The sequence below is a fragment of the Caecibacteroides pullorum genome (assembly GCF_019239235.1).
Taxonomy (GTDB): Bacteria; Bacteroidota; Bacteroidia; order Bacteroidales; family Bacteroidaceae; genus Bacteroides; species Bacteroides pullorum.
The window spans coordinates 1-57,671 of sequence record NZ_JAAZTS010000010.1 but is presented as its reverse complement, the minus strand read 5'-3'; the positions used below and the strand labels follow the sequence as shown (position 1 = coordinate 57,671).

45 protein-coding genes and 2 pseudogenes (1 of these 47 running past the window's edge) are annotated in these 57,671 nt (G+C 48.0%); 27 read left to right on the top strand and 20 right to left on the bottom strand.

The features are described from left to right. Positions 1 to 202, bottom strand: the 5' portion of a protein-coding gene (locus HF894_RS08600) for a 1-acyl-sn-glycerol-3-phosphate acyltransferase (RefSeq protein WP_021848812.1). It extends 620 nt beyond the left edge of the window; the window shows 202 of its 822 coding nt (coding positions 1–202); its start codon is at positions 200 to 202; its stop codon lies off the left edge, out of view. Positions 203 to 434: 232 nt separating this feature from the next. Between HF894_RS08600 and HF894_RS08595 the strand changes: the two genes are divergently transcribed. From HF894_RS08595 to HF894_RS08530, 14 genes are all read left to right on the top strand, one after another. Then, complete coding sequence (locus HF894_RS08595; RefSeq protein ID WP_075318303.1) at positions 435 to 938, top strand: RNA polymerase sigma factor; 504 nt, start codon at positions 435 to 437, stop codon at positions 936 to 938. 563 nt (positions 939 to 1,501) lie between these two features. Further along, positions 1,502 to 2,416 carry a 16S rRNA (cytosine(1402)-N(4))-methyltransferase RsmH gene (gene rsmH, locus HF894_RS08590; RefSeq protein ID WP_204971644.1) on the top strand — a complete coding sequence of 305 codons (915 nt, stop codon included), beginning with the start codon at positions 1,502 to 1,504 and terminating at the stop codon, positions 2,414 to 2,416. An 18-nt stretch (positions 2,417 to 2,434) separates the two neighbouring features. After that, a complete protein-coding gene (locus tag HF894_RS08585; RefSeq protein ID WP_021848815.1) occupies positions 2,435 to 2,791 on the top strand; it encodes an FtsL-like putative cell division protein in 357 nt (118 codons plus the stop codon). Between the two features lie 23 nt (positions 2,792 to 2,814). Next, on the top strand, positions 2,815 to 4,941 hold the full coding sequence (locus HF894_RS08580) for a penicillin-binding protein (RefSeq protein WP_246593180.1): 2,127 nt from the start codon (positions 2,815 to 2,817) through the stop codon (positions 4,939 to 4,941). A gap of 16 nt (positions 4,942 to 4,957) precedes the next feature. Continuing rightward, entirely contained in the window at positions 4,958 to 6,409 is a 1,452-nt protein-coding gene (locus tag HF894_RS08575) for a UDP-N-acetylmuramoyl-L-alanyl-D-glutamate--2,6-diaminopimelate ligase (protein WP_204971643.1), read from the top strand. A 40-nt stretch (positions 6,410 to 6,449) separates the two neighbouring features. Beyond that, positions 6,450 to 7,718: a phospho-N-acetylmuramoyl-pentapeptide-transferase gene (gene mraY, locus HF894_RS08570; RefSeq protein ID WP_021848818.1), complete on the top strand. Its 1,269-nt coding sequence runs from the start codon at positions 6,450 to 6,452 to the stop codon at positions 7,716 to 7,718. Positions 7,719 to 7,725: 7 nt separating this feature from the next. After that, positions 7,726 to 9,060: a UDP-N-acetylmuramoyl-L-alanine--D-glutamate ligase gene (gene murD / locus HF894_RS08565; protein WP_021848819.1), complete on the top strand. Its 1,335-nt coding sequence runs from the start codon at positions 7,726 to 7,728 to the stop codon at positions 9,058 to 9,060. 42 nt (positions 9,061 to 9,102) lie between these two features. Continuing rightward, positions 9,103 to 10,410, top strand: a complete 1,308-nt coding sequence (locus HF894_RS08560) for an FtsW/RodA/SpoVE family cell cycle protein (RefSeq protein ID WP_075318304.1) — start codon at positions 9,103 to 9,105, stop codon at positions 10,408 to 10,410. Between the two features lie 27 nt (positions 10,411 to 10,437). After that, positions 10,438 to 11,592: an undecaprenyldiphospho-muramoylpentapeptide beta-N-acetylglucosaminyltransferase gene (murG, locus tag HF894_RS08555; protein WP_204969579.1), complete on the top strand. Its 1,155-nt coding sequence runs from the start codon at positions 10,438 to 10,440 to the stop codon at positions 11,590 to 11,592. An 11-nt stretch (positions 11,593 to 11,603) separates the two neighbouring features. Next, positions 11,604 to 12,983 (top strand): UDP-N-acetylmuramate--L-alanine ligase, encoded by a 1,380-nt coding sequence (gene murC / locus HF894_RS08550; protein ID WP_204971642.1) that lies wholly within the window; start codon positions 11,604 to 11,606, stop codon positions 12,981 to 12,983. Between the two features lie 76 nt (positions 12,984 to 13,059). Further along, complete coding sequence (locus HF894_RS08545) at positions 13,060 to 13,797, top strand: cell division protein FtsQ/DivIB (RefSeq protein WP_021848823.1); 738 nt, start codon at positions 13,060 to 13,062, stop codon at positions 13,795 to 13,797. Positions 13,798 to 13,836: 39 nt separating this feature from the next. Beyond that, the gene (gene ftsA, locus HF894_RS08540; RefSeq protein ID WP_204971641.1) at positions 13,837 to 15,240 is read left to right on the top strand and encodes a cell division protein FtsA; all 1,404 of its coding nucleotides are present in this window, start codon (positions 13,837 to 13,839) and stop codon (positions 15,238 to 15,240) included. Between the two features lie 20 nt (positions 15,241 to 15,260). Beyond that, positions 15,261 to 16,574, top strand: coding sequence for a cell division protein FtsZ (gene ftsZ / locus HF894_RS08535; RefSeq protein ID WP_021848825.1), 1,314 nt, complete (start codon positions 15,261 to 15,263; stop codon positions 16,572 to 16,574). Between the two features lie 33 nt (positions 16,575 to 16,607). Next, entirely contained in the window at positions 16,608 to 17,057 is a 450-nt protein-coding gene (locus HF894_RS08530; RefSeq protein ID WP_021848826.1) for a GatB/YqeY domain-containing protein, read from the top strand. A gap of 93 nt (positions 17,058 to 17,150) precedes the next feature. Here HF894_RS08530 and HF894_RS08525 read toward each other — a convergent pair whose 3' ends face one another. Further along, the gene (locus HF894_RS08525) at positions 17,151 to 18,392 is read right to left on the bottom strand and encodes a rhamnogalacturonan acetylesterase (protein WP_111936077.1); all 1,242 of its coding nucleotides are present in this window, start codon (positions 18,390 to 18,392) and stop codon (positions 17,151 to 17,153) included. Positions 18,393 to 18,429: 37 nt separating this feature from the next. Then, positions 18,430 to 21,312, bottom strand: a complete 2,883-nt coding sequence (locus HF894_RS08520; RefSeq protein WP_204971640.1) for an exo-beta-1,4-galactosidase — start codon at positions 21,310 to 21,312, stop codon at positions 18,430 to 18,432. 266 nt (positions 21,313 to 21,578) lie between these two features. On the opposite strand from HF894_RS08520, the gene HF894_RS08515 reads away from it, so the two are divergent. Together HF894_RS08515 and HF894_RS08510 are read left to right on the top strand one after the other, a co-directional pair. Continuing rightward, positions 21,579 to 23,681, top strand: coding sequence for a beta-galactosidase (locus tag HF894_RS08515; protein WP_204971639.1), 2,103 nt, complete (start codon positions 21,579 to 21,581; stop codon positions 23,679 to 23,681). Positions 23,682 to 23,701: 20 nt separating this feature from the next. Next, positions 23,702 to 24,649, top strand: a pseudogene (locus HF894_RS08510) (glycoside hydrolase family 43 protein); the annotation flags it as partial. Positions 24,650 to 24,672: 23 nt separating this feature from the next. Here the strand turns inward: HF894_RS08510 and HF894_RS08505 are convergent. The 10 genes from HF894_RS08505 to HF894_RS08460 all read right to left on the bottom strand — a co-directional run bounded on the left by HF894_RS08505 (position 24,673) and on the right by HF894_RS08460 (position 33,562). Next, on the bottom strand, positions 24,673 to 25,611 hold the full coding sequence (locus tag HF894_RS08505) for an AraC family transcriptional regulator (protein ID WP_021848831.1): 939 nt from the start codon (positions 25,609 to 25,611) through the stop codon (positions 24,673 to 24,675). Between the two features lie 380 nt (positions 25,612 to 25,991). After that, entirely contained in the window at positions 25,992 to 26,201 is a 210-nt protein-coding gene (locus HF894_RS08500) for a helix-turn-helix domain-containing protein (RefSeq protein WP_021848832.1), read from the bottom strand. Positions 26,202 to 26,212: 11 nt separating this feature from the next. Then, a complete protein-coding gene (locus tag HF894_RS08495; RefSeq protein ID WP_204971637.1) occupies positions 26,213 to 26,659 on the bottom strand; it encodes a hypothetical protein in 447 nt (148 codons plus the stop codon). Between the two features lie 20 nt (positions 26,660 to 26,679). Next, positions 26,680 to 26,910 (bottom strand): hypothetical protein, encoded by a 231-nt coding sequence (locus HF894_RS08490; protein WP_204971636.1) that lies wholly within the window; start codon positions 26,908 to 26,910, stop codon positions 26,680 to 26,682. Between the two features lie 14 nt (positions 26,911 to 26,924). Beyond that, entirely contained in the window at positions 26,925 to 27,392 is a 468-nt protein-coding gene (locus tag HF894_RS08485) for a DUF2975 domain-containing protein (RefSeq protein WP_204969531.1), read from the bottom strand. 21 nt (positions 27,393 to 27,413) lie between these two features. Beyond that, positions 27,414 to 28,097: a DUF2975 domain-containing protein gene (locus tag HF894_RS08480; RefSeq protein WP_204971635.1), complete on the bottom strand. Its 684-nt coding sequence runs from the start codon at positions 28,095 to 28,097 to the stop codon at positions 27,414 to 27,416. Then, entirely contained in the window at positions 28,094 to 28,876 is a 783-nt protein-coding gene (locus HF894_RS08475) for a type II CAAX endopeptidase family protein (protein WP_204971634.1), read from the bottom strand. The genes HF894_RS08480 and HF894_RS08475 overlap by 4 nt, the downstream gene beginning before the upstream one ends. A gap of 397 nt (positions 28,877 to 29,273) precedes the next feature. Next, positions 29,274 to 30,233: a riboflavin biosynthesis protein RibF gene (gene ribF, locus HF894_RS08470; protein ID WP_204971633.1), complete on the bottom strand. Its 960-nt coding sequence runs from the start codon at positions 30,231 to 30,233 to the stop codon at positions 29,274 to 29,276. Between the two features lie 8 nt (positions 30,234 to 30,241). After that, complete coding sequence (locus HF894_RS08465; RefSeq protein ID WP_204971674.1) at positions 30,242 to 30,862, bottom strand: HAD family hydrolase; 621 nt, start codon at positions 30,860 to 30,862, stop codon at positions 30,242 to 30,244. Positions 30,863 to 30,883: 21 nt separating this feature from the next. Further along, positions 30,884 to 33,562 carry a calcium-translocating P-type ATPase, PMCA-type gene (locus HF894_RS08460; protein ID WP_204971632.1) on the bottom strand — a complete coding sequence of 893 codons (2,679 nt, stop codon included), beginning with the start codon at positions 33,560 to 33,562 and terminating at the stop codon, positions 30,884 to 30,886. A 181-nt stretch (positions 33,563 to 33,743) separates the two neighbouring features. Between HF894_RS08460 and rd the strand changes: the two genes are divergently transcribed. Beyond that, complete coding sequence (rd, locus tag HF894_RS08455) at positions 33,744 to 33,905, top strand: rubredoxin (RefSeq protein WP_204969526.1); 162 nt, start codon at positions 33,744 to 33,746, stop codon at positions 33,903 to 33,905. A 31-nt stretch (positions 33,906 to 33,936) separates the two neighbouring features. Here rd and HF894_RS08450 read toward each other — a convergent pair whose 3' ends face one another. Continuing rightward, positions 33,937 to 35,634, bottom strand: coding sequence for a Na/Pi cotransporter family protein (locus tag HF894_RS08450; RefSeq protein WP_075318318.1), 1,698 nt, complete (start codon positions 35,632 to 35,634; stop codon positions 33,937 to 33,939). 81 nt (positions 35,635 to 35,715) lie between these two features. Here HF894_RS08450 and HF894_RS08445 point away from each other — a divergent pair, with 81 nt between their 5' ends. Both HF894_RS08445 and HF894_RS08440 read left to right on the top strand, forming a co-directional pair. Further along, positions 35,716 to 37,389 (top strand): nucleoside kinase, encoded by a 1,674-nt coding sequence (locus HF894_RS08445; protein WP_021848844.1) that lies wholly within the window; start codon positions 35,716 to 35,718, stop codon positions 37,387 to 37,389. Between the two features lie 82 nt (positions 37,390 to 37,471). Beyond that, complete coding sequence (locus HF894_RS08440; protein ID WP_204971631.1) at positions 37,472 to 38,863, top strand: sensor histidine kinase; 1,392 nt, start codon at positions 37,472 to 37,474, stop codon at positions 38,861 to 38,863. 121 nt (positions 38,864 to 38,984) lie between these two features. On the opposite strand, the gene HF894_RS08435 is transcribed toward HF894_RS08440, so the two are convergent. From HF894_RS08435 to HF894_RS08425, 3 genes are all read right to left on the bottom strand, one after another. Continuing rightward, complete coding sequence (locus HF894_RS08435) at positions 38,985 to 40,154, bottom strand: DUF418 domain-containing protein (RefSeq protein WP_204971673.1); 1,170 nt, start codon at positions 40,152 to 40,154, stop codon at positions 38,985 to 38,987. A gap of 40 nt (positions 40,155 to 40,194) precedes the next feature. After that, on the bottom strand, positions 40,195 to 42,333 hold the full coding sequence (locus HF894_RS08430) for a M3 family metallopeptidase (RefSeq protein WP_204971630.1): 2,139 nt from the start codon (positions 42,331 to 42,333) through the stop codon (positions 40,195 to 40,197). A 384-nt stretch (positions 42,334 to 42,717) separates the two neighbouring features. Continuing rightward, positions 42,718 to 44,091 (bottom strand): aminopeptidase P family protein, encoded by a 1,374-nt coding sequence (locus HF894_RS08425; RefSeq protein ID WP_204971629.1) that lies wholly within the window; start codon positions 44,089 to 44,091, stop codon positions 42,718 to 42,720. 217 nt (positions 44,092 to 44,308) lie between these two features. Here HF894_RS08425 and rpoN point away from each other — a divergent pair, with 217 nt between their 5' ends. From rpoN to HF894_RS08395, 7 genes and pseudogenes are all read left to right on the top strand, one after another. Beyond that, a complete protein-coding gene (gene rpoN / locus HF894_RS08420; RefSeq protein ID WP_204971628.1) occupies positions 44,309 to 45,808 on the top strand; it encodes an RNA polymerase factor sigma-54 in 1,500 nt (499 codons plus the stop codon). Positions 45,809 to 45,823: 15 nt separating this feature from the next. After that, positions 45,824 to 46,501, top strand: coding sequence for a phosphatase PAP2 family protein (locus tag HF894_RS08415; RefSeq protein ID WP_075318324.1), 678 nt, complete (start codon positions 45,824 to 45,826; stop codon positions 46,499 to 46,501). 52 nt (positions 46,502 to 46,553) lie between these two features. Further along, entirely contained in the window at positions 46,554 to 46,934 is a 381-nt protein-coding gene (gene gcvH / locus HF894_RS08410) for a glycine cleavage system protein GcvH (protein WP_021848851.1), read from the top strand. A 100-nt stretch (positions 46,935 to 47,034) separates the two neighbouring features. Then, positions 47,035 to 47,544, top strand: coding sequence for a 5-(carboxyamino)imidazole ribonucleotide mutase (purE, locus tag HF894_RS08405; protein ID WP_021848852.1), 510 nt, complete (start codon positions 47,035 to 47,037; stop codon positions 47,542 to 47,544). An 84-nt stretch (positions 47,545 to 47,628) separates the two neighbouring features. Beyond that, positions 47,629 to 49,464, top strand: coding sequence for a 4-hydroxy-3-methylbut-2-en-1-yl diphosphate synthase (locus HF894_RS08400; protein ID WP_021848853.1), 1,836 nt, complete (start codon positions 47,629 to 47,631; stop codon positions 49,462 to 49,464). A gap of 126 nt (positions 49,465 to 49,590) precedes the next feature. Beyond that, positions 49,591 to 49,671 (top strand): annotated as a pseudogene (locus HF894_RS15160) (transposase); the annotation flags it as partial. A gap of 41 nt (positions 49,672 to 49,712) precedes the next feature. Beyond that, positions 49,713 to 50,825: a PDDEXK nuclease domain-containing protein gene (locus HF894_RS08395; protein WP_204971627.1), complete on the top strand. Its 1,113-nt coding sequence runs from the start codon at positions 49,713 to 49,715 to the stop codon at positions 50,823 to 50,825. A 29-nt stretch (positions 50,826 to 50,854) separates the two neighbouring features. Here the strand turns inward: HF894_RS08395 and HF894_RS08390 are convergent, their stop codons facing one another. From HF894_RS08390 to HF894_RS08380, 3 genes are read right to left on the bottom strand one after another with little or no spacing between them, the layout of a single operon-like run. Beyond that, entirely contained in the window at positions 50,855 to 51,457 is a 603-nt protein-coding gene (locus HF894_RS08390) for a Crp/Fnr family transcriptional regulator (protein ID WP_204971626.1), read from the bottom strand. 9 nt (positions 51,458 to 51,466) lie between these two features. Continuing rightward, entirely contained in the window at positions 51,467 to 53,083 is a 1,617-nt protein-coding gene (locus HF894_RS08385) for a RagB/SusD family nutrient uptake outer membrane protein (protein WP_072545264.1), read from the bottom strand. 12 nt (positions 53,084 to 53,095) lie between these two features. After that, positions 53,096 to 55,792 carry a SusC/RagA family TonB-linked outer membrane protein gene (locus tag HF894_RS08380; protein WP_204971625.1) on the bottom strand — a complete coding sequence of 899 codons (2,697 nt, stop codon included), beginning with the start codon at positions 55,790 to 55,792 and terminating at the stop codon, positions 53,096 to 53,098. Positions 55,793 to 57,412: 1,620 nt separating this feature from the next. Between HF894_RS08380 and HF894_RS08375 the strand changes: the two genes are divergently transcribed. Beyond that, positions 57,413 to 57,671: hypothetical protein (locus HF894_RS08375; protein ID WP_204971624.1), on the top strand; the 259-nt coding region annotated here is incomplete at its 3' end.

Sequence of the window (57,671 nt, the reverse complement as noted above, 5' to 3'; positions counted from 1 at the left end):
CATCGAGAAACTCCAGGCATGCTTCCAGAAAGTCGACTCCGACCTTGTCTTTCGATTCGCGCAGGAAGACGTTCAGCTCGTCTTGATGGACGATGTGCTTCAGGTACGAGACGACGAAACGGGGCACGTACTTTGATTGCTTCGGAGCTTTTTCCCGAAGGATCCTGTCAATGTCTATTAAAAACAAAGAGTCATCTGCCATTCTTGAATCCGGATAAAATAACTGCGCAAAATTAACGCTTCTTTTTAATTCCGTGCAAGACTTTGACAGAAAATACACCTGAAAACTGACAAAATACACCCAAAATCTATCAATAAACAGATTTTCCCCCTAAGTTTATCGGATTTCGGGTGACCGAATGCGTAAAGAGTCCGTATCATTGCATCGTCGGAACAAAAGTACGACAATTAATCATTTAACACGCACGTATAGTATGAACAGTGTAACATTTACAAAGGCTTTGGTGGGGATTCAAGACGATCTGCTCCGCTTTGCCTACAAGCTTACCGCAGACCGCGAAGACGCAAACGACCTCCTTCAGGAGACTTCCTTGAAAGCACTCGACAATGAAGATAAATATACACCTGAAACGAATTTTAAAGGATGGGTTTATACCATCATGCGCAATATCTTTATCAACAACTACCGCAAGATGATGCGTGACCAGACGTTCGTCGACCAGACGGAAAACCAGTATCACCTGAACACGCCCAGCGAGAGTTACGTGGAAAGCACCGAGACGGCCTACGACCTGAAAGAGATGCACCGCATCGTCAACGCCCTCCCCAAGGAATACCGCATCCCATTCTCCATGCACGTGGCGGGCTTCAAGTACCGTGAGATTGCCGAGAAGCTCGACCTCCCCTTGGGTACGGTGAAGAGCCGCATCTTCTTCACGCGCCAGCGGCTGCAACGCGAACTGAAGGACTTCGTCTGATACTCCCCAATCTCTATATATATGAAAGGACAAGCGTTTTTCGTGAGAAAAGGCTGTGTATATTTTTAGTTGTGCAAAGAAAAGGGCCGGCTTCGCTTCGAAGTCGGCTCTTTTCTTCAGGTCGGCAGGCGGAAAATCCCGATTGTCAGGCCAAAAACCGTGGTCGATGGGTAGAAAATCCCGATTTTCAAGCCGACAACCGCGGTAGATGGGCCGAATATCCTGAAAGTCGCCTGAAAACCGTGGTAAACGGGGCAAAAATCCCGATTTTCAAGCCGGCAACCGCGGTAGACGGGCCGAAAATCCCGAAAGTCGGCCAAAAACCGTGGTGGACGGGCGGAAAATCCCGATTGTCAGGCCGACAACTGCGGTGGACGGGTAGAAAATCCCGAAAGTTGCCCCCCCTCGTTCACTTAAAGTATCGTTCGCACAAGTCGGCGGAAACGTCTGCAAACAAAGGATTTAAAGCTGTTGAAAACTTGTTTATGGATTTTAGCGAAATCCTTGCCCGTAATTGTGGAGAAATGCGTACTTTTACAGCCGTTTATATAATTAAGGTGCAAATGGCTGAAAAAGAAACGACATACCACATCCCCGTGCTGCTGAAACCCAGCGTGGACGGCATGGACATCCGCCCGGACGGCACGTACGTCGACGTGACCTTCGGTGGCGGCGGACACTCGCGCGAAATCCTCTCCCGGCTGGGCGACGGCGGGCGGCTGCTGAGCTTCGACCAGGACGAGGATGCCGAACGTAACATCGTGGACGACCCGCACTTCACCTTCGTGCGCAGCAACTTCCGCTACCTGCACAACTTCCTGCGCTACTACGGCGTCGACCGTGTGGACGCCATTCTGGCCGACCTGGGCGTGTCGTCCCATCACTTCGACGACAGCGAACGAGGTTTCTCTTTCCGCTTCGACGGCCAGCTGGACATGCGCATGAACAAGCGTGCCGGCCTGACGGCGGCCGACGTGGTGAACACCTACGACGAGGAGCGCCTGGCCGACATCTTCTACCTCTACGGAGAGCTGAAGAACAGCCGCAAGCTGGCTTCCCTGCTGGCGAAGGCACGCGCCGTGCAGAAAATCGTCACCATCGGCGACTTTCTGGACATCGTCAAGCCCCTCTTCGGCCGCGAACGCGAGAAGAAGGAACTGGCCAAGGTATTCCAAGCCTTGCGCATCGAGGTGAATCAGGAGATGGAGGCCTTGAAGGAAATGCTCCGCGCCGCTACCGAGGCGTTGCGGCCGGGCGGTCGTCTGGTCGTCATCACCTACCACTCGCTGGAAGACCGCATGGTGAAGAATATCATGAAGACGGGCAACGTAGAGGGCCGCGCCGAGCAGGACTTCTACGGCAACGTGCAGACGCCTTTCCGACTGGTGAACAACAAGGTTATCGTGCCCGACGCCGAAGAGATAGCCCGCAACCCTCGTTCGCGCAGCGCCAAACTGAGAATAGCAGAAAAACGATGAAATAAAGGAGATATTGCAATGGAAACGACACAAGAAAACACCGTGCAGCCGGGCAAGAAGAAAAGCAAGCATGCTTCTTGGAAAAGCATTGTGGGCGGCGATATTCTGGCCACGGACTTCTTCCGCCGGCAGACGAAGTTGCTGGTGCTGGTTATGGTGCTTATCATCTTCTACATCCACAACCGCTACGCCTGCCAGCAGCAGATGATCGAGATCGACCGCCTGAAAAAGGAGCTGACCGACATCAAGTATGACGCCCTGACCCGCAGTTCCGAACTGATGGAGCGCAGCCGCCAGTCGCGCATCGAGGAGTACATCTCCACCCGTGAAAGCGATTTGCAGACGGCGACCAATCCTCCTTACCTGATAAAGTAAAACCACAATCCGCAACGAACACCATGGCTGTAAACAAAAAAAACATAATGACCCGCTACTTCTTCGTCGTGCTGCTGATGTCGCTCACGGGGATAGCGGTGGTAGTCAAGGCCGGCCTCATCATGTTTGCCGAGCAGGGCTACTGGAAAGACGTGGCCGACCGCTTCGTGCGCGAAGGCGTTCCTGTCAGGCCCAACCGCGGCAACATCCTTTCGGCCGACGGTAAGCTGATGGCCAGCTCCCTGCCCGAATACCGTATCTACATGGACTTCAAGGCCGGTGGACATCAGAAAGACACCATGCTGATGAATCACCTGACGGAAATCTGCGAAGGTCTTCATAAGATTTTCCCGGATCGGAGTGTTGCTCAGTTCAAGTCCCATCTGCTGAAGGGCCGCAAGAAAGGAAGCCGTAACTACCTGATTTATCCTAAGCGCATTTCCTACATTCAGTATAAGGAGGCCAAGCGTCTGCCCGTGTTCAATTTGAACAAATACAAAGGTGGTTTTCATGAGCTGGCCTACAACCAGCGTAAGAAACCGTTCGGTTCACTCGCTGCACGTACGCTGGGCGACGTGTATGCCGATACCGCTCAGGGTGCGAAGAATGGCATCGAGCTGGCTTTCGACTCCTTGCTGAAAGGTCGCGAAGGCATCACTCATCGTCAAAAGGTGATGAATAAGTACCTGAACATCGTGGATCGTCCGCCCGTGGATGGTTGCGATATCATCACCACTATCGACGTCGACATGCAGGATATCTGTGAAAAGGCGTTGGTCGACAAGTTGAAAGAGCTGGAAGCCGTGTCTGGCGTAGCCATCCTGATGGATGTACCCACAGGCGACGTGAAGGCTATTGTCAACATGACGCGCGGGCAGGACGGCAACTATTACGAGATGCGCAACCTCGCCATCAGCAACCTGCAGGAGCCGGGCTCCACCTTCAAGACCGCTTCCATCATGGTGGCGCTTGAGGATGGTAAAGTTACGCCCGACTACATCGTCGATACCGGCAACGGCATTAAGATGATGTACGGCCAGGCCATGCGCGACCACAACTGGCATCGTGGAGGTTATGGCGCCATCGACGTGAACCGCATCATGGAGGTGTCGTCCAACATTGGAGTGTCCAGCATCATCGACAAGTACTATAAGGACGATCCGCAAAAGTTTGTGGATGGCCTGAAGCGCATGAGTATTGACCAGCCGCTCCACCTGCAAATCCCAGGCGAAGGCACGCCCAATATCAAGGGTCCGAAGGAGAAATACTTTGCCAAGACCACCTTGCCATGGATGAGTATCGGCTACGAGGTGCAGTTGCCACCCATCAACATCTTGACCTTCTACAACGCCATCGCTAACAACGGAAAGATGGTTCGTCCCCGCTTCGTTACTAAGGCTGTGAAGGACGGCGATACAGTGGAAGAATTCCCTGTTGAGGTTATCAATGAGAAGATCTGTTCGGATCGCACTTTGGAGCAGATACGTATCATCTTGCGCAACGTCGTCGGTCACGGACTGGCCAAGCCGGCCGGCAGCGACCAGTTCAACGTATCGGGAAAGACCGGCACGGCACAGATCTCGCAGGGAGCGGCAGGCTACAAGAGCGGCGTGCGCAACCACTTGGTCAGCTTCTGTGGCTACTTCCCTTCGGAGCAGCCTCGCTACAGCTGCATTGTTTCTATTCAGATCAACAAAGGTATCGCCTCGGGTGGTGGAATGGCAGGAAGTGTTTTTGGCAAGATTGCAGAACGCGTCTATGCTAAGAATCTCCATTTTGACTTGAGTAATGCCGTAGATAGCACGACCAATGTTATTCCGGCAGTTAAGGCTGGCAATATGAATGAAACGGTCCGGGTGCTGGAAGGTCTGCAGGTACCAGTACAGAAGGATTTTAAGCTGTCGGCTAGTCAGACCACTTGGGGACATGCACAGCAATCACCCAATGCGGTTATCTTGCAGGCTGGAGAAGATAAAATGGGATTGGTGCCGAATGTGATAGGGATGGGAGCCAAAGACGCTGTCTATCTGCTGGAAAGCAAGGGGCTGCGTGTACAGCTTTATGGCATCGGCAGGGTGAGAAGCCAGTCCATAGCAGGAGGTAGCAGGTTGGTGAAAGGACAGACTGTTACCCTTCAACTAAGACAATAAAAGAATGAAAAGATATATGAAACTGAACGAACTTTTGAAAGCTATACAGCCGGTAGAAGTGGCCGGAAGTACAGACATCGAAATAACCGGGGTGAACATCGACTCGCGTCTGGTGGAAGGCGGTCATCTCTTTATGGCCATGCGTGGTACGCAGACCGACGGCCACACCTACATACCTTCGGCCATCACCAAAGGGGCAGTAGCCATCCTTTGCGAAGAAATGCCAGAGCAGAAGGAAGCCGATATCACCTACATCCTTGTGAAGGACTGCGAAGATGCCGTAGGCAAGATAGCGACGACCTTCTATGGCAATCCTACTTCGAAGCTGGAGCTGGTGGGTGTCACTGGTACCAATGGTAAGACAACCATTGCTACCTTATTATATAATGTATTCCGTTACTTCGGCTATAAGGTAGGTCTCATCTCTACCGTATGCAACTACATTGACGACGAACCGGTGCCTACCGATCATACGACGCCCGACCCCATTACGTTGAACCGACTCTTGGGGCAGATGGCGGATACCGGTTGCAAGTATGCCTTTATGGAGGTCAGTTCACATTCTATCGACCAAAAGCGCATCAGTGGCCTGCGTTTTGCCGGAGGCATCTTCACCAACTTGACGCGCGACCATCTGGATTATCATAAGACAGTGGAAAATTACCTGAAGGCTAAGAAGAAGTTTTTCGACGACATGCCTAAGAATGCCTTCAGTCTGACTAATTTGGACGACAAGAACGGACTGGTGATGACACAAAACACCCGTTCGCATGTATATACTTACTCGTTGCGCAGTTTGAGTGATTTCAAGGGTCGTGTATTGGAGTCACATTTTGAAGGTATGTTGCTCGATTTCAACAATCATGAAGTGGCTGTTCAGTTTATCGGACGTTTCAATGCTTCCAACCTGTTGGCGGTATTTGGTGCTGCCGTCTTGTTGGGCAAGAAAGAAGAAGATGTGCTGGTAGCGCTAAGTACCTTGCATCCGGTAGCTGGTCGTTTTGATGCCGTTCGTTCATCTGGCAAAGGCTTTACGGCGATTGTTGACTATGCCCATACACCCGATGCGCTGGTCAATGTGCTGAATGCCATTCACGGTGTGTTGGAAGGGAAAGGTAAAGTTATCACCGTGGTAGGAGCCGGCGGGAATCGCGACAAGGGCAAGCGTCCCATCATGGCAAAAGAAGCCGCCCGCTTGAGCGATCGCGTCATTATTACGAGTGATAATCCTCGTTTTGAGGAACCGCAAGATATCATTAACGACATGCTGGCTGGTCTCGATAAAGATGATATGCAGAAAACGCTTAGTATTGTTGATCGTCGCGAGGCTATTAAGACTGCCTGTATGCTGGCGCAGCCCGGAGATGTTGTATTGGTAGCTGGTAAGGGACATGAAAACTATCAGGAAATAAAGGGTGTGAAACATCATTTTGATGATAAGGAGGAACTCAAGAAGATTATGAACTGAAGATTGATTGTTAATTGTACATTGTAAATTATTCATTGTCATGTTATACTATTTATTCCATTGGCTCGACCAATATGACTTCCCTGGTGCAGGTATGTTTGGCTACACGTCGTTTCGTGCGTTGATGGCTATCATTCTGGCTCTGCTCATTTCCACTATCTGGGGAGATAAATTTATTCATCTGCTGAAACGAAAGCAGATTACTGAAACTCAGCGTGATGCTAGCATTGATCCTTTTGGTGTGAATAAGGTGGGTGTACCTAGTATGGGAGGAGTCATTATTATTTTTGCTACTCTTATTCCTTGTTTGTTATTGGGTAAGTTGGAAAATATCTACATGATACTGATGCTTATCACCACCGTCTGGTTGGGTTCACTGGGTTTTGCTGATGATTACATTAAGATATTCAAAAAGGATAAAGAGGGTCTGCACGGAAAATTCAAGATTATTGGCCAGGTGGGGCTTGGCTTGATTGTGGGGTTAACTCTCTATCTTAGTCCACAAGTTGTTATTCGTGAGAATATTGAAATGGAACAGCCGGATGGACAGATAGAAATTGTTCATGCTGCCAAGGAAATCAAGGCCACACAAACCACTATTCCGTTCTTTAAGAGTAATAACTTGGATTATGCTGATCTCATGGGTTTTCTAGGTGAGCATGCGCAGACTGCCGGATGGATATTATTCGTTCTTGTTACTATCTTTGTAGTTACAGCTGTAAGTAATGGCGCGAATTTGAATGACGGTATGGATGGCATGGCAGCTGGTAATTCGGCTATCATAGGATTGACATTAGGTATATTGGCTTATGTGTCTAGTCATATTGAGTATGCTGGTTATTTGAATATTATGTATATTCCTGGCTCAGAAGAGCTGGTAATCTTTGTTTGTGCTTTCATTGGTGCACTTATTGGTTTTCTATGGTACAATGCTTATCCAGCACAGGTATTCATGGGCGATACAGGTAGTCTCACCATTGGAGGTATCATTGCTGTTTTTGCTATCATTATCCACAAGGAATTACTGATTCCTATTCTTTGTGGAGTATTTTTGGTAGAAAATCTTTCGGTTATTTTGCAAAGAGTTTATTATAAAGCTGGTAAGCGGAAAGGAGTCAAACAACGTTTGTTCAAACGTACACCGATACACGATCATTTCCGTACCGGTATGAATCTGATAGAGCCGGGATGTCGTGTTGTATTTACCAAACCAGAACAGCTGTTCCATGAATCGAAGATTACCGTTCGTTTTTGGATTGTGACCATCATTTTGGCAGCTATTACTATTATTACGTTGAAGATCAGATAATATAGATATGAACAGAATTGTAGTTTTAGGAGCCGGCGAAAGCGGTGCAGGTGCTGCCGTGCTGGCAAAAGTGAAAGGTTTCGACACTTTTGTTTCAGACATGGGTGCCATCAAGGACAAGTACAAAGAACTGTTGAACAAGTATGATATTCCTTGGGAAGAAGGTGAACATACGGAAGAAAAGATTCTGAATGCCAATGAAGTCATCAAGAGCCCGGGTATTCCTAATGATGCTCCGCTGATATTGAAGTTGAAAGCGCAGGGTACGCCTGTTATTTCCGAGATAGAGTTTGCCGGACGTTATACGAATGCAAAAATGATTTGTATTACAGGATCGAACGGAAAGACGACAACCACTTCACTCATTTATCATATATTTAAGAGTGCCGGAATGAATGTCGGCTTGGCTGGTAATATTGGAAAAAGTTTGGCTTTGCAGGTTGCTACCGAGCAGTATGATTACTATGTTATTGAGTTGAGTAGCTTTCAATTGGATAACATGTATAAGTTCCGCGCTAATATTGCTGTACTAATGAACATTACTCCCGACCATCTGGATCGTTACGATCACTGTATGCAAAACTATGTAGATGCTAAATTCCGCATTACTCAGAATCAGACGGAAGAAGACGCCTTTGTTTATTGGAATGATGACCCCATTATTCGTCGCGAGTTAGCTAAACATGGGCTAAGGGCACAGTTATATCCTTTTTCTGCTGTTAAGGAAGATGGAGCTATTGCCTATGTGGAAGATGGAGAGGTGGAAATCAATACACCTATCGCTTTCAACATGGAACAAGAAGAACTGGCCTTGCGCGGTACACACAATTTGTATAATTCGCTGGCTGCTGGCATCTCGGCCAACCTGGCAGGCGTGAAGAATGAAGACATTCGGAAGGCCTTATCCGACTTTCAGGGAGTTCCTCACAGATTGGAAAAAGTTGCTACAGTACGTGGGGTACATTTTATCAACGATTCGAAAGCTACTAACGTTAACTCCTGCTGGTATGCCCTGCAAAGCATGACGACCAAGACTGTGTTGATATTGGGTGGAAAGGATAAAGGTAACGATTATAAGGAGATAGAGGATTTGGTGCGTGAGAAGTGTTCGGCATTGGTGTACTTGGGTTTGCATAACGAAAAGTTGCACGATTTCTTCGATCGTTTGGGACTGCCGGTAGCCGATGTACAGACTGGTATGAAGGATGCTGTAAACGCTGCCTACCATCTGGCCAAAAAAGGGGAAACAGTGTTGCTGAGTCCATGTTGTGCTTCGTTTGATCTTTTCAAGAGCTACGAAGATCGTGGTGATCAGTTCAAAGCATGCGTACGAAGTTTATAAACTGTTTTAAAACGAGATACGGACATCTTAAAATAGAATAACGTGGATCTATTAAAAAGCATATTCAAAGGTGACAAGGTGATATGGATTATCTTCTTGGTGCTCTGTCTTATTTCTATTACAGAAGTGTTTTCCGCAGCGTCTACACTTACTTATAAAAGTGGCGACCATTGGGGACCGATTACCCAACACACGATTCTGCTTTCCATTGGGGCATTGATTGTTGTGTTTGTGCATAATATTCCTTATAAATGGTTTCAGGCACTTCCATATCCCCTGCTGTTGGTTTCGGTTGTGCTATTGCTCTTTGTTATGATTACAGGTATTGTGACAGGTGACCGTATTAATGGCGCTGCCCGTTGGATGACTTTCATGGGGGTACAATTTCAGCCCTCAGAATTGGCTAAAATGGGTGTCATTATGGGAACGGCTGTAATTTTGTCGCATGGACAAGATGAATCGGGAGCATCCCCTAAAGCTTTTAAGCGCATCATGATCATGACATGTATTGTTTGTGGTCTTATTTTGCCGGAGAATTATTCAACTGGTGTATTGCTTTTTGGTACCGTTTATTTGATGATGTTTATCGGACGTGTACAAGCTAAAAAACTGATATTACTAGGAGGAGGTTTGATTGGTGCAGTAGTACTATTTGTGTCTTTTTTATTGGCTACACCTAATGATACATTGGAAAAGATTCCAATGGGACATCGTTTTACTACGGTGAAAGCACGTATTGTTGATTTTGCTTATGCTAAGGAAGTGCCTGCTGCAAAGTTTGATATTGATGGGGATGCTCAGGTAGCTCATGCTCGTATTGCTGTAGCTACCAGTCATGTTATCGGAAAAGGACCTGGTAATTCAGTCCAGCGCGACTTCCTTAGTCAAGCTTATTCAGATTTTATTTATGCTATTATTATTGAAGAACTGGGGCTTATTGGTGGTATTGTTGTCGTTTTTCTTTATATTTGTCTGTTGATACGTGTAGGACGTATTGCTAAGAAGTGCGACCGAACTTTTCCGGCCTTTTTGGTCATTGGTATAGCTCTTTTGCTAGTGACGCAGGCTTTGTTCAATATGATGGTAGCTGTAGGTTTAGCACCTGTTACAGGACAGCCGTTGCCACTTATTAGTAAAGGAGGTACCTCGACTTTTATTAACTGTGCTTATATTGGTATGATACTTAGTGTCAGTCGATATACTTCTCAGTTGGAAGAACAGAAACAACATGATGCTCAGATTTCGATGCAAGTGGAAGCTGCTGTTGCAGATGTCGCGTCTGTTCAGGTCCAGGAAGAGGCAGAAGAACCCACTTCAAAACTGTTAAACAGTGACAGTGAATTCAATTAGAAGAAGAATCCAAAAACAAAGGTGAAAATGAAGGATTACATTAATAATAAGGCTCCGCGTATTATTATCAGCGGTGGTGGTACAGGAGGACATATTTTCCCAGCTGTATCTATAGCCAATGCTATTCGTGAGTTGTGTCCCGAGGCTGAAATCCTTTTTGTAGGTGCAGAAGGAAGGATGGAGATGCAACGTGTGCCCGATGCCGGTTATCGTATTATTGGTTTACCGGTAGCAGGGTTTGACCGTCAGCATTTATGGAGGAACTTCTCTGTGATCCTTAAATTATTGCGTAGCCAATGGAAAGCACGCAAGATTATCAAGGAATTTCGTCCGCAAGTAGCGGTGGGTGTAGGTGGATATGCTAGTGGTCCTACATTGAAGACTGCAGGTATGATGGGTATACCAACTTTGATACAAGAGCAGAACTCTTACGCCGGAGTTACCAATAAATTATTGGCTCAGAAGGCAGATCGCATTTGCGTGGCTTATGAAGGCATGGAAAAGTTTTTTCCTTCTGAGAAGATTCTATTAACAGGGAATCCTGTAAGACAATCGTTACTAGATAATCAGATTACACGTGAAACTGCAGCTTCTGCATTTGGTTTTAATCCTAATTTGAAGACAGTGCTTGTATTAGGTGGAAGTTTGGGAGCACGTACTATCAATCAGACGTTGGCGGCAGGGTTAGCGCTTATGAAAGCACATCCTGAGGTGCAGTTTATTTGGCAAACAGGTAAGATATATATAGATCAGGTAAAAGCTGCCATTACTGCTTTTACGGGAGAAGCTGTGCGCAATGCACGAGTAGGTAGTATTCCTAACTTGTATGTGACGGACTTCATTAAGAATATGAATAATGCCTATACGTTGGCTGATTTGGTTATTTCACGTGCTGGAGCAGGTTCTATTTCAGAGTTCTGTCTCTTGGGTAAGCCGGTTATTCTTGTTCCTTCGCCTAATGTGGCTGAGGACCATCAGACAAAAAATGCGTTGGCATTGGTCAACAAGGATGCTGCTCTTTATGTGAAAGATGCCGAAGCGCAGGAAAAGTTGCTTGATACGGCTCTAGAGACCGTTGCAGATGATGAATTATTGAAGCAATTAAGTATAAATATTGCAAAGTTGGCTTTGCCTGACTCTGCTCGTATTATTGCTGAAGAAGTGTTGAAATTGATAAAATGAAGCATATTATTATGAATATAGAAACTATACAATCCGTTTATTTTGTTGGTGCCGGAGGGATCGGAATGAGTGCTTTGATACGTTACTTCCTTTCACTGGGCAAACGTGTGGCTGGATACGATCGTACACCCAGTGAACTGACAGCACGGCTTGTGGAAGAAGGAGCGGTTATTCATTATGAAGAAGATGTTAATCAAATACCAGAATGGTGTAGAGATGCAGCTACAACTTTGATTGTCTATACTCCGGCTATTCCGAATGAACATGCTGAATTGAATTATTTTCGTACGAACGGTTTTGAGATACATAAACGTGCTCAGGTATTGGGTATTATTACACGTAGCAGCAAGGCTCTTTGTGTGGCTGGTACACATGGTAAGACCACAACTAGTACGATGGCTGCACATTTACTTCAGCAATCGCATGTAGGTTGTACAGCTTTTTTAGGAGGTATCTCAAAAAATTACGGTACTAATTTGTTATTGTCACAGGAGAGTCCTTACACAGTTATTGAAGCTGATGAATTTGATCGTTCCTTTCACTGGTTGTCTCCTTATATGAGTGTTATTACTGCTACTGACCCTGACCATTTGGATATTTATGGTACTCGGGAGGCATATTTGGAAAGTTTTCGTCACTACACAACACTTATTCAACCAGGAGGAGCACTCATCCTTCACGAAGGACTTGCCTTGCAGCCCGATGTGCAGTCTGGCGTCAAGGTTTATACTTACAGCCGCGATCATGGTGACTTTCATGCTGAAAACATTCGTATTGGCGGAGGTGATATTTATGTGGACTTTGTGGCGCCTGATACGCGTATCTGTGATGTTCAATTGGGAGTACCTGTCAGCATTAATATAGATAATGGTGTAGCTGCTATGGCATTGGCCCATTTGAATGGTGTTACTGATGAAGAAATTAAGCGAGGCATGGCCAGTTTTCGTGGTGTAGATCGCCGTTTTGATTTTAAGCTGAAGACAGATCGTATTGTTTTTCTCAGTGACTATGCCCATCATCCGGCGGAAATTGCTCAGAGTGTACGATCTATTCGTGAATTATATCAGGATAAGAAGATAACGGCTATTTTCCAACCTCATCTCTATACACGTACGCGCGATTTTTATCATGAGTTTGCAGATAGTCTTTCGTTGCTTGATGAGGTGATTCTTACTGATATTTATCCTGCTCGTGAAGAGCCTATTCCAGGCGTTAGTAGCCAGCTCATTTATGATCAATTACGTCCTGGTATTGAAAAGTGTCTTTGTCGTAAAGAAGATGTACTTGCTTTGCTCGAAACAAAGGATATCGAAGTTCTGATTGTACTAGGTGCTGGTGATATGGATAACTATGTTCCTCAAATTACTCGTTTGCTGGAACAACGGCGTTAACAGATATATACGTAGCAAATTCATTTGAGTGTTATAATTGCGGATACAGTCAAGACATCAGAAATAACGAAGAAATATGATAAGAAGAATTTTACTGACAATTGTCCTGTTATTGGTCAGCGCCTATCTGATTGTAGCCGTTACCGCTTTTAATCGGAAACCTAAAGCGGCTGTTTGTTCCGATTTGGAATTGGTTATTAAGGATACTGTTTACGCTGGCTTCATTACCAAGAAGGAGGTTTTGTCCATGCTTCGCAAGGAAAAGCTTGATCCTGTAGGTCGCGATTTGGATGAAGTACGTACAGATCGTCTCGAGGAGGTTTTATCTGCTCATCCGCTTATCGATCGTGTAGAGTGCTACAAAACTCCCAGTGGGAAAGTATGTACAGAGGTTAGTCAACGTATTCCCATCATGCGTGTTATGAGCAGTCGTGGCAATAATTATTATTTGGATAACAAAGGAACAATTATGCCTCCTGGTGCAAAATGTGTGGCTCATGTCCCTTTGGCTACGGGACATATAGAAAAGTCTTTTGCCATGGAGAAATTATATAAGTTTGGTGTATTTTTGCAGCAGAATCCTTTTTGGGATGCTCAGATTGAACAAATTTATATTTGTGCAGATCAGACTGTTGAACTCGTGCCTCGTGTAGGCGACCATCTCATATATTTGGGTGAATTAAAGGACTATGATCGCAAGTTGGACCGTCTTAAGGAATTCTACCAAAAAGCCCTAAATAAAGTGGGATGGAATAAATATTCACGTATTAATGTAGAGTTTGATAACCAGATTATTTGCACCAAACGAGATTGAATACAGGAAAGATTAATAAAACAATAATAATGGAGATATATGGCAACAACAGAATTCATCGCAGCCATTGAGCTCAGTTCTTCTAAGATTTCCGGCATTGCCGGACGTAGGAACAGTGACGGAAGTATTCAAGTGTTGGCCTATGCCACTGAGGAGGCATCCTCTTTTGTTCGCAAAGGGGCTGTTTATAACATTGGTAAAGCTGCACAGGCATTGACTACTATCATTAACCGGCTGGAAGATCAACTCAAAAGCCCTATTGCGAAAGTCTATGCTGGTATTGGTGGGCAGTCTTTACGTACTGTCAAAAATGTCGTAAGCCGCACACCTGAAGCAGAAGTTATTTCGCAGGAACTTATCGATACCCTTTGTGACGAAAACCTGGCTTGTCCCATTGTCGACATGGATATTCTCGACGTGGCGCCACAAGAATATAAGATAGACAATAATCTTTATGCTGATCCTGTAGGTGTTACCGGTAAATTTATTACTGGACAGTTCCTTAATATCATGGCTCGTTCTTCGCTCAAGAAGAATCTTGAATTGAGTTTTGAACAAGCTAAGATTGAGTTTGCTGACCTGCTAACAGCTCCCACTGCTTTGGCTCAAGCTGTCTTGACGGAGAATGAGCTTCGTTCAGGGTGTGCGCTTATTGATTTGGGTGCAGACACCACTACAGTTATGGTTTATAAAAATAATATCTTACGTTATCTTAGTGTGATTCCTTTAGGTGGTAGTAACATCACCCGTGACATCACCACCTTGAAAATGGAAGATGAAGAGGCTGAAAAGTTAAAACTTAGCTATGGAGATGCTCTTTACAAAGAAGACGAAGAGACGGAAACGCCTGCTGCGTGTACAACAGAAGATGGACGGAGTATTCTTCTTACGGAGTTGAACGAGATTGTTGCTGCACGTACAGAAGAAATCTTGGCTAATGTTTGGAATCAACTTCAGCTTTCTGGTTATGAAGACAAGCTTTTAGCCGGTATTGTGCTGACTGGAGGTACTTCCAATTTGCGTAATATTGAGGGCGCGATGCTTAAGGTTTGTAAGGTAAGTAAAATTAGAATTGCTTCTTCTGTTCAGGAAACGATCCGTGGCTATAATGAGCAGATTAAGAAAAACGGAACACAAAATACCCTTTTGGCTTTGCTCATTGCTGGTAAGGATAACTGTTGCTTACAGGAAGGACCACATCCTGTACAATCCGGGCCAGTTAAACCAACCGATATGTTTAAGGATGATGAAACTCTGAAAGCTCAGGAAGAAGAGAACCGTCGTAAACGTGAAGAGGAGGAGAAGAAGAAGAAGGAGGAAGAGAAGCGTAAGAAGGAAGAAGAGAAACGGAGAAAAGAACAGGAAAGAAAGAATAAATCCAACTGGTTCAAGTCCAAGATTGATACTTTGACCAAAGAATTGTTTGACGATGATAAGATGTAACCATTAAAAGCAGATAGCATATGGACGATATAATTAAAGATTTTGGTTTCGCTACCGATTCACCGAAGATTATCAAAGTCATCGGAGTAGGGGGAGGAGGCGGTAATGCTGTTAACCACATGTATCGTGAAGGTATCCACGATGTAGCCTTCGTGGTATGTAATACCGATCGTAAAGCTCTTGAGGAATCCCCCGTTCCTGTAAAGCTCCAGCTGGGACACGAAGGACTGGGAGCAGGTAATCGCCCGAATAAGGCTAAAGAAGCTACCGAAGAAAGTATTGAGGAAGTAAAGGATATGCTGAACGACGGTACGAAGATGGTTTTCATCACTGCAGGTATGGGAGGAGGAACTGGTACAGGAGCTGCACCGACTATTGCTCGTATCGCCAAGGAAATGGACATCCTCACCGTGGGCATTGTTACCATTCCCTTCCGCTGGGAGGGCGATAAGAAGATTGACCAAGCCTTAGACGGAGTCGAGGAAATCAGTCGCCATGTCGATGCCTTGCTGGTTATCAATAATGAGAAATTAGGTGAGATATATTCTGATCTTTCTGTGACCAGTGCTTTTGCCAAAGCCAATGACACGTTACTTATCGCAGCCAAGAGCATTGCTGAAATCATTACTATGCGAGGTATTATCAACCTTGACTTTAATGATGTAAAAACCGTGATGAAAGATGGAGGTGTAGCTATTATGAGTACCGGATATGGCGAAGGGGAAAATCGTGTAAGCGAAGCCATTAAGAATGCTCAGCATTCACCTCTGCTTAATAACAATGATATTTTCAACTCGAAAAAGGTGCTGCTTAATATCTCTTATAGTCCTGATCATGAATTGATGATGAGTGAGATGGATGAAATAAAGGATTTCATGAATCGCTTCAATCGTGATTTTGAAACAAAATTCGGCATGGTGGAGGATAAGGAATTAGGCGAACGTGTAAAAATCACTCTCCTTGCTACAGGTTTTGGTATTCAAGATATCCACATGCAGGAGATGGACGCTCGTTTGAGTCAACGTAGTGCTGAAGAACAGCAGCGCCTGGCCGAACTGGAGGAAGAGGAAGAACAACGTCGTACACGCCGTGAAACCTACTATGGAAAGGATGCAAATAACCGTGCACAACGTACACGTCGTCGCCATCTTTATATATTCTCTCCTGAAGATTTAGATAATGCAGAAGTGGTGGCAATGGTTGAGAATTCACCTACTTATTTGCGTGATAAGACTACGCTGAATGCTATCAAGGCTAAGGCTGAGGAACAGAATCAGCAAGCTGCTCAAGAGGCTGGAGGTACAGAAGATGGGGGAATTATCAGTTTTGTATAAACTCGATTATTAATTAAAACTTATATTGATACAATGGATCTATTTGAGAAAGTCAGCGAAGACATTAAAACCGCAATGAAGGCTAAGGACAAAGTGGCCCTTGATACTTTGAGAAATATTAAGAAAGTGTTTCTGGAAGCCAAAACAGCTCCGGGTGCTAATGATATTCTGACAGACGATGCTGCATTGAAAATCATTCAAAAACTGGTGAAACAGGGTAAGGATGCCGCTGAAATCTATGTACAACAAGGACGTCAGGATTTGGCTGACGGTGAATTGGCACAGGTAAAAGTTATGGAAGCTTATCTGCCTAAACAGATGACTCCTGAAGAACTGGAAGCTGCCTTGAAAGAAATCATTGCCGAGGTAGGTGCTACGAGCGGCAAGGAAATGGGTAAAGTGATGGGCGTGGCCAGCAAGAAGTTGGCCGGATTGGCTGAAGGTCGTGCCATTTCTGCTAAAGTAAAAGAATTGCTAGGATAATTCTTCTTCCAGGTAAAGTGAAGCCCGTTATCTTCGTTTAGGATCTCGTATAGGAGTCGGACGAAAATAACGGGCTTTTATTGTGTGATGTCATTAATTCCCGTCGGGTTTCTCTATTTCCGTAAAGGGAGAATCATCCCAATGGAAATTGTCGGGATTGTCGGGATGAGCAGGATCGAAAGTAGGGAATGGCTTCAAATGACGTGCCAAATCCGGTACTTGTGTTTTCAGTCCTTCTACGATGCAGCGGGCTATCTCGTAAGCGCCATAGGGATTGAAATGGGTATTGTCTGCGAAATCCTGTGTCTGACCTGGGTAGGAGCCTGCAGGATAGTGAACAAAAGCACGTTTCGAAGGTTCTACACCCATAGCTTCATAGAGTGTGCGGGTCATTTCGTTTAAATCAATCAATGGCACATTTTCCTTCTCAGCCAGCCAACGCATAGCTTCAGGATAGTCTTCATGAGTATCGCGAATGTGGCCGTCGGGACCAAAAGATCGTCGCTGGGTTGGTGTTACCAAAACAGGATGTGCACCACGTAGACGAGCTTCGTCAATAAAAGTCTTCAGGCTGGTCATGAATGAATAGTAGGCACCTTTACCCGGACCTTTTTGTTTTTGGTCATTGTGGCCGAATTCCATGAACAGGTAGTCGCCCTTTTTCATTTGGCTCAAGGCTTTTTTTAATCGACCGGCGGCAATAAAGGTATTGGCACTTTCGCCACTTTCTGCATAGTTGGCTATACAAACATTGGTGTCAAAAAAGTAGGGAATCATTTGTCCCCAGCTAGCCCATGGTTCGTTATCCTGATCGACAACAGTACTGTTACCGCAGAGGAAGACGGTAGTAACTGTTGTGTCGGCAGGTTCTATGGTAATGCTTTCACACACAGGTACACTACCGTTGAATTCTAAAGTCAGTTTGTCGTCCCAGTTCAATTTTCGTTTTTCTCTGGGCTTTATGCGTACGTATTCGTTGCCATCGATGTGGGTATTCCGTTTGTTGACAATAAAAGTACGCTCAATAAATTCTTTCTTTTTGGTTGGTACGCTTTCGATGAACAAACGGCGTGATTCTGCTCTGACAGTAGTAATGCCTGCTTGCTTGCGGCTGCCTAAACGGACAGTTACTTTATAATTCCCATCGGGTACACGAACTGAAAAGAAAAATGGTGATTTACTGTCTTTGGCAGGGGTTTCTACCAGATCATAGCCGTAGCCTGTTTCTTCACTGTAGCGTGGAGCTTCGTCCAGAAGATAGGTCTTCGTTCCGGTTTGAGCAGTTGCCGACACCCCAAGTCCTAATAGGGGAATCCATAAATACTTTTTCATCATATTATTATCACGGTCTATTGATTATACTTCTAAGTTATTAAAATACTTTTTTAGGTTTTAGTTCGTCAGGTGAATCTTTGGTATAGGAGTTTACTGTCCCGGCTTCTTTGGTAAATAGTTGTCCGATTTGTTCGGGTGATACTTTAAAGGCTGGTCGGAAATTGTCAGACCTCATATAATCGTAGACAGCTTTCCGTAGCTGACGGGCCACAACACGTTCGTCCGGCTGAGAAGTCAGATCTAATGTCGTCATTATCAGTCGTCCGTTCAATACTTTTGCTTCGAAAAGCACACCGATCTTACGGCTGATAAACCAGGTGTCAATACTTTGTACCAAAGGTTGGAAATCTGCAGGAAAATCGGTGAACTGCATGACAGGAGCACGGTTCAGCAACTCCCACCACTGCAGGTTGCTATGGTATTCAGTAGGAAATTCGCGAAACAGAGGATGATATTCATTCACAAAAATACCGGTGGTATGTGGAGGACGCATCTTGAACCAGGATGTATTCCAAAATACAGGTGTAAAATATTGCTGTACTTCTTTGCCATATTTTACATTACGTCCGGCTATAATCAGTACTTTGCCACCTTCTTTTAATATTGTAAGAGCCTTTGCGTCCAATGTATCTGTTGTGTAGACATCGCCTTCAGTCACTTCGACTTGAGCAGGATATACCCAGAAGTCCCAGTCGTTGACGGCTTCGGTGCCCTCAATACGTATCTCAAGGTTCAGTTTACGAGGCGTATCAATATCTGTTAGCGGAAATTCCACGTGGCCCAGGGAATAAAGATTGCCAATGGGGATATCTTTGCGGTTTATGATGCCACGGGTATATACTTTCCCATACGTATCTTGTATGATATAGGTGATTTCTGCGTTTGTTAATGGAGTTGGACCGAAGTGGGACACTTCAACATCAGCTCGGAAAGTTTCTGCGTTTGTATAAGTGAACTTCGGGATGCGTGCTAAGGGAACAGTAGGACTACAGAAGCGACGGAAAGCAGGGGCGTCAATGTAGCCTTTTTCATCGAAGAAGGCATCTAGAATACCTACTAAAGCCGTACCTTGGCCAGTATAGTCATTGAGTGCCAATAACTGGAAGCCTGCATAATCGGGAGTACGCATGGTCTTTTCTATTTCATGCTTGTAGCAGAGGGCTTGCAGTTTACCCGAGGCCATCATAAAGTCATGTCCCCGTCCTTCCATGTCGTTGTCGCGCAGTAAATCTTGGAAGATCTCAAAGTTCCGTGCTTTGTTTACACCTGTGTATTTTCGTATCTCGTTGAAATTGGGGAAGGCGCACCACTGTCCCGTCTCATGTGATACAAAAGGCTGGCTGACAGTATCGATGTTAGCTCGGAAGTCTGACATGCTTTCGGGTTGTTGTTTGGCCCATGTCAGTCCACGTGCTCCTGCTTTGACATGATATTGATTGCGTGGTTGCCATTGCCAGCTTCCACCCACAGAAGCACCGGTGTATACACGGCGCGGATCAGTCTTTTCCCAGAAGTCTACAAACTGGGTAACCCATTCTACCCATCGGCCTGAGGGCTCGTTTCCGCAGGCCAGCATACAGAAGGAGGCATGATTGCCATACGCCTTGGTCAGGGCAATGGTTTCGTCCATCAGATATTTATCAATCGGTTGTCCCAATCCCAGTTTCGGACCGTGATTGGGCCAGCTGGGGCCTTCCGGTTGTAGATAAAATCCTGTACGGTCTGCGGCTTGGAAAGCAGCTTCAGGCGGACAGTAAGAGTGGAAACGCATGTGGTTCAAACCATATTCGCGGCAGATGCGGAATACGCGTTCCCATGATTCCACGTCCATCGGGGCGTATCCGGTCAAGGGGAATACACAATTCTCTACCGTACCGCGCAGCATTGTTTTTCGTCCGTTTACGTAGAACCACTTTCCTTCAATCTTGAATTCGCGCATGCCGAATTCTACTTTTTTTGTTTCTGTTCCGTGTCGTCCTGTTATGGTGGCGGTCAGGCGGTAGAGTGCAGGAGAGAATTCATCCCATGTCAGGAAGTCATCTCCCATTGGCAGTTCTGCTTCATAGGTGTTTGTGCCTTTCTTTGCTTTGATTGTCAGATTGATGGCAGGTACTTCATGTGTCTGTTCGGCATTGAAGCTTTGTGCGGAGAAGCTCATTTCAACAGTTTCTGTTGATGAAGCGTTCAAACTGAAGCGGACTAAAGCTTTTTTCTCTGCCAGATTGGGGTATACTTGTATATCTTCAAAGCAGGTTTTAGGAACACTTTGTAGTTCGATGCGTCCTACGATACCGTTCCAGTTACCTTGTGTCTGGTCGGTGATACTGTGCGAGTCTGGACCTACGTTGATCTCTTTGATGCGGTTGTCTACCCGGATACTTATTCGGCATTCTTTGCCTGGAGTTACAGCAGCGGTCAGGTCGTAGACGTGTGGTACACAGAGACTGTTCTGCATTCCAATCTTTTTCTGTCCGATCCATACTGTCGTTTCGATATGAGGACGTTCCAAAAAGAGTACAATTCGTTGGCCTTTCCAGTTGGTAGGTACTTGTACTGTTTTCTGATACCAGGCTACTCCTACATAATGCTTGTCAGGAGTCAGGAAGAAGGGTAGTTTTACCTGTCCATCTATTCGATATTTTTCCATGTAGGGATTGAAGTAATAGGAACTGTCATACAGGCTGCCTGTCCAGCGGGTACGTACTGTTACGTCGTCTCCCTTTAATTTTTCGGGCATACTGCCTGGCAGGTTAATATGGTCCGTTGTCAGTTCCTTGTCAAACCAACGTTCCTTTATCCCCGCGTCATCACGGTCTATCTGGAATTTCCAAGTTCCGGAAAGATCCAATGGATTGTTTTGTCCGGTGGCACCTGTTATGGAAGCCAATACAAGTAGAATACTTATTACAAAATGTTTCATGCAATATGGATTTAAGTTGTTGTTTTAGCTGTGTTTATTAGTCCTTTGAGAACGAGTGCTAAGTTACGGCATCTGTAGTGAATGCTAAATAGAAAAGCATACAGAAAGATGGAATAATGTACCGCTCAGGGATTGATACAGAATAATTTTGTACAGAAATCCATGATTATGTCCGTTTCTCCAGCTGTTTTGTTGGGGAATGTCAGGCGTATGGGTTATCTTTGCATTATTGGACATAAACATGTATTATGAAAACAACAACTACTATGAAATCAACCATTATCTGCCTGTCCTTGCTTTGGGGGCTTGTTGCTGCATCGGCACAAACAGTAGCTTCACATTGGTTTGACGACAAGAACTTGACATTGACAGGTGTTTATTATTATCCCGAACATTGGGATGAAAGCCAGTGGGAACGTGACTTCAAGAAAATGCATGAATTGGGATTCGAATTTACTCATTTTGCAGAGTTTGCTTGGGCGCAACTGGAACCTCAAGAAGGTGTGTACGACTTTGCATGGTTGGATCGTGCTGTTGCTTTGGCTGCCAAGTATGATCTGAAGGTCATCATGTGTACCTCTACTGCTACACCGCCTGTATGGCTGAGTCGGAAATATCCTGAAATCCTGTTGCGAAATGAAGATGGAACTGTGCTCGATCATGGTGCCCGTCAACACGCATCGTTTGCTTCACCGCTGTATCGTAAACTGGCTTATCGCATGATCGAACAGCTGGCACGCCACTATGGAAATGATTCGCGTATCGTCGGTTGGCAGCTGGACAATGAACCTGCTGTACAGTTTGATTACAATCCGCAGGCCGAACTGGCTTTTCGTGATTTCCTGCGCCAAAAATACGATAACGACATACACAAACTGAACGACGCCTGGGGGACGGCTTTCTGGAGTGAAGTTTATTCTTCTTTCGACGAAATCACGTTGCCTAAGCGTGTACAGATGTTTATGAATCATCATCAGATACTGGATTACCGTCGTTTTGCAGCCAAGCAGACCAACGACTTTTTGAACGAGCAATGCTTGCTGATCAAGCAATATGCACGTAACCAGTGGGTCACCACGAATTACATACCAAACTATGACGAAGGCCATATCGGCGGCAGTCCGGCTCTTGATTTTCAGAGCTATACCCGTTATATGGTTTATGGTGACAATGAAGGTATCGGTCGAAGGGGATATCGGGTGGGTAACCCGCTGCGCATTGCCTGGGCCAACGATTTCTTCCGTCCCATACAAGGTACTTATGGGGTGATGGAACTTCAACCCGGTCAGGTGAATTGGGGAAGTATTAATCCGCAACCTCTCCCTGGTGCTGTGCGCCTTTGGCTTTGGAGTGTTTTTGCCGGTGGAAGCGATTTCATTTGTACGTATCGTTACCGTCAGCCTTTGTATGGTACAGAGCAATATCATTATGGCATTGTAGGAACGGACGGCGTAACAGTGACGCCTGGTGGGAAAGAATATGCTACGTTTATGGAGGAAATACGCCAATTGCGTAAACAGTACCAGCCCCGTGAAAACAAACCGGCAGACTACTTGGCCCGTCGTACTGCCATTCTTTTTAATCCGGAGAATTGTTGGAGTATTGAGCGGCAGAAACAGAACGCTACGTGGAATACGTTGGGACATGTTGACAAATACTACCGTACGCTGAAATCTTTTGGGGCTCCGGTCGACTTTATCTCTGAAAGTAAAAACTTGGCAGATTATCCAGTTGTTATTGTACCCGCCTACCAGTTGGCAGATCCGACGTTGGTAGAACAGTGGAAGACTTATGTGGAGAATGGAGGTAACCTGGTCATTACTTGCCGTACGGCGCAGAAGGATCGTTATGGTCGTTTACCCGAAGCGCCTTTCGGTTCCATGCTTACACCATTGACCGGCAATGAAATGGAATTTTACGATTTGTTGTTGCCACAGGAACCGGGTGTCGTCCAAATGGATGGGAAGGAATACCTGTGGAATACATGGGGAGAAATCATAAAACCCGCAGAGGATGCTGAAGTATGGTGTACTTATACCCGTGAATTCTACGAAGGAAAGCCTGCCGTTACCTTCCGCAAAGTCGGCAAAGGAACCATTACCTATATTGGTGTAGACAGCCATGACGGAATGCTGGAAAAAGACATCCTGAAGAAGCTCTACGCTCGTCTTGACATTCCTGTCATGGACTTGCCCTACGGCGTGACTTTGGAATACCGCAACGGCATGGGTATTGTTTTGAACTATGCTGATGTTCCTTATACGTTCAACCTGCCCGAAGGAAGCAAAGTACTGATAGGAAGTACTGAAATTCCTACTGCAGGTGTGTTAGTCTTTGCTACGGCACCTGAAACGAGCTTTAAGAAATAACTCCTACAAATATGAAGATTATGAAGAAGTTTTTTATCAGCCTGTTGGCCAGTATATGTAGCTTTGGGACACTTCAGGCACAGGAAACCGCCTATTTGTTTTCATACTTTATCAACGACAGTCGTGACGGCTTACATTTGGCTTACAGTCGTGACGGCCTGAAGTGGACCGCCTTGAACAATGGAAATTCCTACCTGGCACCTGCTGTAGGCAAGGACAAACTGATGCGTGATCCCAGTATCTGTCAGGCACCCGACGGAACGTTCCACATGGTATGGACTTCCAGCTGGACCGACCGGATTATTGGTTATGCATCTTCCAAAGATTTGATCAATTGGAGCGAACAACGTGCCATACCTGTCATGATGCACGAACCGGAAGCGCACAATTGTTGGGCGCCTGAGCTATTCTACGATGAACCGACACAGACTTATTACATTTTTTGGGCTACGACTATTCCCGGACGGCACAAAGAAGTACCTACGAGCGAAAGCGAAAAGGGATTGAATCACCGTATCTATTACGTTACGACTAAAGATTTCAAGGAATTCTCGTCTACACAGATGTTCTTCAATCCCGATTTCAGTGTCATCGATGCGGCAATCGTCAAAGATAATAAGTCGCAAGATTTGATTATGGTCGTGAAGAATGAGAATTCGAACCCACCGGAGAAGAATCTTCGCATCACGCGCAGTCGGGACATCACCCATGGATTTCCTACGGAGGTATCGGCACCGATCACCGGTGATTATTGGGCAGAAGGTCCTGCTCCCTTGTTTGTGGGAGACACGCTTTACGTCTATTTCGACAAATACCGTGACCATCGTTATGGAGCCGTTCGTTCACTGGATCATGGAAAGACTTGGGAGGATATCTCTGACCAGACTTCTTTCCCACAAGGCATCCGTCACGGAACAGCTTTTGCTGTGGATGAGGCCGTGTTGGACAAACTTCTTCAGACTGCTAATCCAGAATGAGTGGAGCAGTAGATTTACTGCTCCTCCATTTCTTCTGTCTCTTCTTCTGTATCAGTCTCTCGCCCGAACGATCGATATTCCATTGGGGTAAAGCCTGTATGCTTCTTGAACAGGGAGAAAAAGTGTTCGGTAGACTTATAGCCCAGCAGGAAAGAGATTTCCTTTACAGAGCGGGACGTGCCTACCAATAATTGTTTGGCCTTTCTGAGCTTCAGTTCCTGGAAATACTTTGCTGGGGCATAACCGGTATAGTCTTTGAACACCTTTCGAAACCATGAATAGCTGATATTCAGTTTCATAGCCAGCTCTTCAGGATCTATGTCCTTGAAGATATTTTCGTTCATAATGATTTTCGCCTGCTCTATTTTCTGGTCTACATCTCCCATTTCGTAGATTTTGTTTTTCGAGATGGAGAGTATCATGCCGAGCATGTGCAGTACTACGCCGCCCAGATGTTGTTGTGCCGAGGTACGGTCGCTTTCGGCTATTTCCAATGCTTGTGAGAAGAGTGATACCAGTTCCTCGTTGAGCCCGACTTCCAAAATTTGGTTTTCTGGTGTGAAGAATCCGGCTCTCATCAGGTTGTCCACTACCGGGCCTTCGAACCCGATGTAGTATTCGTTCCATCCGGTCTGCATGTATGGGTGATACGTATGCCATTGACCGGGTAACAGGAACATCATTCTTCCTTTGCACACTTGTCGTTCGCGAGTAGTTTCCGAACTGAACAGGCCGCGTCCTTTTGTTATATAGACTATTTGGTATTCATGCAGGATGCGTCCTTTTTGTGCATTGAAGAAATAACCCGAAGGATGATCTTTCAGCGGGTAGGGAGAGCCGGGTGGGATAGGCTGGAAACCGACCGTGTTGACCCACAGGCCGAACTTACGGTCCATGTCGTTTACGATCAGATACTTGAATTCCACTCCCAAATCATCAAAATTCTTAGTCATAACAGGTGTTTTTCGAGGTAAGCATGACACAAAGTTAGTCTTTTTCCGCTAAATGCCAAAAGCGGAACTTTGTTGTTTTATCCTTTAGATAGTTTTAAGAAGCCGTTCCATCAGAGGAATATGAAAGGTGAATGCTGGAGTGAAGCATTTGCTTTCACAAAAAGTCGTTGAATAACAAATACTTGCAAGCCTGTGAAAGCGTGAAGGCATTCTATTGGAATGAAACTTTCAAAGGTGTAGAACGACCTTTTACGTTGTATGAAACAAGGCTTAGCTTCGTTTCGCAGACATCTACTTTAACTCCGTAAACACCCACTTTGGCCTCATAAACATCTATTTTAGCTGCGTAAACACCTACTTTAAGACGGCGTTTTTATCGTCTATTCCTCTTCCCTATACTCCAACAAATCCCCCGGCTGGCAGTCGAGCACCTTGCAGATGGCTTCGAGGGTGGAGAAGCGGATGGCTTTTGCCTTGCCTGTCTTCAGGATGGAAAGGTTGGCGGGAGTGATGTCGATTTTTTCCGCCAGCTCGCCTAGCGTGATTTTCCGGCGGGCCATCATAATATCCAAATTCACTACAATCGGCATAGGCAAGGGGATTAAATGGTTAAGTCCTGTTCTTCTTTCAGCTTCACCGCACGGCGGACGACCTTGCCGACAAACTGCAACAGGAAACCGAACAGCAGGATGGTTATCCAATCCAACGAATAGTTCCAACTGTCGCTCAAGGCATCACTCCCGTCTACAATCCAATTGCGTATCAGCATCATCAGAATGATAAAATAACCGCTGAAATCCAACGAATCGGCTGTCTTATGGCTCAACAGATTGCGGCAATCCAGTCTCAGGATGTTTACACAAAGCACCACCAGAGCCAGCAGGTTGCAGACATACGCCCAACCCTGCAGTCGTTCTTCACCCTCTGCCTGTATCAGGTCAATTATCTCCGATAGTAATAAGACGATTGCAAACAACACGATACATACTACCCAAAACAGGGTGCCCATACCCTTATAACGTTGATACCAACTCTTTAATCTCTTCATAACTGTAGTCCTCCTTTTTATCATGCCAACCACGTAGTGCAACGCCTCACCCAGCGGTGATACAGATACGACCAACCATAAATCCAAACCACCCCTCCGTATATACGGATAAACCTGGCATCTTTATCTACCCACAGGTTCATCACCAGGAAAAACACGAACGACGCCAGCATCAACGTCAACAGCAGAAAACCGACGTAGCAGATACCTGCCACCCATTTGCGGTCTGTATGAAAAATACTACGACTCATGTGTACCTTCTACTTTAAATAGTCAAATCCTGTTCTTCCTTCATCCGTATGCCGACCTTGAACAGGCAGGCGATGAAAAGGAAGAATACACCCAACAACAGATAAATCATCGGAATGGTATTCCCAGCCTGCGTATCGGACAAAAAGGCATTGAATATCATCTGCAAGATGCCGTTGCATTCCAGCACCACCCCGATGGTCATAATCAGATTTGAATTCCGTTTGGTGAAGACCAACCCTTTCTGCACGTTGCGCAGCATCAGATAAATGAGCACGCTACATATGGCCATCGCCAACAACGTTACATTCTCGGGCAGTAGCTTTGCAATCAGGCCGTCGATATCGTCCTTCCCCAAATCATAGCATAAGTCCAGATTACGGAAAAAGACGAAAAGCAGACAGCTGACACACATTATTATCAAGCAATACATCACAAACTCCAGTTCTTCTTTCGAACTTTTCTTTCCAAATATATTTTTCATATTCTTATCGTCTTTTTTTCATTATATTGTCAAATCTTGCTCCTCCTTCATCTTCAGCCCGATGGCAAAGACCTCCGCCACGATGAGGGCTATCAGTCCCAGCAACAGGTTCGTGACCTTGACCGAATCGGAGAGTATCAGGTCATAAGACTCCAGCGCAAAGACCTCGCGCAGGCTGCAAAGCGACAGATATTCGGGCAACAGTACGCAGACAAAGCCCACAATCAGCAGCACGCCCAAGCGGCGCAAGCGACGGACGTTTCGCCAGTTGAAGATGTCCGAACGGTTGACCGACACCACCAGACGGATGAACAGTACCAGTGCCCAGACGTTCGCTACCAGCACCAGGAGGCCCATCAGCGTGGATGCCACCTTCTGCCAGGCAGGCGTCTCAACCGGCACGCTGACCATCAGGTTGGTATAAGCCATCGGGACGTAGCGGCCCGTCTTCTCGTTGCGTACCGAGTCGGTGAACAGGTCTCCTTTCCATTCATCCAGAAACTTGGGAAGCACGGAGACCGTTCGCAGGTTGCTTACCCGCTCCAACTGGGCGCTGTTTCCGCCTTCCAGCTTCTCTCGCGCAGCGTCCATCCCCATCTGGACACCCTTTGTCATGCCCAGCCCCATGTAATAGACCGATACGCCCACCGACCAGCCCATCACTAGGAGGACGATGGCACAGAGTATGTTCAATCTTCTTTTCATGCTTCTATGTTTGTTGTATGTTTCGTAACACTCAGTTTTTTTACGGAAAGAAGGAACAGGGCAAGCGCCAATACCGCTTCGCCAATCAATACGGAATTACCCAATAATTCGGCGGTTGTTTCCACTTCCGGATAATTCAAACTCAGATAGACGGAAAGGCTGTTGTTCAATACGTGAATGAGGATGCAGGGAATCAGACTCCGTGTATGCCAGTAAATCCACGCCAGCAGGAACCCCATGAGCGAGGCGCTGACAATTTGTGCAGGGTTGAGATGAACCACACCGAACAGCAGACCTGAAATAAGGATGGATACGGCAGGAGAATATTTCTGCAACAACGCTTTCATGACGGCTCTGCGGAATACGAATTCTTCCAGCACAGGTCCTATCAACGCGATGCAGAGAATACCAACCCAGCCGGACTGTAGCGTATCAAATGTCTGCTTCATCAGATCGGGCAGAAACGTCAGTTGCGACATCAGTGCGTCTGTCAGGCAAATGCCCGATACGCCAGCCAGCAGTCCCCAGCCTAATTGGGAGTAGGGAGTGAAAGCGTATATCCGACCGTCATCGACCAGATAACCGTTTTTCCACAAATAGATGGTAATAAACACAAAGCCCAACAGCATAGCCGGAATTATTACTTCTGTCGATGCAGCAGTGACATCGAGTGTCCCCGTCGTGGCAAACTCATAAACCATCACACACGGTGCAGCCACCAATGAGCCAAATATCTGCAACAGATAATAAATCAATATTAACTTGATAACCGTCTTCATGGCGTGTTCCCCCCATCCGTTATTAAATGCCGGCTATCAAACCGCTGACAAAGGCCACCAGAATGGTGAACAACATAACCAAGACCGTGATACACATGCTAACTGCTTTCATAACTCAAACCTTTTTTAGATGATACAATTTCTGTTTTTCAATAAGCATTTATCGTTTTTCGATATGCAAAGAAAGAATGTTTTTCTGATACTACCAAATAAAACGATAAAAAATTATCGAAAAACGATAAATCCAATTTCTGCCACTCCGACGAAGCACTGCATGAGGATGTAACGAAGCACTGCGTGACATCCTCAGGAAGCACTGCATGACGACCTGACGAAGCACTGTGTCAGACCCTCACAAAGCACCGTGTGACAACGCCACAAAACACTCTCTGAAACGTCAACGGGAAAGGGAAAGCAAGGCACGGGCCTCGGCGGCATCGCGGTGAAGCTGTGCGGCCAGTGAGTCGAGCGAGTCGAACTTGCGTTCGGGACGGATGCGCTGCACGAAGGTGAGGCGCAGGGGATGATGGTAGATGTCGGCATCGAAGTCGAAGATATGCACCTCGATGGTACGGTTGGCGCCGTTGTTCAGCGTGGGACGGCAACCGATATTCAGCATGCCGCCGTAGGTATGGTTATCCACGTCCACCCGAACCGCATAAACACCACGGGCGGGAATGAGTTTGCAAGGGTCGTTCACGTCGAGGTTGGCCGTCGGATAACCCAGTTTGTGACCTACTTGAAAACCGCTCACCACCGTGCCGTTCAGGAAGTAAGGGTAACCCAGGTAATCGGCCGCACGGGCTACCTCACCCTCATGAAGCAGATGGCGGATGCTGGACGAGCCGACACGGAGGTCTTCGCCGCTTCCGTCCGAAACACCCAGCGACGAAGGCAGGCAGGCTTCACCGGGGAGGACTTCGATACCCAGCTCGCTGCCATAGCGCACGTAGTCGCCGAATCCCTCGCGGCGGTCGTGGCCGAAGCGGTGGTCGTAGCCGATGAAGAGTACCCGAATGTTATAGCGCCCCGCCAGCAGCTCCATGAACTGACGGGCGGACAAGGCGGCTAGGGCGGGCGTGAAGTCGAGCAGCAGGCAATAGTCCAGTCCCGCTTCGCCGAGCAACGCCAACTTCTCGGCACAGGTGGTCAGCAGCTCGGCACGGAAGTCGGGCTGCATCACGCAACGCGGATGGACGGGGAAGGTGATGACCGTCGAAGCCAGTCCGCATTCCGCCGCCACAGCCTGCACCTGACTGAGCAAGTAGCGGTGACCGCGGTGCACACCGTCGAAGAAGCCGATGGTGGCCACGCTGGGACGAATATCGCACACGGGTATATCGGAAATCTGCTGCACAGTCTTTCTCAGTTTTTGAACAGGTGACTCCAGTCTTCGTGTGCCTTCGGCATGTAGGTTCGGATGCCTAAGGTTTCGGCCGCACGACAGTTACCCACGGTATCGTCGATGAAGAGCGAACGGGACGGATCAGCTCCTGTCTCTGTCAATACTTGTCGGAAGATGGCGACATCGGGCTTGGCAAGTTTCATTTCATAAGAGAGGAAGATGCGGTCGAAGAAATCTTCTACTCGGTGACCATTATAGGAGAAGACATGGCGGAGTGACCACTGCCAGTGGATGTCGTTGGTATTGCTCAGCAAGTAGAGTCTGTAACGGCGGCGGAGCTCCAGCAGCAGGTCGAGCTTGTAGGAGGGAATGCCTACCAGGAAGCTGTTCCAGGCTTCGTCTATTTGGGCATCCGTTACAGAAACGCCCGCCATCTTTCTGATTTCGTCGCGGAACTCTGCATCGTTAATCAGTCCCTTTTCGTGAAGCAGGAAGAAGCCCTGCTGGTGGCAGACGTCGAGCATCGCCTGTACGTTAGTAATGCCCAATTCATTGAAACGGTCGATGCAACGTTGGCGGTCGAGATCTATCAGTACCCCGCCAAAGTCTATAATAAGCGTATCTATTCCTTGCAAATTCATCATTCCCAGATTAATTGTTCTTTATTTCTTCCGCAAACGCTGAACCCAACGTATCCCTTCGCCTACCCATAGTACCAGCGACGAGGAGGCGATAATCAGCAGCCATGTCTGTCCGTCGAGTGGCACGGTGCGGAATACGGCACCACCGAACTGTACGATGAGGAACTGCCCCACCAGAATAGCCAATACGATGAACTCCATACCATAGGATTTCGAAATGCCCTTGAAAGCGGAATCGGTCGTGCCGAACACGCGGGCATTGAAGAGGTTCCAGAACTGGAGCATCACAAAGAAGGTGAAGAAAATGGTCAGTTCGCGCACCGTCATGCTTTCCTGCTCAAAATAAAGCAGCATACCCATCAGGATGCAGGCAAAGAGCAGACCTACGCCGAATATCATCACCTGCATGGGCTTGGTAATGATGAAATCAGTCGGTTTGCGAGGTTTCTCCTTCATCACGCTCTCGCTAGGCGGGATGGAAGCCAGCGCCAGGGCGGCAAAGGTATCCATGATGAGGTTCACCCACAACATCTGTGTCACGGTGAGGGGCAGGTCGGTACCTACCAGCGAACCCAGCAGCACAATGAACAAGGCTACGAAGTTGATGGTGAGTTGGAAGACGATGAAGCGCTGGATGTTCTTGTAGAGTGAACGCCCCCACATGACGGCGGTGCCGATGCTGTTGAAAGAGTCATCGAGCAGGGTAATGTCACTGGCTTCCTTAGCCACGGAGGTACCTGTACCCATGGAAAGGCCCACTTGGGCGTGGTTCAGGGCAGGCGCATCGTTCGTACCGTCGCCTGTCACGGCTACCACGGCCCCTTTCTGCTGGAGCAGCTGCACGAGGCGTTGCTTGTCCGTAGGACGTGCGCGCGACATAATCTTCAGGTCCATCACACGGTCGAGGGCTTCTTCATCAGTCAGGGCGGCGAAGTCGGCACCGGTGATGCGGTTGCGTTCGGTGTCTTCAGGCTTCCACAGACCTATCTGGCGGGCAATCTCGGTAGCAGTGCCAGGCGTGTCGCCCGTCACTATCTTCACGCCGATACCGGCCGATTGGCACTTCTGTACGGCAGCAGGCACATCGGGACGGATGGGGTCGCTGATGGCTACCACGCCTACAAATGAGAGGTCACTATCCGCTACCAGGGAAGCACAATCGCGTGTATCATCGTCGGCAACCAGTTTATAAGCGAAGCCCAAGGTGCGCATCGCCATGTTCTGATAGCCCAGCAGCTGGGCTTCGACAGTAGAGCGGTAGGGAGCGGCATCGATACGCTTGCCGTCCAGCACCACGTCCTTACACTTGCCCAAAACTATTTCAGGAGCCCCCTTTACGTAGAGCACTTTCTTATTCAATAAAGGTGAATGTACCAGCGTAGCCATGTACTTACGTTCCGTCGAGAAAGTCAGCTGGTCTACCACCTGTGCCGCTTCACGCAGTTTCAAGTAGTCCTGTCCCTGTTTGTTGAGCCACAGGAGCAGTGCTACTTCGGTGGGATTGCCTACACCCTTTACCTTTCCGTCTGCCGTAGCTTCTTCGAGGAAGGCGGTGGAGTTGGCACTGATACCTTCTTTCACCACGTGGCTCAATTCGTCATCGGCTAGTTCGCCACGGTTCTTCAGACCGTAGAAGCTGGGTTCGTACACTTGCATCTGGTTCTGTGTCAGTGTACCTGTCTTGTCGGTACAGATAACGGTGATGGCACCCATCGTTTCGCAGGCATGCATCTTGCGTACCAGGTTGTTGGTGGAGAGCATGCGGCGCATGTTCAGCGCAAGGCTCAGGGTGACACTCATCGGCAAGCCTTCGGGCACGGCTACTACAATTAGTGTGACGGCCATCATGAAGTATTTCAGTGTGGCCTGCAGGGCGGGCAGCCAGTCGGCGAATTTGTGGAAAGAAGAAAAGTCATAGAAGAGGATGACATCTTTCACGAAGAAGATAGCAAAGGCCAGCCCGGCAGCAGTAAAGCCAATCTTACCTATCAGATTGGCCAATTTGGTGAGCTGGATATTCAATGGGGTAGGTTCAGTGGTCTGCTCCGTACTCTGACGGGCCACCTTACCGATTTCGGTCGCATCGCCTACGGCCTCAACACGCATCATGCCATGACCATCGACCACCGTCGTACCACGCAACACGCGGTTGGAAGCATAGGTCGCTTCTTCGTCAAAGTTGGCTTCGACGGTCGTTTTGGAAACCACTGGTTCGCCGGTCAGATTAGACTCATTTACCTGCAACGAAACAGCCTCTAACAAAGTACCGTCGGCCGGCATTTCCTCACCCGTTTCCAGAATGACGACATCGCCTACCACCACATCTTTGCGGGGCACTTCCTGTACGTGTCCGTTACGGATCACCTTGACCAGTGTCTCTTCGTTGACGGCGTTCAGCAGGTCGAACTTCTTGTTGGCATCGTACTCAAAGAAGAAGCCGATACCAGTAGCCAGCAGAATGGCGGCAATGATACCGATGGTTTCGGCGTATTCGTTCTCGACAATCGAGATTATCAGCGAAAACAAGGCTGCCACCAACAATACTTTTACGACAGGATCCTGAAATTTCTCCAGATAAAGTTTGAAAAGAGAAGGACGTTTAGGAGGAGTCAACAAGTTTACTCCATGCGCGGCGCGGCTTTGGCGCACTTCTTCATCGGTTAATCCGATGTGATTGACATTTTCTTTCGTTGCACTCATGCAGATAGTTCATGTTTTTATTAACTGACCGCAAAAATACAACAATAATTCAGACGGTTAACATTATTAATTCTTTTTAGGAAAGATGAATACATATATACCCGAACAATCAAACGCCAATTTGCGTTTATTATGCAGAGATGAAGAAACAAGATTATTAAAAACAAAAACAAAAGAAAGTATGGACAAATACATCTGCACCGTATGTGAATACATCTACGATCCCGAATTGGGTGACCCTGAAAATGGCATTGCGCCAGGTACTTCTTTTGAAGACTTGCCCGATGACTGGGTATGTCCTCTCTGTGGAGTAGGCAAAGAAGACTTTGAGGTAACTCACTGATAGAAGAAAACGGAAAAAGAAGGCTTCGTAATCACGAAGCCTTCTTTTCTTTAATGTCACAGCTGGCTTCTACCACATTCACAACATAGTCGCCCAGTTTCTCGCACTCGGCAATGATGTCCATGTAATAGACGCCCATCTGATAGCTGTATTCTTTGTTGTTCACATCGATGATGTTCTGGTTTTTCAACTGGTTACGATAATTGTTGATTTCGTTTTCCAGATTGTAGGACTTGTTCACATCTACCGGGTGATGTTCGGTACGTTCTACCACTGCAATCATTTGCGAAAGTGCCTCGTCGGCCAGCTTCATCATACAGTGGATATGGTCGTACTGCTTTTCATTAAAGTCTTCATTGGCTTGCCGTTTGCGGCTGATCGTACGCGCCAAGTTATAGCAGCTGTCTCCAATACTCTCTATTTCGGTTACTTCGCGAAGCATACCCCGTATCTGCAGTTTACTTTCTGAGCTCAAACGGCCTTCGGATACTTGATTCAGGTAGTTGGCAATCTCTAGCTCCATGCTGTCGCTGATGTTTTCATATTTCTCTACCCGGCTGAAGACACGATTAAAATCATCGTCTTTTTCCGTATGCAGCAGGTCGCGCACCATGCCGAACATGCGATGTGTACGCTCTGCAAAGAGATGGATTTCTTTGTTTGCCTGCAATATAGAAAGCTCTGCAGTAGAAAGCATACCGCCCGAAATGAAGCGCAAGCGATATTCTTCGTCCTGCTCCTTAGACGGAATAATAGCACAGACGGTACGTTCGATAAAGGGAACGAACCAAATCAGAATCAGTACGTTGCAGATATTAAAGGCTGTATGGAAAGCTGACAGCTTGAAGGAAACCGCTACCGCAGGGTCAGTCGATCCCATCACGTTCTCGACAAACCAGGAAACGGCCTCTGTGAAAGGAACGAAAAGAACGAGTACCCAGATAACGCCAAACACATTGAATGCCAAGTGAGCCAGCGCAGCCCGCTTGGCTTGTGTATTACCCGTAAGTGCCGCCAGATTGGCTGTAATCGTTGTACCAATATTTTCGCCCAGTACCAATGCGGCACCCAATTCAAAACTGATCCAACCGTTGGCACACATAATCAGCGTAATAGCCATGGTAGCAGCTGAGGCTTGGACTACCATTGTCAGGATGGTACCGATGAATACGAACAGCAGGATGGAAAGGAAGCCCATATCCGTATAGTTCTGTACGAAAGCCAGCATATCAGGATTTTGGCTCAAGTCTGGGGCATTGTTTTTCAAGTAGGAGAGCCCCATGAACAGGAAGGAGAAACCGAAAATGAATTCACCGACAGACTTGCGGTTGCTTTTTTGAGAGAAGAGGAGAGGAATACCAAAGGCTAACAGAGGGAGGGCGAAGGCGGCGATGTCGACCTTGAAGCCCAAAGCTGAAATAATCCAGGCCGTAACCGTGGTACCGATATTGGCACCCATAATGACGCCGATGGATTGGGAAAGAGTCAGCAGACCTGCGTTAACGAAACTGACCACCATGACAGTGGTAGCGGAAGAAGATTGTACCAGGGCTGTAATCAATACGCCGGTCAACACACCGGTCACCCGATTGGTAGTCATTGCTGTCAGGATTTTCCTGAGCCGGTCGCCGGCAAACTTCTGAAGGCCTTCACTCATGATCTTCATTCCATAAAGGAATAAAGCCAAGGAACCGAGCAGCTTTAAAAAATCATAAAAAGAATACTCCATCTTTAATTATTTAAGGGGTTTCTTTGCTCCATCTGTTATTAAGCTTATCTTTAGTGCTGTCAAACTCCAAAAAGAAGACTTATGAAACACATGTTACAAATCTGTTGCAAAAATAATAATATTTATAAAGAATTCCCTATCGGAAGCTCACTTTTGGATATTTATTCCGGACTTAATCTTAATTTTCCCTATCAGGTGGTCAGTGCAAAGGTTAACAACCGCTCCGAGGGACTTAACTTTCGGGTGTACAACAACAAGGATGTCGAGTTTCTCGATGTGCGCGATCCGTCGGGCATGCGTACCTATGTTCGGTCACTCTGTTTTATTCTTTATAAGACGGTCAGTGAACTCTTCCCCGAAGGCAAGCTTTACGTGGAACATCCTGTATCCAAGGGTTATTTCTGCAACCTGCGTATCGGGCGTCCCATCGAACTGGAAGACGTTCAGGCGATTAAAAAGCGAATGCAGGAGATTATTGCCGAAGATATTCCTTTTCACCGCACCGAGTGCCACACCAGCGAAGCTGTCCGTGTATTCAGTGAACGGGGGATGGACGATAAGGTGAAACTGTTGGAAACATCGGGATCGCTCTATACCTATTATTACACATTAGGCGATACGGTGGACTACTATTACGGCAATCTGCTTCCCAGCACGGGATTTATCAAGCTGTTCGACATTGTGAAATACTATGATGGTCTGTTGCTGCGTATTCCCAACAAGGAAAATCCCAACGTGCTGGAAGAAGTCGTGAAGCAGGAAAAAATGCTTGACGTATTCAAGGAACATTTACGTTGGAATCATATTATGGGCTTGAGCAACGTAGGAGATTTTAACCAGGCTTGTCTGGATGGGCATGCTACAGATCTTATCAATGTGGCTGAAGCCTTGCAAGAAAAAAAGATAGCACAAATAGCTGATGACATTTTTCTGCGGACGCAAAACGGCACGCGTGCACAATTGGTACTGATATCTGGTCCTTCGTCTTCGGGCAAAACAACCTTCAGCAAACGCCTCAGTGTGCAGCTGATGACCAACGGACTTCATCCCTATCCCATTTCGTTGGACAACTACTTCGTGGATCGCGAACAGACGCCGCTCGACGAGAAAGGCAACTACGACTATGAATCGCTCTATGCGCTCGATCTCAAACTGTTCAACGAACAGCTTCAGGCCCTGCTGCGTGGTGAAGAAGTGGAGTTGCCCCGTTTCAACTTCACGACCGGCAAGAAAGAATTCAAAGGTGACAAATTGCGGATCGACGAGCATACCATCCTTATTTTGGAAGGTATCCATGCTTTGAACCCCGAATTGACACCTCAGATTCCCAATGAGAACAAGTATAAGATTTATGTATCGGCTCTGACTACCATTTCGCTGGACGACCATAACTGGATACCCACGACGGACAACCGCCTGATACGCCGCATCATCCGCGACTACAACTACCGTGGTTATTCGGCTCAGGAAACGATCTCCCGCTGGCCCAGCGTACGTGCTGGAGAGGATAAATGGATTTTCCCCTACCAGGAGAACGCGGACGTGATGTTCAATTCGGCTCTGCTCTTCGAACTGGCCGTGCTGCGCTGTCATGCCGAACCGATACTGAACAGCGTGCCACGCAACTGTTCTGAATATTCTGAGGCTTACCGTCTGTTGAAGTTTATCAAATACTTTACTCCTGTGCAGGATAAGGAAATACCTCCTACATCGCTCCTGCGTGAGTTCCTTGGCGGAAGCAGTTTCAAATATTGATGGAGGTGACAATATCTTTTTATCCTTTTTATACAAAATATCAGATTTTGCTTACCTTTGCACACAACAAAACAACATTTGTATGAAAAAGATACTTCTGATTGGGCTTGTGGCTGCTTTCTGTTTATGCGGTCACAGCCGTGCACAAAACCAAAACAGTGCCGCTGACCTGATGAAGCAGGCACAGGAAAATCTGGACAAGCATTCGTACATCACAGCGCGTTATCTGTTTCTGCAAGCTTATAATGCTTTTGTGGCAGAGGGCGATTATGCGCAGGCTGTTGTGTGTGGAGTCAATGCTTGTGCTCTCTATCATCGGGAGAACTACTATAAGGAATCCTTCGAAGTGCTGACCCGAGCTGACCAGATGGTAAGCGAGGGTGAGAAGAAAAGCGGAAAGCAGATGCCCGCCCTGCGCTATCCCATCATTAAGGAGCGGATGCGCATGTACCTGAACATGGGTAAGACCGGCAATGCCAAGACGCAGCTCGACCAGCTGGAAGACGTGTCCAAGAAAGCAGACAGTGACTCACTGAAAACCGACCTGCTCTACACGCAGGCCGCCTATTTCTACACCCTGCGGCAGAACGATAAGGGGGACGCTACCATCCGCCAGCTGATTGAGGAAAGCAATCGTCAACAGGCCGCCGAAGCTCAAAGCAAATACGACACGCTGAAGCAGCAATACGACACGAGCCTCCAGACTATCGAGGAAAAAGATAGCTCGCTCTTTGCGAAACAGTACTTCATTGTCAGCCTCGGCATTCTGTCCGTCATTCTGGCAGCAGCTCTGGTTGGTGTGGCTGTCATCCTGTTGCGCTTTTTTGTGCTGAGCCGCAAGCAGAAGAAAGCAATCGCACTGGCCAACGAGCACAACGAGCTGAAGACGCAGTTCATCCAGAACATCTCGGCGCAGATGGAACCTACGTTGGCCACGCTGGACGACCGCCAGCCGGGTGTACAGGCCCTGAGAGGCTTTGCGCAGCACATTCAGGAACTTTCCGACCTGGAGCAGTCGCTGTCCGAGCCCTACGAGGCCGAGGAAAAGAACGTGAGCACCTTCTGCGAGGGGCTGATGGAGAAAATACAGAAGGCGAACCAGAAAGACCTCGCCTTGTCGGTCAATGCTCCGAAACTGAACGTCAAGATTTGTCCTGAACAGTTGGAATACATCCTGCTACACCTGCTGGAGAACGCTGTCCGCTACACGTCCGACGGCGGCAAGGTGACGCTCGACTTCAAGAAACGCGGCGCACACACCCACCAGTTCATCGTGACGGACACTGGCTGCGGCATTTCCGAAGAGCAGCGCGCCAAACTCTTCAAGCCATTCAGCGAAATCAAGGATCTGACGCAGGGCGACGGACTGGGCCTGCCCATCTGTTCCCTGATGGCCATCCGCATGAACGGCAGCTTGACACTGGACGAAGGCTACACGAAGGGTGCACGCTTCATTCTGGAGCTGCACGCGTGAGCGCATAGCGACTAAAAAACGAGGCACGGACTATACGGAATTTCGCGGCGGGAAAAGCCCGCCGATCTATCGTTCCGCGTAGTCCGTGCCTCGTTTTATGTCCGGGCGTAGTCCCGATCGGCTACTTCAGCCACGTGGCCCGCTTCCACAGGTACTCCATCGGGCCGTGGCTGTGGTGGCGCATCCACCAGCGGCAGAAGGCCAGCTGGACGATGAAGATCAGCGCGCCGACCAGGACGCTGGCTGTGATGCCCAACTTGTCGTGCAGGCCGAAGCCCCAGTTGTAGAACAGCATGGAACCGATGATGCTCTGCGTGATGTAGTTGGTCAGGCTCATACGGCCATAGGGGATGAGGTAATCCAGCCGCTCCTTCAGACGGGTACGGTAATAACCGTTGAGAACGGCCGATACCAGCAACAGCATGAAGGCAAACTTGTAAAGAGAGGATACCACAAGCAGCAACGGCGTACGTACCGAGGGGTTCTCCACAAAATCGGGCAGCATGTTGCCCAGTCCGTAGAGCGGGAAGAAGGCGACGAGCGATCCGCACAGCACCTTGTTCCAGAATTTCAGATTCTCCTTCAGGAACAAGCCCCGACGGCCTACCAGATAGCCGAAGATAAAGAGGGCTGCCGTTTGGAATACACGCCCGTTGTCCCACGCCCAGGCCAGACTGGCCAGCTGGCCTTCCCATAGATTGACGCGCAGGGTGTCGAGGAAGGTGCCATGGCTTTGTGCCTCGAACGTAGCGGCCCACAGGCTACCTGTAGGCAAGGCAGGTGTCACGAACGCCGGGTCGAGGGTAGCACGAATCACATAGTAGAGCGGCAGCGGCTGTACCAGCAATATGCAGGCCAGGATGAACAGCCACTTGTCGCGCAGGCGGCATACCAGCGGCAGGATGAAGCCCACCAGCGAATAGAGCACCAGTACCTCGGCCGTGAAGAACGAGGCGTTCAGGTTGCCGATGAGGAAGAGCAGCACCAGCCGCCAGCAAAAGCGCAGGCGGAAATCACGCCCGCGCAGACGCTGGTTGTCGTACTGGATGAAGTAGCTGAACCCGAAAAGCAGGGCAAACACGGCATACGCCTTGCCGCCCAGCAGGAAGAAGAGGCCGTCCCACACGGCACGGTCCGTGAAGGCCAGCCAGGCATTCTGCCCCGCCGTGTCGGGGAAGGAGTAGAAGTTGAAGTGTTCAATCGAATGCAGCAGGATGATGCCCATCACTGCCAGTCCGCGCAGCACGTCGGCCACGTCCACGCGCGCATGTCTCTGTATCTGTTGTTCCATCGGTTTGTATCGGTTCAAAGACTGTTTTCCGTTCATTCTGTCATTTCTCCGGCTGATACAGACCACGGTTGATCAGCAGCCACTTCACGTCGGGCTCCTGCCCACGGTAGTTCTTGTACATGTCCATGGCGTCGTCGATGCCGCCGGGCGTCAGGATATAGCGGCGGAAGCGGTCGGCCAGCTCGGGGTTGAAGATGTTGCCGCTCTCGGTAAAGGCACCGTAGGCATCGCAATCCAGCACCTCGGCCCAGATGTAGCTGTAGTAGCCCGCCGTATAGCCGCCTCCCATCGTGTGGTTGAAGTAGGTGGTGCGGTAGCGTGAGGGAATCTGCTTCAGCAGCTTGCGCTTGCCCAGTGTCTTGGCCTCGAAAGCCATCACGTCCATATCCTCGGGAATAGACTTCAAGGTGTGGAAGTCCATGTCGAGATACGAGGCAGCCAGGTATTCCACCGTGGCGAAGCCTTGTCCGTACTTGCCGCTCTTGGCCAGCTTCTTCACCAGTTCGGCAGGCATCATCTCGCCCGTCTGGTAGTGGCGGGCATAGTATTTCAGTACTTCGGGTTCGAAGGCCCAATGTTCGTTGATCTGTGAAGGCAGTTCCACGAAATCGCGGGGCACGCCGCTGACACCCGAATAGTGAACGTCGCGGAAGAGGCTGTGCAGCCCGTGGCCGAATTCGTGGAAGAGGGTCGAAGCCTCGTCGGCACTGAGCAGGGCGGGCTGGCCTTCGGTGGGCTTGGTGAAGTTGCAGACGATAGTCACCACAGGGATGATGCGGTTGCCGTGCTTGTCATACCCCTGCGGACGATAGCTGCCACACCAGGCTCCGCCGCGCTTGCTGGCACGGGGGAAGAAGTCGAAGTAGAGGATGCCCAGCGTCTTGCCGTCCTTGTCGATGCACTCGAAGACCTGCGCTTCGGGATGGGGCAGTGGCATGTAGGTGAGCGGGCGGAAACGGATGCCATACAGGCGGGTAGCCACATAGAAAGCTCCCTCGCGCACGTGGTTCAGCTCCAGATAGGGGCGCACTTCGTTCTCGTCGATGTCAAACTTGGCTTTCTTGGCCTTCTCGAAGTAGTAGCGCCAGTCCCAGCCTTCGGCCTTGAACTTCTTGCCGTCCTTCTTGATTTCGGCCTGGATGTCCTTCAGCTCTTCTTTGGCTTTCGCCAGTGCAGGTTCCCAAATCTGGTCGAGCAGGGCATACACCTTGTCGGGTGTCTTGGCCATGCGAGTCTCCAGCGCCAGCGAGGCATAGTCTTCGTACCCCATCAGGCGGGCCTTCTCCAGGCGGGCCTCCAGCAGCTCGCGCACCACGGCCTTGTTGTCGGCGTCATTGCCGTTGTTGCCGCGGTTGGTGTAGGCCTTGAAGATCTGTTCGCGCAGGGCACGGTTGTCGGCATATTGCAGGAAGGGCATCACACTGGGATTTTGCAGGGTAAACACCCACTTGCCCTCCAATCCCTGCTGACGGGCCGTTTCGGCGGCCGAGGCTACCAGCGTGGCGGGCAGGCCGGAGAGGTCGGCTTCGTTGTCGATGACCAGCTTGTAGGCGTTCGTCTCCTGCAGCATGTTCTGCCCGAAGGTGAGCTGGAGCAGGGCGATGCGGCTGTTCAGCTCGCGCAGCTTCTGCTGGTCGGCCTCGCTGAGGTTGGCGCCGCTGCGCACAAAGTCCTTGTAGGTCTCCTCGAGCAGTTTCGTCTGCTCCTTGTCCAATCCCATGCGTTCGCGGTTGTTGTACACCTGCTTGACGCGGGCGAAGAGGGCGGCGTTGAGCGAGATGTCGTCGCTATGCGCCGAGAGCAGGGGCGAGAGCTCCTTGCTCAGGGCCTGCAGCTCGGGCGTGGTGTTGCAGCTGTTCTGTCCGCCAAAGACGAGGGACACGCGCCGGAGCAGCGCGCCGCTACGATCGAGGGCGGCGATGGTGTTGTCGAAGTCGGGCACGGAACGCTGGCGCACGATGGCGTCGATTTCTCGTTTCTGTTCTTCCATACCCTTGAGGAAGGCCTCGCGGTAGTCGGCCACCTCGATCTGTTCGAAGGGCGGCACGCCGTAGGGGGTGGTGTACTCGGTGAGGAAGGGGTTTGTCCGCGCGCCCGGGGCGTCGGCCTGGCCGTAGGCAGCCATCGAGGCGCCCAGCAGGGCGGCTGCACAAAGGTTTCTGCAAATGTTTGTTTTCATATCGTTGGATTTGATGGTTTTTCGCTGCACAAAGATAGGATTTTTTTGCCAATCTTCCTTTCGGCAGGCTGGTTGTACTGATTTTTGTTCACTTGCAGGGATACAAACGGTTGAAAATCGCGATTTTTGTTTACTTGAAGGGGTGCAAACGGTTGAAAATCACGATTTTTGTTTACTTGAAGGGGTTCAAACGATTGAAAATTATGATTTTTGTTCACTTGCACCGGTGCAAACACTCAAAAATTGGATTTTCGGGCCGGCCGCAGTGTGGCGGGCGAATGGAGAGGGACAGGGCTGCCTGCCGAAAAAAGCGGGGGGCGTGCCGGCGGCCTTGCAAGGCTTCGTCGGGCACGCTCCCCGTATCTGTAGAAACGGCGTCGGGCGTCAGCGTAAGGCTTCCACCTCGTCGGGTGTCAGAGGAATCTTCTTGCCCAGGCGGCGGGCACCGTCGGCGGTGATGAGGTAGTCCTCCTCGTTGCGGATGCCGCCGAAGTGGCGGTATTCCTCCACCTTGTCGTAGTTGATGAAGTCGGTGAATTTCTTCTCGCTACGCCATAGGTCGATGAGTTCGGGGATGAAGTAGATGCCCGGCTCCACGGTATGCACGAAGCCCGGCTCCAGCGGAATGGCCAGACGCTGGCTCTTGCGGCCGAACTGGGTGCTCTTGGGCTGGCCGTTGTAGCCCACCCACTGTTCGCCGAGGTTCTCCATGTCGTGCACGTCGAGGCCCATCATGTGGCCCAGGCCGTGCGGATAGAACAAGGCGTGCGCGCCTTCGCGGACGGCATCTTCGGCATTGCCCTTCATCAGGCCCAGTTCCTTCAGGCCTTCTACCATGACACGGGCCGAGAGGTCGTAGACGTCCATATAGGGAATGCCGGGTCGCAGGGCCTTGACGCTCTCCAGATGCATGGCGTTCTGAATCTCGTAGACGGCACGCTGGCGGGGCGTGAAGGTCTTGTCGGCGGGGATGGTGGACGACATGTCGCCGCAATAGCCCGAAGGCAGCTCGGCACCGGCGTCGATGAGGAAGAGGTCGCCCGGCTTGATTTTGTTGCCGTGGTAGTGGTTGTGCAGCGTCTGCCCGTTGATGGTGGCGATGGTGGCGAAGGAGAGTTCGCAATTGTTACGCTCGGCTACGTGGTTCATCTCGGCCACCACCTCGTATTCGTACATGCCGGGACGGATGCATTTCATGGCGGCGATGTGCATGTCAGCCGTTACGTTGCAGGCCTTCTCGATTTCTTCGATTTCCTCGGCCGTCTTGTAGTTGCGCTGCGCCACCACGGCACGGATAAAGGGTACAGACCCCTCCTGGCGTGCGGGCGGCAGGCCCAGCCAGTCCATCAGCTTCAGCTTGTGCTCGGCGCGGTAGGGCGGCAGGTAATGGATGCTTTGACCGCTCTGCACGGCCTTGTGCAGGTAGCTGACGATATCGGCCGCGGGGCGTGTGTCGGCGATGCCCACGGCTGCGGCTTTCTCGCGGAGCGTGGGCTGCGTACCCATCCAGACGATGTAGTCGATGCTCAGTTCGTCGCCGAAAATGATTTCACGGTCTTCGTCGATGTCGATGATGGCCGACAGCCCGGCGAAGGAAAGTCCGAAATAATAAAGGAAAGTAGAATCCTGACGATAGCGGAAGGTGTTGTCCTCGTAGTTCAGTCCCTGTTCGTCGTTCCCCAGGAACAGCAGGACACCCGAGCCCACGGTTTTCTTCAGCTGGGCTCTGCGCTGTACATAAGTTTCTTTCGCAAACATGGTGTTTCTTGCTTTAAAGGTTGATTGATTGCAAAGATAGTGAAAGGCGAGTGTAGAAGCAAATGAAAACTCAGTTTTCAGTTTGATTATGCCGAGTCGCATCCTGTCTTATTGAAAGATAGTGAAAGGCGAGGGCAGAAACAAACGAAAAACCTTGTTTTTCATTTGCCAGTACGCTCACCTTTCACTATTTTTGCGCTACTATTTAAGAAAAGATATGGCACAAAGCTCCCGACAGATACAGACCCAGGCGCAGCAGCAGGTACAGACGCTCTCGCCCCAACAAATTCTGGTAGTGAAACTGCTGGAACTTCCCGCCGTGGAGCTGGAAGACCGCGTCCGGGCTGAACTCCTGGAAAACCCCGCCCTCGAAGAAGGACGTGAGGAAACCCACGGAGAGGAAGAAGATGTCCGCACGGCCGACGAATCGACCATCAGCGAAGAAGACGGCGGCGATACCGACTACGACTCGCTGAGCGACTACCTCAGCGAAGACGACATCCCCGACTACAAGCTCCAGGAAAACAACCGCAGCCGCGACGAACAGGCCGAGGAAATCCCGTTCTCCGACTCCACCTCCTTCTACGAAACTCTGAAGGAACAGTTGGGCGAACGCAACCTCACCCCCCACCAGCGCGAACTGGCCGAATATCTCATCGGCTCGCTCGACGACGATGGCCTCCTGCGCAAGCCGCTGGATAGCATCGCCGACGAACTGGCCATCTATTCCGGCATCGAGGCCACTCCTCAGCAGTTGGAAGAGGCGCTCAAGGTCATCCAGGACTTCGAACCCGCTGGACTGGGAGCCCGCGACCTGCGCGAATGTCTCCTCATCCAGCTTCGCCACAAGAAGGAACAGCTGCCCGCCAAGGCCGACGACAGCCTACTCCGGCTGGAGACCACCATCATCAGCGACTGTTACGAAGAATTCACCCGCAAACATTGGGATAAGATACAGCAGAAGCTCGGCATCAGTGAAGACCAGCTTGACCGTGCCATCAAGGAGCTCTGCAAACTCAATCCCCGGCCCGGTGCCTCGCTGGGCGAAGCCGTGGGGAAGAACATGCAGCAGATTGTACCCGACTTCATCGTCGAGACCGAGGACGACGGCACCATCAACCTTTCGCTGAACAACCCCAACGTTCCCGAATTGCGCATCAGCCGCGACTTCTCGGAGATGGTCGAGGAACACACGAAGAACAAGGCCAACCAGTCGAAGGAATCCAAGGAGGCCATGCTCTTCCTGAAGCAGAAGATGGACGCTGCGCAGGGCTTTATCGACGCCGTGAAGCAGCGGCAGAACACGTTGCTCACCACCATGCAGGCCATCATCGACCTCCAGCGCCCCTTCTTCGAGGAAGGTGACGAGTCGCTGCTTCGCCCCATGATCCTGAAGGACGTGGCCGAGCGGGCCAAGCTGGACATCTCTACCATTTCGCGCGTGAGCAACAGCAAGTACGTGCAGACCAACTACGGCATCTACCCGCTGAAGTTCTTCTTCAGCGACGGCTATACGAAGGAAGACGGCGAAGAAATGTCGGTACGCGAAATCAAAAAGGCCCTGAAAGAATGTGTCGACAGTGAGGACAAGAAGAATCCCTACACCGACGATGAACTGACCGAGATGCTGGCCGCCAAAGGTTATCCGATAGCCCGCCGCACCGTAGCCAAATATCGTCAGCAGCTGAACATCCCCGTAGCTCGTCTGCGGAAATAGACATAACAAAGAAAGATGGAAGTAAAACTCATAGAAGAAAAGACTCTTATCCGGGTAGCCCGCATGGTATCGGCCATATTCACGCCGTTCTCCATACCTTTCCTGGCTTTCCTGATACTGTTCCTGTTCTCATACCTGAGCATCATGCCCATTCAGTACAAACTCATTGTGCTGGGCATTGTCTACTGCTTCACCATCATGATTCCCGTATTGGCTATCTTCATCTTCAAGAAGATCAACGGTTTCAGTGCGCAGGAGTTGGGCGAGCGCAAGAAACGCTACGTTCCCTTTTTCCTCACGATAACCTCCTACGTCTTCTGCTTGCTGATGATGAACCGCCTGAACATTCCGTGGTACATGAGTGGCATCATTCTGGCAGCCCTTATCATGATGGTTATCTGCATTGTGGTCAACCTGAAATGGAAGCTGAGTGAGCACATGGCCGGTGCCGGTGCCGTCATTGGCGGACTGGTGGCTTTCAGTGCCCTGTTCGGTTATAATCCGGTCTGGTGGCTTTGCCTCTTCATTCTGGTGGCCGGTGTGCTGGGTACGGCACGTATCATCCTGGGGCATCATACGCTGGGCGAAGTGATGGGAGGATTTGCAGTGGGCTTCATCTGTTCGCTGATGGTGCTCCATCCCATCGCCAACAGCTTCTACTTCTTCTTCCGTCAGCTGCTGTTCACCTATTAAAAGTCAATTATCAGTGATACACTTATATTTTTAACCTCTAAAACTAAAAATCATGAACTTTCCAAGCAACGTAAAGTACACCAAAGAACATGAATGGATCCGCCAGGAAGGCGACGTAGCCTATGTAGGCATCACCGACTATGCTCAGGAACAACTGGGTGACATCGTATTCGTAGACATCCAGACCGAAGGCGAGACACTGGAAGCCGGCGAAACATTTGGTACCATCGAAGTAGTGAAGACCATCTCCGACCTCTTCATCCCCGTGGCAGGCGAAGTGCTGGAGCAGAACGCAGCCCTGGCCGATCAGCCCGAACTGGTAAATCAGGACCCCTACGGCGAAGGTTGGCTCATCAAGATCAAACCTTCTGCTGATGCCGACTTCGATAGTCTGCTCGACGCCGAAGCCTACAAGGCACTGGTCAACGAATAATAATTGATAAACGGTTGGCGGTTAGTGGTTGGCGGTCAGCAAGCTGTACGTAAACATCACTAACCGCTGATCATTAACCACTAATCACTAACTACTAATCATGACTCCAATCGTAAGCATCATCATGGGTAGTACGTCCGACCTTCCTGTCATGGAGAAGGCCGCCCAGCTGCTCAATGATTTCCACATTCCGTTCGAAATGAACGCACTCTCGGCTCACCGTACGCCCGAGGCCGTAGAAGAGTTTGCCAAGAACGCCCGCAAGCGTGGCATCAAGGTCATCATCGCTGCCGCAGGTATGGCTGCAGCTCTGCCAGGTGTCATTGCCGCCAATACCACCCTGCCCGTCATCGGCGTACCCGTCAAAGGCGCTGTGCTCGACGGTGTGGATGCCCTCTATTCCATCATTCAGATGCCTCCTGGCATTCCTGTAGCGACGGTAGCCATCGACGGTGCCATGAATGCCGCCATCCTGGCCGTACAAATCCTGTCGCTGAACGATACAGCTCTCGCACAAGCTTTCGCCGCCTACAAGGAAGGCCTGAAGAAGAAAATCACCAAGGCCAACGAGGACCTGAAGGACGTAAGATACGAGTACAAGACGAACTAAAAAATGAAGAATGAAGAATTAGGAATGAAGAATCGGTCATCGCATCCCCATTCTTAATTCTTCATTCCTAATTCTTCATTCATTATGGATTTATTCAACTATTCCCGCAGGGAAACATCTGTAGTCAATATCGGTGCCACTCCGTTGGGAGGCGACAATCCTATTCGCATACAGAGCATGACCAATACCGCTACCCAGGATACCGATGCCTGCGTAGCTCAAGCCAAACGTATAGCCGATGCGGGCGGAGAATACGTGCGGCTCACGACACAAGGCGTGAAGGAAGCCGAAAATCTTCGCAACATCAATGCTGCCCTGCGCCGCGACGGCTATATGACGCCGCTGGTGGCCGATGTACACTTCAATCCGCGCGTGGCCGACGTGGCCGCTCTCTATGCCGAGAAGGTACGCATCAACCCCGGTAACTACGTAGACGCTGCCCGTACCTTCAAGCACCTGGAGTATACCGACGAGGAATATGCGCAGGAGTTGCAGAAGATACGCGACCGCTTTGTCCCCTTCCTGAACATCTGTAAGGAGAACCACACGGCCATCCGCATCGGCGTGAACCACGGCTCCCTGTCCGACCGCATCATGTCGCGCTACGGCGACACACCCGAGGGTATGGTAGAATCGTGCATGGAGTTCCTGCGCATCTGTGTAGACGAGCATTTCACCGACGTAGTCATCTCCATCAAGGCTTCGAATACGGTAGTTATGGTGCGGACGGTACGCCTGCTGGCAGCCGTTATGGAAAAGGAAGGCATGCACTTCCCACTACATTTGGGTGTGACCGAGGCAGGCGACGGCGAGGACGGACGCATCAAGTCGGCCCTGGGCATCGGCGCCCTGCTGGCCGACGGGCTGGGCGACACCATTCGTGTATCGTTGAGCGAGGCGCCCGAGGCCGAGATTCCTGTGGCCCGCAAGCTGGTGGACTACGTGACGTGCCGCAAGGACCATCCTTATATCCCCGGTCCGAACATCCCGACCTTCAACTACCTGGCTCCTTCGCGCCGACAGACCGTGGCCGTGCGCAACATCGGCGGCGACAACGTGCCCGTCGTCATTGCCGCCCGCCTGGACGGCGACCTGACGACCGACCCGCAGTTCGCTCCCGACTATATCTACACCGGCCACCAGCTGCCCGCCGACGTACAGGAAGGCGTGCAATACATTGTCGATGCCGACGTGTGGGAAGGAAAGCCCGACACCTGGCCTGCCTTCAAGGGCGACCAAATGCCTTTCGTAAGCAGTTGCAACGCTGCGCTGAAGTTCCTCTTCATCACTTACATGGGGCTGAACGACGAAGCGTTGGCCTGCCTGAAGTATCATCCCGAAATCGTGCTCGTGGCACAGAGCAACCATCCCAACCGACTGGGTGAACAGCGTGCGCTCGTCCACCAGCTGATGCAGGAAGGCCTATCCAATCCCGTTGTCTTCTTCCAGCACTATGCCGAGGAAGAGAAGGAAGACCTGCAGATCAAGGCGGCGGCCGACATGGGTGCCCTCATCTTCGACGGCCTGACGGACGGCATCTTCCTCTACAACCAAGGCAGCATCCCCGCCACCACGCTGGACGCCACCGCCTTCGGCATCCTGCAGGCCGGCCGCCTGCGCACCAGCAAGACGGAATACATCTCCTGCCCCGGCTGCGGACGCACGCTCTACGACCTGCAGAGCACCATCGCCCGCATCAAGGCAGCCACGTCGCACCTGAAAGGATTGAAGATAGGTATCATGGGCTGCATCGTCAACGGCCCGGGCGAGATGGCCGATGCCGACTACGGTTACGTGGGTGCCGGGCGCGGCAAAATCAGTCTCTATAAGAAGAAGGAGTGCATCGAGAAGAACATTCCCGAAGAAGAAGCGGTGGAGAAGCTCATCGAGCTCATCAAGGCCAACGGAGACTGGCAGTAAGCATCGCAGACCTGACGCAAAGGCATGCTCAAACCGGAGCGTGTCTTTGTGCCGTGTCCATGATTTCTATCTATGTGCGCCAGGAATAGAGGATAAGGTCTGTGTCCATATTGCTATATAGTTTTTGAGCATGGAAAATGTTCCATGGGATGATTCTTCGGATTCAAATTACATCTGATAATCAACGACAAGGGTGAGATTCTCAATCGAATAAATAGCGTAACTTTGTGAATATATCAAAGGTGACTATGGCTAAAAATATAGATAAACAAGCAATTGATAATTTGGCAGATGGTTTTCGTGGTTATGCGACACTGCTTCGTAAAATCAAGCAACGGGTACTGATAGCCCAACAACGGGCGATTTATGCTGCCAACGAAGAAATGCTCCGAATGTATTGGGATATTGGAGGCATGTTGCAGCAAAGTCAAGAAGCAGATGGTTGGGGCAAGAAAACCTTGCAACGCTTGTCCGTGGACTTGAAGAACGATTATTCCGAAATAAAGGGGTTCTCTGTGCGCAATATGCAGTGCATGATACAGTTTTTCAACGAATACAATCAAGAACTTACGATGGTGAAAGGTGCTGATTCTTCAATTGCGCAATCAATGATTGCGCAATTAGGCGAATATAATTTTTCCCTCCCTATCAAGCATTTGGGCTGGACGCATAACCTGATACTCTTACAACAAGTCAAGGATATTCGCGCACGGTATTGGTATATGGTGCAAAGTATTACATCTCATTGGAATACACGCTATCTGCAAGAAGCCATCAAACTTGATGACTATGGAAAGCATGGTGCGTTGGCAAACAATTTCACCGCGACCCTGCCTGTTCCCGAAGCAAACGATGTGAAAGCCATGCTCAAAGACCCGTACATTTTTGATATGCTTACCTTCACAGAGCAATACAATGAGCGTGATGTAGAAATCGGTTTGGTGAAGCATGTAGAGAAATTCCTCGTGGAAATGGGGGCTGGCTTTGCCTTTATGGGGCGGCAGTACCATATCAATGTGTCAGGAGATGATTACTACATTGACATATTGATGTACAACACCTTCCTACACCGCTATTTAGTGATAGAGTTGAAAGATACGGAGTTCATGCCGGAATATATCGGTAAACTGAACTTTTATTGTTCCGCAGTGGACGACATCCTTTGCCGGGAGGGGGATAACCGAACCATCGGACTGCTACTTTGTAAGAGCAAAGACCGTATCAAGGCAGAATATGCCTTGCGTGATATTCAGAAGCCAATCGGAATCTCTGATTATGAGTTAGGACAAGCCTTGCCAAAAGACTTCCGTGGCAGTTTGCCTACGATTGAGGAAATTGAGAAAGAGTTGGAATCTCATTAATTTAGTTAAGTCCTAATAGTTAGTTTGCTTTATTTGCTCTCAGCATTAGCTATTGATGCACGTACTCTGCTTAATGTTTCCAATGTCATCTGAAGATATGAAGCAATCATTGTCAAAGGTGCTCTTCTAGTTATTTCAGGAAAATGTTGCTGTAATCTAGCGTATCTGTCATTTGCTGATTCGAAACGTAAAATGTCAGCCTTTAATTGTGATAACATTAAGGAATTTTCAAAAAAACTCCGATATAGATAAGCTATATCACCATTAGCATCAGAAAGTTCTTCCATTATATCACGCGAAATTTCCCATAAAACACTGTTTTCTACAGCATCCATCATAAGATGTGTTGGCTCTCGGTTAAAATAGCTGTCAATACACCAGACAACATCTTTTTCACATGCTAAATGTTCTATCACATCCTTATCATGCTTTAGGTAGTGTTGTCTAATAAATCCCTTTTCTATATAAAATAGGCAATTACAGATATCACCTTCATTTAGAATTATATCACCTTTTTGATATTTCTTAGGCTGAATAATATCTGCAAAAAGGCGAATATTCTCCAACTTAAGTTTGCGATTAGGGCATGTTTCAGCTATAATCTGTTTTGCAATGTCAAATTGAATACTCATAGGCTAAAGTTATTTATATCCAACATTTTGTTTCAATTTTGGGTTCAAGTCTATACTTTTTTGTGGAATAGGAAAAACTGTGGTATACCCATTTTTCTCATCAGCCAGTTGGACTCGCTGATCGTATGATTTGTGATAAACTCCAAAACGCACCATATCTTGTCGTCGCCAGCCTTCCCATACTAACTCCAACAAACGCTCTTTCAATATGTTCTCAAGCGTAGCTTCTCGATATGGCATACCAACACGACCTCGGACTTCGTTCAACTCCAACGAGCCATCCTCACCATTACGTACCTTTGCCTCGGACTTCATCAGGAGAGCATCGGCATAGCGGAATAGCACGATGTCGTTATCCGGTTGTCTACCGTCGGAATGTGAGGTCCTATCAACCTCATATTTTGCCATACGAGCACCAGCTGTCTTGACATAGGAGCTTCCCGTAAGATTCAACTTTAGCTCCAATGGGAAATACTCCAACTGCTGTCCATTGTCCATCATTACAGGCTTTCCATCAACCTCTACGATGCCGGCATAGAAGTTCTTTTCAAAGCGAGCATCTACATCATCTGTGCCGTATCCGTTGGCTAAGACTGTTGAGATATTGGCACTGGTACCATTTTCCGATGAGCCACCCAACGCACCGCCATGGTTGTAGTGTCGTGATCGGAAGAGATACCAGAACTGCGCAGCATAGAGGTTCTTATCCAACGGAATGGTGAATATGTTTTCGTTGGAGTTCTCGTTATGCACAGAGAAATTATAGCTATAATCGTCCTCCAACCGATAACCTACCTCGGCAAGTTTATTGCAATATTTGATACAGGTCTGCCAAGCGTTGAGTTTCTCACCATCGACGGTGAAAAATATCTCTTTACCGTTCCGTGGAACGCCATCAGTCCAATTATCATCACAATATATCTCGGCATTAAGAGCCAACTTAGCCAAAAGGAAATTAGCTACAGGTGTTGTTATACGACCATAGTAGTTACCCATCTTATTACTACGCTCATTTGGCAACAACTCGGCAACCTCCTGCAACTCATTCACGATAAAACGGAAAACCTCGCTACGCTCGCTCTGCACAACTTCATCCTGCGGTTGTTCATAGGATGTTACGATGGGCACTCTGCCATACATATCCATAATGTAGTAGTAGAAAAGTGCTCTCAGAGCTCGCACCTCAGCTTCGTAGGCCACTCTCTGCTCCTCAGATAGGTTATGGCTATACTTATCGATGATATGCAGAGATTTGTTCGATAACACAACAACCTTGTAGAGGTATTTCCAAGTATTGTAGAGTGGTAAATCATTAGGACTCCACTTATGCTGATACATATTCGCCCACAAACCTCCATCGTACCAGTCGCCACCACGAATAGGTATCATGGCTTCGTCTGTAGTAAGTGTGTTATAGTCATAAATCCCACGACAGGTCCCCTGTAAACCCTCACTGTCTGCACTGCCACCAATGTAATTGTAGAGCACAGCCACTGCATTAATATATATGTTGTTGGCATTGTTGTAAATGTCTTCTTCATAAAGTTGATTTCTAGGGTCTTCAGTAAGACAAGAGGTCATCATCGTTGCCAAAGCAACCATCAATATGTTTATATATCTTTTCATAACTGTAAGCGGTTATAATTGAATACTAAGACCTAACGAATAGGTACGATATAAAGGATAGGTGCGTTTGTCGTCAATGCCCAAAGTGTTGCTTACTACATAACTGTTTATCATTGGAGTAAGACCGCTATAGCCTGTGATTGTTGCAAGGTTGCTAATGCCTGCCGAAAGACGCAATGACTTCACAGCCTTGGATTTCATTGGAATATTGTAGCCTATGGTAATATGTTCAATATTTACATAGTCACCTTTTTCCAACCAATAGTCTGAAACATTCTGATCAATAATATTTTTTTCAGGAGCACCCTTCAATACATTGTAGTCAGGGAATATAGACATATTGGTATAAGCCAAGCCCGTGCCATTGAATATCTTATGACCGAAAGCACCATTTATCTGCATGGCAATATCAAAGGACTTGTAACGGAAACTGATGTTTGATCCAATAGTTACCTTAGGGGTTGCCTGACCTGCTATATACCTGTCTCCGCCATCGCTAAAATCAATCTCGCCATCATCATTCAAATCTTCAATATCGTAACTGTAGCCACCAAGTTCATTTTCTTTAAGCCCTTTGCAGTGAGGTAGATAGAATACCCCCAATGGCTGACCTACAATCTGATATACTACATTATTGTCTCCACCGTTCTGACCTGCACCATAAAGCGAGCCAATCGGAGTAATATCTGAAGCTGTCATATGCATACCATTATACTCTCCACTAAGCGAAAGTAACTTATTCTTCTGGTAGGACATATTGAAGTTGATATTCATCTCCATATCCTTTCGTTGAATGGGAACTACCGAGATTCCTAGTTCGACACCCTGGTTAGACATCGAGCCGATATTTGCCATCAGTTTATCGAACGCAAAGGTCGGAACGGGAACATCATACTCATAGAGCATATCCGTTGTCTTTGAGTAATATAATTCCGAGGTAAGCATCAACCGATTATCCCATATACCTAAGTCAAAACCGATATTAAATGTTGAACGAGTCTCCCACTTAAGCTCCGGATTCGTGTTGCGTATACTTCCCATTGTTACGGTAGGTGCACCGTTGATGGATACGATACCATTCTCCTTTACGGTATTAAGTGTTGTATAGGATGTTATACCTCCAAGATTTCCTGACCGACCATATCCGGTTCTTAGTTTCAATATTGTTATAAAGTCAGTATCAGAGAGGAAGCCTTCTTTTTTTACATCCCAACCCAGTGATACTGATGGGAAGAATCCGAAAGTATTGTTATCGCTTACCATTGAAGAGCCATCTCCACGGAGTGCTGCCGCAATAGAATATCTATCCTTGTAACTATATGTGACACTACCCATTATTGAAGCAAGTGACGGGTCTTCATAGCTACTGCTCGTACCACCGAAAGGACGCGATGATGTTGCTCCGATGTTATTATAGGAGAAATCATTTGTTGTTATTCCTTTTGCCTGCACCCATAAACCAGTCCTTACCTGTTTAAGATATTCTGCGCCAACAACAGCATCAAGGTGTGAGTCTCCCCAAGCATTGTTATATGAGAGGGACACATTTGTAAAGTAGTCTTCACCCTTGAACTCTCCACGATAAACATTGCCTTGCGCCCACACCCATGTAGGACAAAATTGAGCATTTCCCGTAGATGAATATGAATAAGAGCCGAAAGCCGACAATATCAAATTGTCAAGGATATTAAATTTCAGCCCCAAATGTGTATTGAAATTCCGTTCTTCGGAGTCATTTTTCTCATAGAGGAGTGCTCCGGGGTGGTTGATGTGTGATGCAGCCGAGTTCTTCACCCAGTTGCCATTAACATCAGTTCCTGCTGGATATGTAGGATTCTGTGCAGCTGCCGAGTAAAACAGCATTCGTGTATCGAAAATGTCGTGTATCTTTGACGAGTAGCCATATACACCAAAATCGCCAACTAAGCGACCATCGAAAGCCTTTTGTGTAGCATCAAGTTTTACCACTAAATTTCGGTAATCGTTAACTTTGACAATTGTATTATGATCCATAAAACCGAACGATGCTCGATAGTTTGAGTTTTCCGAACCACCGCTAAAAGCCAAGTGATGCTGATGTATCAAGCCCGTACGAGTAATTACATCGTGAAAATTGGTGTTGTAGCCACCATTATTGTAATCTAATCCAAGTGCCTCTGCTGTAGCTATATACTCCGGGCCGTTGAGCATTTGCAGATGTTTATACATTGACTCGAATCCGTAGTTGCCATCATATGATATTTCGAAACCTCGCCCCGTTCCTTTCTTGGTCTTAATCTCAATTACACCTGAAGCACCACGGGAACCGTACATTGCCGTTTCGGTAGCATTCTTCAAAATAGTGAAACTCTCGATGTCTGCGGGATATATGGTAGATAGCGTAGCGATGTCAGATGTCACTCCGTCAATAATTACTAACGGGTCATTGCCACCCATAATGGATGTGGTACCACGCACACGGATACTATTCAGCATAGCGAGCCTGTCAGTCCCATTAGTGGTGACGTTCACACCGGCAGACTGACCACTCAATACATCCAAAGCATTATTCAATGGTCCCTTCTTGATATTCTCGGGCCTGATATGCTCTAATGATTTAGTCGCCGAAATGGTATCTTGTTTCTCTCTGATATTCTGTACTTGTGCATCAATTTTTTGAGCACTACAGATGAAGAACATTATGACAAGACAAAGACCGACACTTCCCATCTTGATTCGTTAAATCTCTGTAGATTCCCCAGACCAGACAGTTAATAAATCTTATACGCAATGTATTATAAAGAGGGGGATTGGGAATCTGTACTATTTCCCTGCCTGTCCGTCCGCTTAGCCATTGTATATTTTTTTCTGTTATTTCATATCAGTGATGCTGATAATCCAGGCAAGAACAGAGTAAACATCTATCTCTTTTATACATAAATCCTTTCCAAGGACTTTATAAGCGCAACCATTAACTACATTACATTACAAAGGTAACAATAATTTGTCATTTGAAGAAATTTAGAAAAAAGAAAAAGTCATTATGCGTGATATTTTTTATTTAATTACGACATTTATCAAATACAAAAAATCATAGAAGGACAAAAATCTTTAAATGATTTGATTATAAACAAACTTTAAATAGTTAAATTGCAATAATACTATACCATGGTTGTTCTTTTCCTTAATGTAATACTACTGTTATATATCTGGTCATTTATCTCCTTTTGTCGGATGCAAAGGTTGCCAAACCTCTTTTAGAAAACGAAAAGTTCAAGCAGTAAACCATTTGGAGCAGTTTCGTCCTCCGTTGGAGAGTAAATAGCTCCAAAACCTTTTCTTATTCATCGGCTTGGCTGAAAACTGCATCCGGCAACGGAGATAAACGACTGACGAAATAATAGCATAAAACAGCATAGCCCCCCCTTAATAAGGCAATTTTATCAATGCTGTTTTCATTCTTTTCAGAGGACTATTATTTTCGACAGAGAGAAATTTGGCAAGCGGCAGATTTCACTCCCTCAAAAATAATAGATTTGAATTGCTGTCCTCTTGCCTTTATTGGAAATTGTAGTACCTTTGTAGTGGCTTGTGCGAACGAGCCAAGCAATGTGGAAAGATGGGAACATCGAACCATCAATAAAGTACCGAAAAGAGGGAAAATACCCTCTACCACCGCTCTTTGAGCGTTAAGAAATAATAAAAAGGTTAAATCTTCACCTTTTAGAATGTACCCCTAAAGGTTATGCCCATATTTCTGACTTATAACTCACAAAATATTGAGTAATAATCGGTTGTAAATACAAATATTGTATTTCACTCTCACCAAGTCCATAGTTATATTCGTCAAGTCCCTCTTTACAACTGCCAAGTAGATGTTTACGCCAAGCATTTTCGCATATCTTCCCCTACCCAAACGATTATTGGAAAACACTGTTTTGGGCGAAAGAAAGCACTGCTTTGCAATGGACAAAACAGTGCTTTAACGAAAGTGATATTTTTCACATCCAAAAGAAAAACTGGTTTCTCCTAAAATGGATTCACGGATTCATTTTTCTAGCTATCTCGCTTTAAATGTGAAAATTAAGGTGAAAGGAAACGTTTCACGGGGGGAAACTGTTTTGAAAGGGGAAGTGCTGAGTGGTTCATTATCAAGTTGGTTTCACTATAAATAGCAGGTTCTCAGAAGATTACAATGAATTCACTCTCGAAAGAGATCCAATTTCTAACTTGTGAAAGCAAAGAATGTTGATTTCCGTTGATTATGGTTGATTATCGTCCGTTATTTACGCTGAAAAACTTGACTTCGCCTTTTTTATGTCGTATTTTTACGAAAAAAAGAATACACCTATGAATCTGATCTGCCAACTGAGAGATTTCTTTTTTCGTGAAGAACCATCCGTTTCGTCGTACGACCGGCTGCTTACCAACCTGAACCGTGCCTGTTCCTACTTGCCCGAAGGGCAGGCCTTTCTCGTGACAGGTGATGGTGAATTCACCGTCCGCCTGACCTGGAAACCCCGGCAGGAAGATGCGGAGAAACGCATGTTCAGCCTGAACGGACAGAATGAAGTGACGGAATGGGTAGAAACAGCTCCATCTGCCGTGG

What these genes read in the sequence shown, in the direction of transcription:
- HF894_RS08530 (WP_021848826.1), top strand. Translation starts at nt 16,608, where the DNA reads ATGGATCTATTTGAGAAAGTCAGCGAAGACATTAAAACCGCAATGAAG.
- ftsZ (WP_021848825.1), top strand. Translation starts at nt 15,261, where the DNA reads ATGGACGATATAATTAAAGATTTTGGTTTCGCTACCGATTCACCGAAG.
- HF894_RS08505 (WP_021848831.1), bottom strand. Translation starts at nt 25,611, where the DNA reads ATGACTAAGAATTTTGATGATTTGGGAGTGGAATTCAAGTATCTGATC.
- murD (WP_021848819.1), top strand. Translation starts at nt 7,726, where the DNA reads ATGAACAGAATTGTAGTTTTAGGAGCCGGCGAAAGCGGTGCAGGTGCT.
- HF894_RS08450 (WP_075318318.1), bottom strand. Translation starts at nt 35,634, where the DNA reads ATGGAGTATTCTTTTTATGATTTTTTAAAGCTGCTCGGTTCCTTGGCT.
- HF894_RS08485 (WP_204969531.1), bottom strand. Translation starts at nt 27,392, where the DNA reads ATGAAAAATATATTTGGAAAGAAAAGTTCGAAAGAAGAACTGGAGTTT.
- rd (WP_204969526.1), top strand. Translation starts at nt 33,744, where the DNA reads ATGGACAAATACATCTGCACCGTATGTGAATACATCTACGATCCCGAA.
- HF894_RS08400 (WP_021848853.1), top strand. Translation starts at nt 47,629, where the DNA reads ATGGATTTATTCAACTATTCCCGCAGGGAAACATCTGTAGTCAATATC.
- HF894_RS08575 (WP_204971643.1), top strand. Translation starts at nt 4,958, where the DNA reads ATGAAACTGAACGAACTTTTGAAAGCTATACAGCCGGTAGAAGTGGCC.
- HF894_RS08445 (WP_021848844.1), top strand. Translation starts at nt 35,716, where the DNA reads ATGAAACACATGTTACAAATCTGTTGCAAAAATAATAATATTTATAAA.
- HF894_RS08500 (WP_021848832.1), bottom strand. Translation starts at nt 26,201, where the DNA reads ATGCCGATTGTAGTGAATTTGGATATTATGATGGCCCGCCGGAAAATC.
- murC (WP_204971642.1), top strand. Translation starts at nt 11,604, where the DNA reads ATGAATATAGAAACTATACAATCCGTTTATTTTGTTGGTGCCGGAGGG.
- HF894_RS08395 (WP_204971627.1), top strand. Translation starts at nt 49,713, where the DNA reads ATGGCTAAAAATATAGATAAACAAGCAATTGATAATTTGGCAGATGGT.
- HF894_RS08495 (WP_204971637.1), bottom strand. Translation starts at nt 26,659, where the DNA reads ATGAAGAGATTAAAGAGTTGGTATCAACGTTATAAGGGTATGGGCACC.
- HF894_RS08385 (WP_072545264.1), bottom strand. Translation starts at nt 53,083, where the DNA reads ATGAAAAGATATATAAACATATTGATGGTTGCTTTGGCAACGATGATG.
- HF894_RS08490 (WP_204971636.1), bottom strand. Translation starts at nt 26,910, where the DNA reads ATGAGTCGTAGTATTTTTCATACAGACCGCAAATGGGTGGCAGGTATC.
- rsmH (WP_204971644.1), top strand. Translation starts at nt 1,502, where the DNA reads ATGGCTGAAAAAGAAACGACATACCACATCCCCGTGCTGCTGAAACCC.
- gcvH (WP_021848851.1), top strand. Translation starts at nt 46,554, where the DNA reads ATGAACTTTCCAAGCAACGTAAAGTACACCAAAGAACATGAATGGATC.
- HF894_RS08580 (WP_246593180.1), top strand. Translation starts at nt 2,815, where the DNA reads ATGGCTGTAAACAAAAAAAACATAATGACCCGCTACTTCTTCGTCGTG.
- HF894_RS08475 (WP_204971634.1), bottom strand. Translation starts at nt 28,876, where the DNA reads ATGAAGACGGTTATCAAGTTAATATTGATTTATTATCTGTTGCAGATA.
- HF894_RS08585 (WP_021848815.1), top strand. Translation starts at nt 2,435, where the DNA reads ATGGAAACGACACAAGAAAACACCGTGCAGCCGGGCAAGAAGAAAAGC.
- HF894_RS08415 (WP_075318324.1), top strand. Translation starts at nt 45,824, where the DNA reads ATGGAAGTAAAACTCATAGAAGAAAAGACTCTTATCCGGGTAGCCCGC.
- murG (WP_204969579.1), top strand. Translation starts at nt 10,438, where the DNA reads ATGAAGGATTACATTAATAATAAGGCTCCGCGTATTATTATCAGCGGT.
- HF894_RS08595 (WP_075318303.1), top strand. Translation starts at nt 435, where the DNA reads ATGAACAGTGTAACATTTACAAAGGCTTTGGTGGGGATTCAAGACGAT.
- HF894_RS08380 (WP_204971625.1), bottom strand. Translation starts at nt 55,792, where the DNA reads ATGGGAAGTGTCGGTCTTTGTCTTGTCATAATGTTCTTCATCTGTAGT.
- rpoN (WP_204971628.1), top strand. Translation starts at nt 44,309, where the DNA reads ATGGCACAAAGCTCCCGACAGATACAGACCCAGGCGCAGCAGCAGGTA.
- HF894_RS08425 (WP_204971629.1), bottom strand. Translation starts at nt 44,091, where the DNA reads ATGTTTGCGAAAGAAACTTATGTACAGCGCAGAGCCCAGCTGAAGAAA.
- HF894_RS08520 (WP_204971640.1), bottom strand. Translation starts at nt 21,312, where the DNA reads ATGAAACATTTTGTAATAAGTATTCTACTTGTATTGGCTTCCATAACA.
- HF894_RS08430 (WP_204971630.1), bottom strand. Translation starts at nt 42,333, where the DNA reads ATGAAAACAAACATTTGCAGAAACCTTTGTGCAGCCGCCCTGCTGGGC.
- HF894_RS08460 (WP_204971632.1), bottom strand. Translation starts at nt 33,562, where the DNA reads ATGAGTGCAACGAAAGAAAATGTCAATCACATCGGATTAACCGATGAA.
- ftsA (WP_204971641.1), top strand. Translation starts at nt 13,837, where the DNA reads ATGGCAACAACAGAATTCATCGCAGCCATTGAGCTCAGTTCTTCTAAG.
- mraY (WP_021848818.1), top strand. Translation starts at nt 6,450, where the DNA reads ATGTTATACTATTTATTCCATTGGCTCGACCAATATGACTTCCCTGGT.
- HF894_RS08515 (WP_204971639.1), top strand. Translation starts at nt 21,579, where the DNA reads ATGAAATCAACCATTATCTGCCTGTCCTTGCTTTGGGGGCTTGTTGCT.
- HF894_RS08480 (WP_204971635.1), bottom strand. Translation starts at nt 28,097, where the DNA reads ATGAAAAGAAGATTGAACATACTCTGTGCCATCGTCCTCCTAGTGATG.
- HF894_RS08465 (WP_204971674.1), bottom strand. Translation starts at nt 30,862, where the DNA reads ATGAATTTGCAAGGAATAGATACGCTTATTATAGACTTTGGCGGGGTA.
- HF894_RS08525 (WP_111936077.1), bottom strand. Translation starts at nt 18,392, where the DNA reads ATGATGAAAAAGTATTTATGGATTCCCCTATTAGGACTTGGGGTGTCG.
- HF894_RS08390 (WP_204971626.1), bottom strand. Translation starts at nt 51,457, where the DNA reads ATGAGTATTCAATTTGACATTGCAAAACAGATTATAGCTGAAACATGC.
- HF894_RS08545 (WP_021848823.1), top strand. Translation starts at nt 13,060, where the DNA reads ATGATAAGAAGAATTTTACTGACAATTGTCCTGTTATTGGTCAGCGCC.
- HF894_RS08440 (WP_204971631.1), top strand. Translation starts at nt 37,472, where the DNA reads ATGAAAAAGATACTTCTGATTGGGCTTGTGGCTGCTTTCTGTTTATGC.
- HF894_RS08435 (WP_204971673.1), bottom strand. Translation starts at nt 40,154, where the DNA reads ATGGAACAACAGATACAGAGACATGCGCGCGTGGACGTGGCCGACGTG.
- purE (WP_021848852.1), top strand. Translation starts at nt 47,035, where the DNA reads ATGACTCCAATCGTAAGCATCATCATGGGTAGTACGTCCGACCTTCCT.